This is a genomic window from Variovorax sp. Root473 (genome assembly GCF_001426505.1).
Taxonomy (GTDB): Bacteria; Pseudomonadota; Gammaproteobacteria; order Burkholderiales; family Burkholderiaceae_C; genus Variovorax.
Genome location: NZ_LMEV01000019.1, coordinates 175,182 through 221,353, shown reverse-complemented (window position 1 = coordinate 221,353; position 46,172 = coordinate 175,182). Strand labels below are relative to the sequence as shown.

The 46,172-nt window shown below is 68.3% G+C and carries 46 protein-coding genes; 21 read left to right on the top strand and 25 right to left on the bottom strand.

Annotated features, from left to right (window positions below; genetic code table 11):
* Positions 1–80 precede the first annotated feature (80 nt).
* Positions 81–830, bottom strand: coding sequence for a sulfite exporter TauE/SafE family protein (locus ASD34_RS24190; protein ID WP_056583211.1), 750 nt, complete (start codon positions 828–830; stop codon positions 81–83).
* Between the two features lie 40 nt (positions 831–870).
* On the bottom strand, positions 871–2,124 hold the full coding sequence (locus ASD34_RS24185; protein ID WP_056583210.1) for an MFS transporter: 1,254 nt from the start codon (positions 2,122–2,124) through the stop codon (positions 871–873).
* Positions 2,125–2,213: 89 nt separating this feature from the next.
* Between ASD34_RS24185 and ASD34_RS24180 the strand changes: the two genes are divergently transcribed.
* From ASD34_RS24180 to ASD34_RS24150, 7 genes are all read left to right on the top strand, one after another.
* Complete coding sequence (locus ASD34_RS24180; protein WP_235510231.1) at positions 2,214–3,098, top strand: AraC family transcriptional regulator; 885 nt, start codon at positions 2,214–2,216, stop codon at positions 3,096–3,098.
* Between the two features lie 65 nt (positions 3,099–3,163).
* Positions 3,164–3,850: a phosphatase PAP2 family protein gene (locus ASD34_RS24175; RefSeq protein ID WP_157609756.1), complete on the top strand. Its 687-nt coding sequence runs from the start codon at positions 3,164–3,166 to the stop codon at positions 3,848–3,850.
* 157 nt (positions 3,851–4,007) lie between these two features.
* Positions 4,008–4,250, top strand: coding sequence for an acyl carrier protein (locus ASD34_RS24170; RefSeq protein ID WP_056583207.1), 243 nt, complete (start codon positions 4,008–4,010; stop codon positions 4,248–4,250).
* On the top strand, positions 4,247–5,464 hold the full coding sequence (locus ASD34_RS24165) for a beta-ketoacyl-[acyl-carrier-protein] synthase family protein (protein WP_082549054.1): 1,218 nt from the start codon (positions 4,247–4,249) through the stop codon (positions 5,462–5,464). The genes ASD34_RS24170 and ASD34_RS24165 overlap by 4 nt, the downstream gene beginning before the upstream one ends.
* Positions 5,465–5,586: 122 nt before the next feature.
* Positions 5,587–6,036, top strand: coding sequence for a DUF2501 domain-containing protein (locus tag ASD34_RS24160; RefSeq protein WP_056583203.1), 450 nt, complete (start codon positions 5,587–5,589; stop codon positions 6,034–6,036).
* Between the two features lie 63 nt (positions 6,037–6,099).
* Positions 6,100–7,821, top strand: coding sequence for a SulP family inorganic anion transporter (locus tag ASD34_RS24155; protein WP_056583483.1), 1,722 nt, complete (start codon positions 6,100–6,102; stop codon positions 7,819–7,821).
* A gap of 37 nt (positions 7,822–7,858) precedes the next feature.
* Positions 7,859–8,743, top strand: coding sequence for a LysR family transcriptional regulator (locus ASD34_RS24150; protein ID WP_056583201.1), 885 nt, complete (start codon positions 7,859–7,861; stop codon positions 8,741–8,743).
* 10 nt (positions 8,744–8,753) lie between these two features.
* On the opposite strand, the gene ASD34_RS24145 is transcribed toward ASD34_RS24150, so the two are convergent.
* From ASD34_RS24145 to ASD34_RS24105, 9 genes are all read right to left on the bottom strand, one after another.
* A complete protein-coding gene (locus ASD34_RS24145; protein WP_056583199.1) occupies positions 8,754–9,167 on the bottom strand; it encodes a GFA family protein in 414 nt (137 codons plus the stop codon).
* A 120-nt stretch (positions 9,168–9,287) separates the two neighbouring features.
* Positions 9,288–9,878 carry a DUF3299 domain-containing protein gene (locus tag ASD34_RS24140; RefSeq protein WP_056583197.1) on the bottom strand — a complete coding sequence of 197 codons (591 nt, stop codon included), beginning with the start codon at positions 9,876–9,878 and terminating at the stop codon, positions 9,288–9,290.
* A 112-nt stretch (positions 9,879–9,990) separates the two neighbouring features.
* Positions 9,991–10,737 (bottom strand): enoyl-CoA hydratase/isomerase family protein, encoded by a 747-nt coding sequence (locus ASD34_RS24135; protein ID WP_056583194.1) that lies wholly within the window; start codon positions 10,735–10,737, stop codon positions 9,991–9,993.
* Between the two features lie 2 nt (positions 10,738–10,739).
* Positions 10,740–11,558: an enoyl-CoA hydratase gene (locus ASD34_RS24130; RefSeq protein WP_056583192.1), complete on the bottom strand. Its 819-nt coding sequence runs from the start codon at positions 11,556–11,558 to the stop codon at positions 10,740–10,742.
* Positions 11,555–12,760 carry a CaiB/BaiF CoA transferase family protein gene (locus tag ASD34_RS24125; RefSeq protein ID WP_056583190.1) on the bottom strand — a complete coding sequence of 402 codons (1,206 nt, stop codon included), beginning with the start codon at positions 12,758–12,760 and terminating at the stop codon, positions 11,555–11,557. Before ASD34_RS24125 ends, ASD34_RS24130 begins: the two co-directional genes overlap by 4 nt.
* A gap of 35 nt (positions 12,761–12,795) precedes the next feature.
* On the bottom strand, positions 12,796–14,445 hold the full coding sequence (locus ASD34_RS24120; protein ID WP_056583188.1) for a carboxylesterase/lipase family protein: 1,650 nt from the start codon (positions 14,443–14,445) through the stop codon (positions 12,796–12,798).
* 43 nt (positions 14,446–14,488) lie between these two features.
* A complete protein-coding gene (locus tag ASD34_RS24115; protein WP_056583186.1) occupies positions 14,489–15,562 on the bottom strand; it encodes an ABC transporter ATP-binding protein in 1,074 nt (357 codons plus the stop codon).
* A 21-nt stretch (positions 15,563–15,583) separates the two neighbouring features.
* Positions 15,584–17,320 (bottom strand): ABC transporter permease, encoded by a 1,737-nt coding sequence (locus ASD34_RS24110; RefSeq protein WP_056583183.1) that lies wholly within the window; start codon positions 17,318–17,320, stop codon positions 15,584–15,586.
* A complete protein-coding gene (locus ASD34_RS24105) occupies positions 17,304–18,359 on the bottom strand; it encodes an ABC transporter substrate-binding protein (protein WP_056583480.1) in 1,056 nt (351 codons plus the stop codon). The genes ASD34_RS24110 and ASD34_RS24105 overlap by 17 nt, the downstream gene beginning before the upstream one ends.
* A 156-nt stretch (positions 18,360–18,515) precedes the next feature.
* Here ASD34_RS24105 and ASD34_RS24100 point away from each other — a divergent pair, with 156 nt between their 5' ends.
* Genes ASD34_RS24100 through ASD34_RS24090 form a run of 3 tightly spaced genes read left to right on the top strand, consistent with a single transcriptional unit; the run spans position 18,516 to position 21,071 of the window.
* Entirely contained in the window at positions 18,516–19,289 is a 774-nt protein-coding gene (locus ASD34_RS24100; RefSeq protein ID WP_056583181.1) for a GntR family transcriptional regulator, read from the top strand.
* Positions 19,290–19,294: 5 nt separating this feature from the next.
* Positions 19,295–20,278 carry a quinone oxidoreductase family protein gene (locus tag ASD34_RS24095; protein ID WP_056583477.1) on the top strand — a complete coding sequence of 328 codons (984 nt, stop codon included), beginning with the start codon at positions 19,295–19,297 and terminating at the stop codon, positions 20,276–20,278.
* 13 nt (positions 20,279–20,291) lie between these two features.
* The gene (locus ASD34_RS24090; RefSeq protein WP_056583178.1) at positions 20,292–21,071 is read left to right on the top strand and encodes a glutathione S-transferase family protein; all 780 of its coding nucleotides are present in this window, start codon (positions 20,292–20,294) and stop codon (positions 21,069–21,071) included.
* Here ASD34_RS24090 and arfB read toward each other — a convergent pair.
* From arfB to ASD34_RS24070, 4 genes are all read right to left on the bottom strand, one after another.
* A complete protein-coding gene (arfB, locus tag ASD34_RS24085) occupies positions 21,040–21,453 on the bottom strand; it encodes an alternative ribosome rescue aminoacyl-tRNA hydrolase ArfB (protein ID WP_056583176.1) in 414 nt (137 codons plus the stop codon). The genes ASD34_RS24090 and arfB overlap by 32 nt on opposite strands.
* A 109-nt stretch (positions 21,454–21,562) precedes the next feature.
* Positions 21,563–22,747, bottom strand: a complete 1,185-nt coding sequence (locus ASD34_RS24080) for an acetyl-CoA C-acyltransferase family protein (protein WP_056583174.1) — start codon at positions 22,745–22,747, stop codon at positions 21,563–21,565.
* Positions 22,748–22,789: 42 nt separating this feature from the next.
* The gene (locus ASD34_RS24075; protein ID WP_056583172.1) at positions 22,790–23,581 is read right to left on the bottom strand and encodes an enoyl-CoA hydratase/isomerase family protein; all 792 of its coding nucleotides are present in this window, start codon (positions 23,579–23,581) and stop codon (positions 22,790–22,792) included.
* Positions 23,578–24,240 carry a TetR/AcrR family transcriptional regulator gene (locus ASD34_RS24070; RefSeq protein WP_056583170.1) on the bottom strand — a complete coding sequence of 221 codons (663 nt, stop codon included), beginning with the start codon at positions 24,238–24,240 and terminating at the stop codon, positions 23,578–23,580. Before ASD34_RS24070 ends, ASD34_RS24075 begins: the two co-directional genes overlap by 4 nt.
* A gap of 168 nt (positions 24,241–24,408) precedes the next feature.
* Here ASD34_RS24070 and ASD34_RS24065 point away from each other — a divergent pair, with 168 nt between their 5' ends.
* The 6 genes from ASD34_RS24065 to ASD34_RS24040 are packed head-to-tail and all read left to right on the top strand — an operon-like array spanning position 24,409 to position 31,028.
* Complete coding sequence (locus tag ASD34_RS24065; RefSeq protein WP_056583168.1) at positions 24,409–25,248, top strand: ABC transporter ATP-binding protein; 840 nt, start codon at positions 24,409–24,411, stop codon at positions 25,246–25,248.
* Positions 25,248–26,126, top strand: coding sequence for a branched-chain amino acid ABC transporter permease (locus ASD34_RS24060; protein ID WP_056583166.1), 879 nt, complete (start codon positions 25,248–25,250; stop codon positions 26,124–26,126). The genes ASD34_RS24065 and ASD34_RS24060 overlap by 1 nt, the downstream gene beginning before the upstream one ends.
* A 2-nt stretch (positions 26,127–26,128) precedes the next feature.
* On the top strand, positions 26,129–27,166 hold the full coding sequence (locus ASD34_RS24055) for a branched-chain amino acid ABC transporter permease (RefSeq protein WP_056583163.1): 1,038 nt from the start codon (positions 26,129–26,131) through the stop codon (positions 27,164–27,166).
* 15 nt (positions 27,167–27,181) lie between these two features.
* Complete coding sequence (locus ASD34_RS24050; RefSeq protein ID WP_056583160.1) at positions 27,182–28,369, top strand: ABC transporter substrate-binding protein; 1,188 nt, start codon at positions 27,182–27,184, stop codon at positions 28,367–28,369.
* Between the two features lie 8 nt (positions 28,370–28,377).
* Entirely contained in the window at positions 28,378–29,208 is an 831-nt protein-coding gene (locus ASD34_RS24045) for an ABC transporter ATP-binding protein (RefSeq protein WP_056583158.1), read from the top strand.
* Positions 29,205–31,028 carry an AMP-dependent synthetase/ligase gene (locus ASD34_RS24040; protein ID WP_056583156.1) on the top strand — a complete coding sequence of 608 codons (1,824 nt, stop codon included), beginning with the start codon at positions 29,205–29,207 and terminating at the stop codon, positions 31,026–31,028. The genes ASD34_RS24045 and ASD34_RS24040 overlap by 4 nt, the downstream gene beginning before the upstream one ends.
* Before the next feature lie 15 nt (positions 31,029–31,043).
* On the opposite strand, the gene ASD34_RS24035 is transcribed toward ASD34_RS24040, so the two are convergent.
* Positions 31,044–31,385 carry a hypothetical protein gene (locus ASD34_RS24035; protein ID WP_235510229.1) on the bottom strand — a complete coding sequence of 114 codons (342 nt, stop codon included), beginning with the start codon at positions 31,383–31,385 and terminating at the stop codon, positions 31,044–31,046.
* Between the two features lie 9 nt (positions 31,386–31,394).
* Positions 31,395–34,016 carry an ATP-dependent chaperone ClpB gene (clpB, locus tag ASD34_RS24030; RefSeq protein ID WP_056583152.1) on the bottom strand — a complete coding sequence of 874 codons (2,622 nt, stop codon included), beginning with the start codon at positions 34,014–34,016 and terminating at the stop codon, positions 31,395–31,397.
* 145 nt (positions 34,017–34,161) lie between these two features.
* Between clpB and ASD34_RS24025 the strand changes: the two genes are divergently transcribed.
* Positions 34,162–35,154 carry a Bug family tripartite tricarboxylate transporter substrate binding protein gene (locus ASD34_RS24025; protein ID WP_056583473.1) on the top strand — a complete coding sequence of 331 codons (993 nt, stop codon included), beginning with the start codon at positions 34,162–34,164 and terminating at the stop codon, positions 35,152–35,154.
* A gap of 123 nt (positions 35,155–35,277) precedes the next feature.
* A complete protein-coding gene (locus ASD34_RS24020) occupies positions 35,278–36,114 on the top strand; it encodes an acid phosphatase (RefSeq protein ID WP_056583150.1) in 837 nt (278 codons plus the stop codon).
* Positions 36,115–36,139: 25 nt separating this feature from the next.
* Here the strand turns inward: ASD34_RS24020 and ASD34_RS24015 are convergent, their stop codons facing one another.
* Positions 36,140–36,622, bottom strand: coding sequence for a molybdenum cofactor biosynthesis protein MoaE (locus ASD34_RS24015; RefSeq protein ID WP_056583147.1), 483 nt, complete (start codon positions 36,620–36,622; stop codon positions 36,140–36,142).
* Between the two features lie 251 nt (positions 36,623–36,873).
* Between ASD34_RS24015 and dapA the strand changes: the two genes are divergently transcribed.
* Positions 36,874–37,773, top strand: coding sequence for a 4-hydroxy-tetrahydrodipicolinate synthase (gene dapA, locus ASD34_RS24010; RefSeq protein WP_056583145.1), 900 nt, complete (start codon positions 36,874–36,876; stop codon positions 37,771–37,773).
* Here dapA and ASD34_RS24005 read toward each other — a convergent pair.
* Genes ASD34_RS24005 through ASD34_RS23975 form a run of 7 tightly spaced genes read right to left on the bottom strand, consistent with a single transcriptional unit; the run spans position 37,760 to position 44,879 of the window.
* Positions 37,760–38,011, bottom strand: a complete 252-nt coding sequence (locus ASD34_RS24005) for a MoaD/ThiS family protein (protein ID WP_056583142.1) — start codon at positions 38,009–38,011, stop codon at positions 37,760–37,762. The two genes, dapA and ASD34_RS24005, sit on opposite strands and share 14 nt — an antisense overlap.
* An 8-nt stretch (positions 38,012–38,019) precedes the next feature.
* Positions 38,020–39,309, bottom strand: a complete 1,290-nt coding sequence (glp, locus tag ASD34_RS24000) for a gephyrin-like molybdotransferase Glp (RefSeq protein WP_056583140.1) — start codon at positions 39,307–39,309, stop codon at positions 38,020–38,022.
* Positions 39,302–39,907: a molybdopterin-guanine dinucleotide biosynthesis protein B gene (mobB, locus tag ASD34_RS23995; RefSeq protein WP_268810586.1), complete on the bottom strand. Its 606-nt coding sequence runs from the start codon at positions 39,905–39,907 to the stop codon at positions 39,302–39,304. The genes glp and mobB overlap by 8 nt, the downstream gene beginning before the upstream one ends.
* On the bottom strand, positions 39,864–41,279 hold the full coding sequence (gene thrC, locus ASD34_RS23990; RefSeq protein ID WP_056583138.1) for a threonine synthase: 1,416 nt from the start codon (positions 41,277–41,279) through the stop codon (positions 39,864–39,866). Before thrC ends, mobB begins: the two co-directional genes overlap by 44 nt.
* Positions 41,276–42,598 (bottom strand): homoserine dehydrogenase, encoded by a 1,323-nt coding sequence (locus tag ASD34_RS23985; protein WP_056583135.1) that lies wholly within the window; start codon positions 42,596–42,598, stop codon positions 41,276–41,278. Before ASD34_RS23985 ends, thrC begins: the two co-directional genes overlap by 4 nt.
* Positions 42,599–42,612: 14 nt before the next feature.
* Complete coding sequence (locus ASD34_RS23980; protein ID WP_056583133.1) at positions 42,613–43,650, bottom strand: DUF1176 domain-containing protein; 1,038 nt, start codon at positions 43,648–43,650, stop codon at positions 42,613–42,615.
* On the bottom strand, positions 43,647–44,879 hold the full coding sequence (locus ASD34_RS23975; protein ID WP_056583131.1) for a pyridoxal phosphate-dependent aminotransferase: 1,233 nt from the start codon (positions 44,877–44,879) through the stop codon (positions 43,647–43,649). The genes ASD34_RS23980 and ASD34_RS23975 overlap by 4 nt, the downstream gene beginning before the upstream one ends.
* Positions 44,880–44,978: 99 nt before the next feature.
* Between ASD34_RS23975 and ASD34_RS23970 the strand changes: the two genes are divergently transcribed.
* Both ASD34_RS23970 and ASD34_RS23965 read left to right on the top strand, forming a co-directional pair.
* Positions 44,979–45,362, top strand: coding sequence for an Mth938-like domain-containing protein (locus tag ASD34_RS23970; RefSeq protein WP_056583129.1), 384 nt, complete (start codon positions 44,979–44,981; stop codon positions 45,360–45,362).
* Positions 45,363–45,504: 142 nt separating this feature from the next.
* Positions 45,505–45,981: a peroxiredoxin gene (locus tag ASD34_RS23965; RefSeq protein WP_056583127.1), complete on the top strand. Its 477-nt coding sequence runs from the start codon at positions 45,505–45,507 to the stop codon at positions 45,979–45,981.
* Positions 45,982–46,172: the final 191 nt, after the last annotated feature.

Here is a 46,172-nt window from a genome sequence, read left to right as displayed (position 1 = left end):
TTTCTTTTGGCGAAGCAAAAGAAAGTAAGTCCGCCGCCGGGCGGAACTCCCGGCCTCGGAAAGCAAACCACCGCAAGGGCTCAACGCGCCAGCAGTGCAGGCACCGCCGATGCCAGCATCGCGATGCCCGACAAGGTCAGCAGGCTCAACACGATCTTGCGAAATGCGACTTCACTGATCCCGATGTACAGCCGTGCACCCAGCAACACCGGCACGGCAACAGCCGCAGCCACCAACACCAGCAACGGCACAACCGAACGCCCAATGCTCCCGCTGACCAAGTGCACAGCAAACGCCACACTCAACATCGACAAGTTGAAGTTCTGAATCACCGCCCGCTGCGTATCCCGCTGAAACCCCCGCAACGTGCACCAGAGCGTGGGAATGGTCCCCGAGAACCCCCCGATCCCAGCCATCGCCCCCCCAATCGCCCCCGCAACACCATCAGCAAAGCGACCGCCAAACGCGACCTTCGGCAGGTGCTGCGACATCAGCATCGCCGGACACCAAAGCACCAGCAACACCCCCAGGCACAACTTGAACAGAACAAGATCAAGGTGCGGCAGCAGCCACACGCCAAACGGCACGCCGACCAGCCCGCCAGCAACGAAAGGCCAGAGAATCCGCTTGTCGAAAGACCGCCGCACCGTGACCGCAGCAATCACTTGCCCCGTCAGCGCCCCGAACAACGCGAGCAGCGCCGCCAGCTGCGGCTCCAAAGTCCAGGCCCACACGGACATCGCGACCATGCCAAAGGCAAAGCCCGACAGGCCCTGCACGAACCCCGCCAGCACAGCGCCGACGATCACAGAGACATACAAGGCTTGCATGCGGCCGATGATAGGGGCCGCCGCTTCGCGCTCCGGTGGTTCAGGCTGATGCCGGCACCAGCGCCGTGCGACGCACGCGCCGCACGTTGAAGGCGCTGGCAATCAGCACACCCTGCACCAGCGCCAGCCCGACGATCACGCTCGTGTACTGGCCGGCGTCCATCAGGCGACCGAACACCAGCGGCGCCACGGCCTGGCCGATGTCCAGCCCCGCGTACACCACGCCGTAGACGCGCCCGGTGGCATTGGGCGGCGTCGATTTCTTCACCAGCAGGTCGCGCGACGGCCCGGCGATGCCCGAGACGAACCCCATCGCGCCGAACAGCACCGGCACCATCACGGGCGGAAATTGCGCGAAGGCCAGCACCAGCGCCAGCGCCGCCGCCACGCCGAAGCCTGCGCCCACGATGCGCTCGCAGCGCGAGGGGTCGGAGGCGAGGAAGCCGCCGACCACCATGCCGGCCGCGCTCGCGACCATGTAGACCGTGAGGCACACCGCCACCAGCGCCACCGGCACGGCATGGAGGTGGCCGGCGGCCACAGGCGCAAAGGTCTGCACCACGCTGATCACGGCGGCGTAGAAAAAGAAGAAGCCGAAGCACATCCACACGGCCGGGATGCGCAGGAAGTCGAACTCGCCGCCCACCGGTGCGGGCTCGCCCTGCCCCGTGGCCTTGTGCACGGCCGCCGCGTCGAGCGCCAGCGCGCCGCGGTAGATCCACAGGATCAGCAACACCACGATGGCCACCACGCCGGCCGAGGCCAGCGCCACGCGCCACGAGAACGCGATGGCAATCGGCACCACGAAGGCCGGCGCCAGCGCCCAGCCCAGGCTGCCGGTGATGCCGTGCACGCTGTAGGCATGGCCCAGCCGCGTGGGCGCGACCTTGCGGTTGAACAGCGTGTAGTCGACGGGGTGGAACACGCCGTTGCCGATGCCGCCGACCACCGCGCACGCCAGCAGCATCCAGTAGCTCTGCGCCATGGCGTAGCCAAAGGCCGCGAGCCCGAGCGCGCCCAGCCCGACGAACAGCACCGGACGCGGACCCAGCTTGTCGACGATGAAGCCCGAGGCCGCCTGCACGATGCACGAGACCACGAAGAACACCGTGAGCACGGCGCCGAGTTCGGTGTAGCTCACTTGGAACGCGTCCTTCAGCCACGGGAACAACGGCGCCAGGATCAGCTGGCTGAAATGGCTCACCGCATGCGCCAGGCCGACCAGCCCGATCAATTGGGCGTCGCTGCGCAAAGAGGGGGCCGAGGCTGCGGTCGGCGTGGAAGTGGGTGACATGGATTGCTACAAAAAACCAGGGGGAGCACCGATGCTATGCGGCGTCGACGCGGCAGAATGGCGATACAGCGACAACATTTGTCGAAACCATGCCAAGCGCCGCTCCTCCCACCGCCCCACCCGCTCCCGAGCCCGCCAAGGCACACAGAACATCCACCGCGCCGGCCAACAGCGTGGGCCCGCTCACGCCGCACCTGTACGCCCCCGACGCGGTGCGCCCGCTGCGCGCCAAGGAACACTTCCTGAGCGCCGACACGCTGGTCGAGCTGCACCAGCACCCCTGGCCGCAGCTCACGTTCTCCACGCGCGGCGTGATCCGCCTGAGCACGCAAGATGGCAGCTACATCGTGCCGCCCTCGCGCGCGCTGTGGGTGCCGGCCAACATGCCGCACAGCATCACGCTGATCGAAGACGCCGAGCTGCGCACCGTCTACCTGCACGCCTGGATCGCGCCCACCTGGGAGAAGTGCGAGGTGCTCGAGATCAGCCCGCTGCTGCGCGCCCTGATGCTCGCGCTCGACACCACGCCCGACGGCCTGCCCCCGGCCGACCCGCACGCACCGCAGCGCGAACGCATGATCGCGCCGTTGCTGGTCGACGAGGTCGAGCGCGCCACGCAGATCCGCATCGACGTGCCGCTGCCCTCCGACAAGCGCCTGCGCCAGCTGTGCGAGACGCTGCTGCGCAACCCGGCCGACCGCGCCACGCTGGCCGAGCGCGCCGCCGCCATCGGCGCCAGCGAGCGCACGGTGGCGCGGCTGTTTCGCGACCAGCTCGGCATGAGCTGGCAGCAATGGCGCCAGCAGGCCGTGATGGCGCATGCGCTGCCGCTGCTGGCGCGCGGCATGGCGGTGAGCCAGGTGGCGTCCGCCAGCGGCTACGCCACCGACAGCGCCTTCTGCGCCATGTTCAAGGCGGCCACCGGGCGCTCGCCCACCTCGTTCCAGCACCGCAAGCGACCCGCCACCCCTTGATGCCGCAGGGCATGGACGGGGCGCGTCATGGTGCTCTGGCAAGATCGGCGACCGACACCCACACCATGCACTCACCGATCCCCCTGCACATCGCCCCCACGGCCAGGCCTGCAACGTGGACCGCCGACATCTGGCTGCGCATCCGCCGCCATTTCCTGCTGAAGGCGGTCGGCACCACGGCCTTCACCTGGCTGTTCTTCATCGGCTACTTCCACTTGCTGCGCAACCCGGCCTTTCCGGTCACGGTGATGCCGCTGACGGCGCTGGACCACCTGATCCCGTTCCAGCCCTACACGCTTGGCGCCTACCTGTCGCTGTGGGTGTACGTGGGTTTTGCGCCGGGGCTGCAGCTCACGTTTCGCGAGCTGGTGGTGTACGGACTGTGGATCGGTGCGCTGTGCCTGAGCGGCCTGGGCCTTTTCTACTTCTGGCCGACGCAGATCCCGCCGCTGGACATCGACGTCTCGGGCTACCCCGGCTTCGCGATGCTGCAGGGCGTGGACGCCGCGGGCAACGCCTGCCCGTCGATGCACGTCGCCGTCGCCATCTTCACCGCCGTGCGGCTGGCCGACGTGCTGCGCGCGGCGCGCACGCCGTGGCTGTTGCAGGCGATCAACTGGGCCTGGTTTGCCGCCATTGCCTACTCCACGCTGGCGGTCAAGCAGCACGTGGTGCTCGACGCGGTGGCCGGCGCGCTGCTCGGGCTGGCCTTTGCGCTGCCTTCATTGCGCTGGCGGCCCGGAACGCGCTGATCAGAGGATTCCCCTAGGATCGAAGCGGATATCATCAATCACCATTGATCACATTCACCACTGGCCGAGCGAGGAAGGGATCGAACCTGTGGCCCGCCACCCGCAAGGGACAGGCAGCCCATCGATCAACGGCGGCACAAGACGACAGGCATCGCAGATGAGTTCGCTGAAGGAATTGCAGGACCTGATTCACGAGAAGTACGGCATCGAACCGTCCAAGCTCGACCCCCACGCCTCGATGCGTGAAACCGGCGGACTCGATTCGCTGGCACTGGCCGAATTCCTGTTCGCCATCGAAGACCATTTCGGCATCACCATGCCCGACGAAGACGCAAGCATCGACACCCTGGCCGAGCTCGCGCAGTTGGTCGACAAGGTCCGCGCCGCCAAGCCCGCGTGAGCACGCACGAAGTCGCCGTCACCGGATTGGGCGTCATGGCGCCGCATGGCGACGCGCCCGATGCGCTGTTCGATGCGCTGCTGCAGGGCCGCTCGGCCCTCGCGCCGGTTTTTCCCGAACTCCCCAAACCCGCCGCCGCCGCGACGGTCGCCTTCGACGAGACGCGCTGGTTCACCAAGCTGCAGCTCGCCGGGGTCGACCGCGTGAGCCAGCTCGCCGTGGCTGCCGCCGACCTCGCCCTGCGCGACGCCGGCCTGGCGATGTGCGATGCCGACGTCGATGCCGAGCGCGTGGGCGTCTACGCCGGGTGCGGCATGGGCGGCGCCGCCGCGCTCGAAGCCGCGTACCGCGGCAACGGGCGCGTCTCGCCGCTCACGATTCCCGCCTTCATGCCCAATGCGCCCGCCGCTCACGTGGCGATGCGCAACGGCGTGCTGGGCCCGGTGCTCACGTATTCGGTCGCCTGCGCCTCGTCGTCGGTGGCCATTGCCGAGGCCGCCAAGGCGGTGCAGCGCGGCGAGGTCGACATCGCCATCGCGGGCGGCAGCGAAGCGCTGATCGTCCCGGGCGTGGTGCTGGCCTGGCAGGCCATGCAGACGCTGGCCGGTTTCCAGCCCGACGAAGCGGCCGGCGCGGTGCGCCCCTTTGCCACCGACCGCAGCGGCTTCGCACTGGGCGAAGGCTCGGCCTTCCTCATCCTCGAATCGGCCGAGCGCGCACGCGCACGCGGCGCCCGCCGCTACGCCACGCTGGCCGGCTGGGGCCTGAGCAGCGACGCCACCCACCTCACCAAGCCCGACGCGCCCGGCCAGGCCCGCGCGCTGCGCTCGGCGCTGCGCCAGGCCGGCCTGCAACCGCGCGACGTGGGCTACTGCAACGCCCACGGCACGGCCACGCGCATCGGCGACGTGGTCGAGCGCAACGCGCTGGCCGAGGTCTGGGGCGCCGACTTCGACGCCCTGCGCGTCAGCTCGACCAAGGCGCTGCACGGCCACATGCTGGGCGCGGCCGGCGCCATCGAAGCGCTCATCACGGTGCTGGCGCTGCACCGGCGCGAGCTGCCACCCAACGCGCACTGCAGCGTCGTCGATCCCGACTGCCAGATGAACCTCGTCGCCCCCGGCGACAGCGCCGCGCCCACGCTCGATGCCGCCATCAGCAACTCCTTCGCCTTCGGCGGCACGAACTCGGTGCTGCTGTTCCGCCGAGGCTGAGCCGCGTGCTCTTGCGGGCCGTGCGCACCCCGTGCCGCTGTGCCCCGCGCGATAGAGACATTCCGGGCGCTCCGGTATGCTGGTGGGCGCTTCTCCCCCCATGTCCGTCCAAGGAGGCCACCATGCACGTTCGCTCCACATTCCTTGCCCTCGCCCTGCTCGCCGCAGGCGCCTCGGCGCAGGCCAACAATCTGCTCGACCAGCTGAAAGAACAGGCCGGCGCGGCGGTCAACTCGCAAGGCAACAGCAGCGGAGGCGGCTCGGCGCTCAGCGGCCTCAGCCTCGGCGGCTTCAAGATGCCCGCCATCGGCTCCAGCACCGTCGGCAGTGCGGCCGGCGTGCTCGAGTACTGCGTCAAGAACAACTACCTCGGCGGCGATGCAGCGTCCGTCAAGGACAAGCTGCTGGCCAAGATCACCGGCCAGAAGAAACAGGAAAACGACTTTGCGAGCGGTGCCAAGGGCCTGCTCAAGGGCGGTGACGGCAAGTCGCTCAACCTCAAGGGCCTGTCGTCGAAGGTCAAGGAAAAGGCCTGCGACTACGTCCTGAAAAACGCGACTTCGCTGATCTAGGCCCTTTCTTTCTCTCTCCCGCTCTCCGCGCACGGCGTGCCCGCCGTGCGCGCGCCCCGCTTCATGAATCCGGCTTCTCCCTCCTCCTCCCCCGCACCGTCCCTTCGCCAGCGCCTCGCACGCTGGGTTCCCTGCCTCGGCTGGCCCCGACCTTCCGCCGCGCTGCTGCGCAACGAGGCCATGGCCGGCATCACCGTCGCGCTGATGGTGTTGCCGCAGGGCGTGGCCTATGCGGCGCTGGCCGGCATGCCGCTGGTCACGGGCGTCTACGCGGCGCTGTTCCCGGCGCTCATCGCCGTGATGTTCAGCTCGTCGCAGCGGCTGTCGGTGGGACCCACGGCGCTCACCAGCCTGCTGGTCGGCGCGTCACTCGCGCCGCTGGCGGTGGCAGGCAGCGACGAGTGGGTGGCGATGGCGGTGTGGCTCACGCTGATGTCGGGCGCGATCCAGATCGTGCTCGGCGCGGGCCGCTTCGGCTGGCTGCTGCGGCTGGTCAATTCGCCAGTGCTGATCGGCTTCACGCAGGGCGCGGCGGTGCTGATCGCCATTTCGCAGCTGCCCGCGCTGCTCGGCTTCACGGGCCGCACCATTGCGCAGGTGCTGCAGGGCGGGCCGCTGCCCGACCTGACGGCCATCGCCTTCGGCCTGGGCAGCATCGCCGTGCTGTGGCTGGGCAAGCGCTGGGTGCCGCGCTTCCCGACCACGATGGCGCTGGTGGCCGGCGCCGCGGCCATCAGCTGGAGCATCAACTACGCACTGCGCGGCGGCGCCGTGGTGGGCGCCCTGCCCTCGGGCCTGCCTTCGTTCTACTGGCCCGGCCTGCTGCCGGCGCACACCTTCAGCGCGCTGGTGCTGCCCGCGCTGATGATCACGCTGGTGAGCTTTCTCGAGACCGCATCGAGCGCCAAGGTCGACAACGGCCGCGCCGGCACGCTGTGGAACGAAAACCAGGACCTCATCGGCCAGGGCCTGGCCAAGCTGGCCTCGGGCTTCACGGGGTCGTTCCCCACCAGCTCGTCCTTCTCGCGCTCGGCGATCACGCTCTACGCGGGCGCACAGACCGGCTGGGCCACGCTGTTCAGCGTGGCCGTGGTGGCTGGCGCGCTGCTGTGGCTCATGCCGCTGCTCTATCACGTGCCGCAGGCGGTGCTGGCGGCGGTGGTGGTCACGGCCATCCTCGGGCTGGTCAAGCCCGCGAGTTTCACCGCGCTGTGGCGCATCTCGAAGCTGGAGGCGGGCATCGCCTTCGGCACCTTCGTGCTCACCATCGCCACCGCGCCGAGCATCTACTGGGGCGTGCTGGGCGGCCTGCTCGCCAGCCTAGCGCACTACATGTACCGCCACCTGCACCCGCGCATCATCGAAGTGGGCCTGCACCCCGACGGCAGCCTGCGCGACCGCCACCTCTGGAAGCTGCCGCCGCTCGCGCCGCAGCTGTATGCGGTGCGCATGGACGCCGAACTCGACTTCGCCTCCGCCTCCACGCTGGAGCGCGCGCTCACGGTCGCACTGGCCGAGCGCCCCGACCTGACCGACGTGTGCCTGTTCGCGCAGCCGATCAACCGCATCGACATCACCGGCGCCGAGGTGTTCGGATCGATCCGCCGGATGATCGAATCCAAGGGCGTGCGCCTGCACCTGAGCGGCATGAAGCTGCCGGCCATGCAGGTGCTGGAACGCGCCGGCCTGCTCGCGCCGGGGCCGATGCTCTTCAGCTACCGCACCGACGCCGAGGCGCTGGCCGCGCTGATGCCGCGCATCGACGTGCCCGAAGCGGCGGCCTGACCGCATTCGCTGTTCGCTCTTCGCAGAAGCCGGCGCCATGAAAACCACCATCGAAGAACTGGTCGCCTTCCGCGCCGTGGTGGACACCGGCTCGATCACCGCCGCGGCCGACCAGCTCGGCCAGACCGTGTCGGGCATCAGCCGCGCGCTGAGCCGGCTCGAACAGAAGCTCGGCACCACGCTCATGCGCCGCACCACGCGCCGGCTCGAACTCACCGAGGAAGGCGCCGCCTTTTTGCAGCGCACGCGCGCCATCCTCGACGCGATCGACGACGCCGAAGAACACATGGCCGCACGCCGCCAGCAGCCGGCCGGCCGGCTGCGCGTGAACGCGGCCTCGCCCTTCATGCTGCACGCCATCGTGCCGCTGGTGCCGGAGTTCCGCCGGCTCTACCCGCAGATCAGCCTCGAACTCGACACCGACGACCTGCCCATCGACCTGCTGGAGCGGCGCACCGACGTGGCGATCCGCATCGGCCCGCTGCGCGATTCCACGCTGCATGCGCGCCCGCTCGGCACGCACCGGCTGCGCGTACTCGCGAGCCCCGCCTATCTGGAAGCCCGCGGCAAGCCGCGCAAGGTCGACGAGCTGGCCGGCCACGCACTGCTGGGCTTCACACAGCCGGAGTCGCTCAACCGCTGGCCGCTGCGCGGCGTGCACGGCGACGAATGGACCATCGCGCCCACCGTCGTCGCGTCGAGCGGCGAGACGCTGCGCCAGCTCGCACTGGCCGGCGTGGGGATCGTCTGCCTGTCGGACTTCATGACCGCCAACGACCGCGCCAGCGGTGCGCTGGTGCAGGTGCTGCCGAAAGACACGCTCGATGTGCGCCAGCCCGTCAACGCCGTGTACTACCGCAACACGCAGCTGTCGGCGCGGATCACCTCGTTCCTCGATTTCCTGTCGCAGCGCATGGCCTGACCGGCCGAATTCAGCCCGGCGGCATCCGCTCGAACTTCTGCAGTGCCGGATCGAGAAAGTCCCAGGCGTGCCCGCGCACCGCATACGTGACCGCCTGCGGGCGGTAGCGCCCCGGGTCGTCGAGGCTGCCGGCATGCACCGTGAAGACACCGGGCATCGCCGCGAAGGTCATGTACACGGGCGAGCCGCAGGTCGGGCAGAACGCGCGCGTCTTGACGTTGCCGCTGTCGCCCTTGAGGCGCCACAGCGTGGCCTCGCCCGTCTGCTTCACCTCGGCCCCCGCGAAGCTGAGGTACGAGCCGTGGCCCGTGCCGCTCTTGTGCTGGCAGTCCAGGCACTGACAGTCGTTCTGGAACACGGGTTCCCCTGAAATCTCGTAGCGAATGGCGCCGCACGCGCAACCGCCGGTGTAGGCCGGGTTCATGGTTCTTGCCCTTTCGAAGTGATGAGGGGCAATCTAGTCGAGCGGGGGCCTGAGGCGGGAGTAACAAGATCGTCGTGAAACGAATGCGCGCCGTGCCGCACGCCGACGGCACGTCGGCCGTCAAGGCCCCTGCGTGACCACCAGCCGTTCCACCGTCGCCGAGGCGATCTCGTAGCCGCTCACGCCCATGTCCGCCGAGGCGTAGCGCGCCGCTTTCAGCGTGCCGCTGACGCGCACCGTGTCCATCGCGTGCAGCCCCTTCACGGGCGCGGGCGCGATCACGTGGACGATCTGGTTGGCAGGAGGTGGCGGGGTGTGGATGCAGGCGCCGAAGTAAGGCACCAGCAGGAAATCTCGGATGCCACCCTCCGTGGCGTCGAGCGGCACGACGAAGCCCGACAGCCGGGCGGCAGTGCCGTCGAGCGCCACGTTGACGGGCGCGTTGTCCCAGACGGCACGCATCTCGTCGAGCATCTGGATCGCGCGCGGGTCGTTGTCGCGCAGCGCTTCGAGGCTGATGTTGCGGTAGCGCTGGGTCGGGTCCCAGTCCTTGGGCACCAGCGCGTCCCAGGCCAGCTCCTGGGCGGCGGGCGCGCTGGCGGTGCCCTGCCCCGGTGCGGCGTCGGGACTGCAGGCGGACAGCAGGCTGCCCGCGACAGCCATCAGCAGCACCATTCCGACACGTCCCACGCGGCAAACAAGAAGGCTCATGACCCCGATTGTGCGTGCCGGACGAACCCGGCGCTCGGAGCGTGCCGGAAGACCCGCACAGAATCCAATGGCACATTCCACATGGTCGCTGCGCCCACGCGCACGTGAGCGCCTAGCTTCCGGTGAAGCGCGGTGGCCGTTTCTCGGCCCACGCGCGCTGCCCTTCCTTCAGGTCGCCCGAGTCGGCGGCGCGCACCATGTCGCGCCGCAGGTCCTCGGCATCGAGCGTGCCGCGCGCGATGCGGTTGAGGTGCTTCTTCATGCCCACAAGCGGTATCGGCGCCATGCCCGACAGCGTGCCGATGAGGCGCTGTCCCGCCGCCGCGAGTTCGGCCGCGGGCACGAGTTGCGTGAGAAAGCCGATGGCTTTCATCTCGTCGGCATCGATGCGCTCGGCCGTGAGAAACAGCCGCTTCGCTGCGTCCAGTCCCAGCCGCGTGACGTAGCGCTCCAGCCCGCGCCGATAGAAGTGCAGGCCGAGCCGCGCAGCCGGCATGAACATGTCGATGCCCTGCGCGCCCAGGCGGAAATCGCAGGCCAGCGCGAAGTCGGTCGCGCCGCCGTAGACGCTGCCCTGCAGCAGGGCCAGGGTCACGGGGCGCGCGTCTTCGAGGGCGTTCACCACTTCGTCGAACGCCACGTCGCGCGACGCGCCGATGCGGCCGATGTCGTAGCCGCTGCAGAAGTACTTGCCCTCGGCCTGCAGCACAAGCACCAGCACCTCGGGTTTCGCGTTCACCGCGTCGATGTGTGCGGCAATGGCTGCGAGGTCGTCGGGCTCCAGCCGGTTGGCCTGTTCGGGCCGGCGCAGCGTGATGCGCGCCACGGCGCCGTCGATCGTCAGTTCGGGAATGCCCATGCTCAGCGTCCTTTGAATTGCGGTGTGCGCTTGTCCATGAAGGCGCGGCGGCCTTCGCGGTAGTCCTCGCTGTCGAAGCAGCGGTTGACCAGCACGTCGATGGCGTCGGCCTCGGGCGTGGCGGAGTAGTGCTCGAACGCGCGCACCGCCGCCTTCGCCGCGTGTACCGTGAGCGGTGCGTTGGCCGCAATGCCGAGCGCATACGCGCGCACCTGCGCCGCAAGCTGGCCGTCGTCGACGATCGTGTTCACGAGGCCGATGCGCAGTGCCTCGTCGGCGGCGAGAAAGCGCGCGCTGAAAAGAATGTCCTTCGCGGCCGACGGACCCACCAGCCGCGCCAGCGCCGCGATGCCGGCGTACTCATAGCCCAGCCCCAGCTTTGCCGCCGGAATGCCGAAGCGCGAGCCCGCCGTGGCAATGCGCACGTCTGCCGTGAGCGCCAGCGCCAGGCCGCCGCCGATGCAGAAGCCTTCGATCATCGCGACGAGCGGCTTGCTCAGCTGCGCAAGCCCCAGCTGGCCGCGTGCGGCGATCTGGCCGTAGGCTTCCTTCTGCTCGGCGTTGGCGCGGAACTGTTCGAACTCCGAGATGTCGGCGCCAGCCGCGAACGACTGGCCGCCGGCCCCGCGCATCACGACCACGCGCACCTCGGGGTCGGCTTCGAAGGCTTCGGCCGCGTCGCCCAGACCTCTCCACATTTCGAGCGACACGGCATTGCGGCGCTCGGGGTTGTTGAAGGTGAGCCAGCCGACGCCGTCTTCGACCTCGGCCACGATCTTCTGCGTGGCCAGCGCCAGGCGCCGTGCGGTGCGGGCGCTCATGCCACGGCTCCTTCGGCGCGCATCGCCTCGATGGCGCGCGCGTCGTAGCCCAGTTCCTGCAGCAGCGCCTCGCTGTGTTCACCGGGATCAGGGCCGGCCAGGTGAAAGCGCGGCGGATGCGCAAAGGCCGAGAGGTTGATCGGCGAACGCAGCAGTGCGATGTCGCCCAGCACCGGATGCGCGGCGGGCCGCGTCATCCCGAGGTGCCGCACCTGGGCGTCCTCGAAGGCCTGCCCGATGTCGTAGAGGGGCCCGCACGGCACGCCCGCGGGGTTCAGCCGCGCCACGAGGTCGGCGGTGTCGAAGCGCGAGGTGAGCCCGTTGATGTCGGCGTCGAGCTGCGCCCGGTGCGCGATCCGCGAGGCGGCCTCGCGGTAGTCCGGGTGCGCCAGCAGCGCGCGCGCGTCGAGCGCCTCGCACAGGCCGGCCCACATGCGATCGGTCGTGGCCGCGATGTTGACCAGGCCGTCGCGCGCGCGGTAGGTGCCCATGGGCGCCAGCGTCGGGTGTGCGTTGCCCTGCTGCCGCGCCACCTCGCCGTCGACGGTGTAGCGCGCGCCCTGGAAGTCGAGCTTGTTGAGCATGGCCTCGATCAGCGAGGTGTGCACCCATTGGCCTTCGCCGGTGTGCTCGCGGTGCAGCAGCGCCAGCAGGATGCCCTGCCCGAGGAACATGCCCGCCGTGGTGTCCGAGATGGCGATGCCCACGCGCATCGGGTCGGTGCCGGGCTCACCGGTGACCGAGCTCAGGCCGCACATCCCTTGCACGATCTGGTCGACGCCGGGACGGTCGCGGTACGGGCCGTCCTGCCCGAAGCCGGAGATGCTGGCCAGGATGATGCGCGGGTTCAGGCGCCGCAGCTGCTCGTAGCCCAGGCCCAGCCGCTCCTTCACGTCGGCACGGAAGTTCTCGACCACCACGTCGCTGCGCGCGATGAGCCGGCGAAGCACCTCGGCGCCGCGCGGCGTCTTGAGGTCCAGGCACACGCTGCGCTTGTTGCGGTGCAGGTTCTGCTCGTCGGAGCCGCGCCGGCGGCCGGTGACCGATTCGCGGCTCGACGGCGGATCGACGCGCGTCACGTCGGCGCCCCAGTCGGCCAGCAGGCGCACGGCGACGGGGCCTGCGCGCGCAATGCTGAGGTCGAGCACCTTGTAGCGGGAGAGCGGCAAGCCGGCGGCGGAAGAAGCATCGGTGTCGGGCATCGCGTGGGGTTTTCCTTGAGTGGTGGCGGCCGGCATCAGTGCGCCGCCCAGTAGCTGCGAAAGGCCTGGCGCGGATCGTCCTGCGCGCGCGTGCGGCTGCTGTCGCCCTCGAAAACGAGCGTGCTGCGGCGGGCGAGCGTGTAGGCGGGCCAGTTCGGCGTGCGGGCGTTGTCCGGGTCGCCGGTCGCGGCAAAGGCGACCCAGGCGCCGGCCAGCTGGCCGGCCAGCCGCACGCTCTCGGCGCTCGGGCCGTTCAGCCCGTGGCGGATGTCGTGCAGGCTCGGGCCGATGTCGGTGCCGTGCGGCGCGCCGTAGCGCCCGCCATAGGCCGGGCTCGGGATCTTCCAGAGGTAGGTGTGGACCGGCGCCGCACCCGCCACGGCCTTGCGCGCGGCCTGCAGGTTCGCGGCGCGGCGGAAGGTCATGTCGGTGTCGATGCGCGCCTGCAGGATGTAGGGCGAGGCAGACGGGTCTTCGTCGCGATACATCGCGACCAGCTTGCGGGCTTCGTCGCCGGCGCCCACGCGGGCTTCGGCGAACTTCAGCAGGCTCGCCTCGTCGGCGTTGAAGTCGACCCGGCGGTAGGCGCGTTCGTCGAGCGTGGTGCCCACGATCATTGGCACCTCGGCCGACACGGCGGGCGCGTCGGGATCGAAGGGATGGCGCGGAATGGCCGTGCCGTCCAGCACCGGCGAGAACGCACGCGGCGCCTCGCCCCTGGCGCGGTCGGCGTTCTCCATTGCAACCTGCGCGGCGAGCAGCGTGTGCATCGGCATCGCCTGCAATTGGCGCAGCGGGTCCTTGCCCAGGCCCAGTGAGGCGACGAATTCGGCGGCCGCCTTGCGTGCCGTGTCCGGCGTGGCGACGCGCAGCACCGATCCGCTCATCACGCCCGCGCGGTGGAACAGCCCGCGCGCCGACGGCATCGCCATCAGCACGCCGGTCTTCAGGCCGCCGCCCGATTGGCCGAACACCAGCACGCGCGATGGGTCGCCGCCGAAGGCCGCGATGTTCTCCTGGATCCAGCCGAGTGCGGCCACGATGTCGAGCATGCCCGCAGCGCCCGATTGCGCGTAGCGCGCGCCGCCCAGCTCCGACAGGTCGAGGAAGCCGAACGACCCCAGCCGGTGGTTGAGCGTGACGACCACCGCGTCGCCGAAGCGCGCGAGCATCTCGCCATCGAACTGCGGCGAATTGCCCGAGCCCGCATAGAAGCCGCCGCCGTGCAGGTGCACCATCACCGGCCGCCTGCCGGCGCCGGAGGGCGACCCCGACGGCGTCCAGATGTTCATCACCAGGCAGTCCTCGCCCATGGCGCCGGGCTGCAGGTCGTACATGATCAGGTCGGCATAGGCGCGCCGGCGATCGGCCGGCATCTGCGGCGCGTGGTTGCCGTAGCCGGTGGCGTCGCGCACGCCGGCCCAGCGCGCCACCGGCTGCGGGGGCAGGAAGCGGTTCGCGCCCGTGGTGTCGGCGCCGTAGCGCACGCCCTTGAACACGGCGATGCCACCGGACATGAGGCCGCGCAGGCGGCCATGCGCGGTTTCGACGACGGGAAAGATCTCGGTGTCGGTCATGGCGTTCGCGCGAGACGCACAGGCGCACCAGAGCGCGCCGGTGGCGGCCGCCGCGCCGAGCAGGCTGCGTCGGCGAAGAAGAAGCGGGTCGCCGGGAGGGGATTGCATCGTTGCCGTCTCCAGTTTTTTCGTTGTGGGGGTTCGGTGCCGGTCAGCTCACGACGGCCACGCCGCGCGGGTCCACCGAGAGCTGCGACTGGTGGCCGATCTCGAGCACGCTCGACGGCGGCGCATGCACCTTGAGCGTCTCGCCGCCGCCCACGGGCTGCACGACGTAGTCCCAGTACTCGCCCAGGTAGGTGCGCGACACCACCGACACGGGCCCCATCGGCAGCGTGCCCGCGCCCGCCGGCGCGCCGTCGTTCAGGTACAGCGATTGCGGGCGGATCGACACGCGCGCGCCGGTGCGGTCGCCCACGGCATCGTCCTGCTGCAGCGGCACGGTGCCCTGCCACCCGTCGAGCACGACCTGGCCCGCGTGCAGGCGCGCGCCGACGAGGTTGGTGCGGCCGATGAAGCCCGCGACGAACGGCGTGAGCGGCCGGTTGTAGAGGTTCCACGGCGTGTCGATCTGCTCGAGCCGGCCGAGGTTGAGCACGGCGATGCGGTCCGAGATGGTCATCGCCTCCGACTGGTCGTGCGTGACGTACACGGTGGTGAAGCGGAACTCGTCGTTCAGGCGGCGGATCTCGTTGGCCATTTCCTCGCGCAGGTTGGCGTCCAGGTTGGACAGCGGCTCGTCGAGCAGCAGCACCTCGGGCCGCACCACCATCGCACGCGCGAGCGCCACGCGCTGCTGCTGGCCGCCCGAGAGCTCGGCCGGATAGCGGTGCGCCAGGTGCGACAGGTGCACCACCTCCAGCATCTCGCCGACGCGCCGCTTCGTCTCGTCGGCCGGCGTGCGCCGCACGTTCAGCCCGAAGCCGACGTTCTCGGCCACGGTCATGTTCGGCCAGATCGCGTAGCTCTGGAAAATCATCGACATGCCGCGGTGCTCGGGCGGCACCGTGCGGCCCGCGCCCGAGATCGCCTGGCCGTTCATTTCGATCGAGCCCGCCGTGAGTTCGATGAAGCCCGCGATCATGCGCAGCGTGGTCGTCTTGCCGCAGCCCGAGGGGCCGAGCAGCGTGACCAGCTCGCCCTGGCGCAGTTCGAGACTCAGGTCGTTCACCACCGCGGTGGCGCCGTAGTTCTTCTGGATGTTCTTGAGATGAAGCTTGGACATGGTTCGGTTCGCCTTATTCCGTCAGGGCCTGCGCAGCATGAAGTCGCGGCCGGCGATGCGCATGCCGGCCGCCACCACCAGCGTGGTGATCACCACCAGCACCACGCCCATCGCGGCCAGGGTTTCGTAGTTGCCCTGCTCGCTGAGGTCGAGCGTGAGCACCGACACCACACGCGAGGCCGGGCCGGTGAGGAACACCGCCGTCGAGAGTTCCTTGGTGCAGATCACGAACACCAGGATGAAGACGCCCACCAGCGTGGTCTTCAGCAGCGGAAACACCACGCGCGCCAGCACCGTGATGCGCCCGCCGCCGAGCACGCGCACCGCCTCTTCCAGCTCGGGGTTGAGCGAGCGCACGGCCGCCGCGCAGGCAGTGACCGCAATCGGCAGGAAACGCGTGGTGAAGGCCACGACGATCAGCGCGCCCGTGCCGTACAGCGAGAACGGCGGCCCGGCGTAGGCGGCATACAGGCCGATGGCCAGGATCAGCCCCGGCACCGCCACCGGCGCAAGCGCCAGGAACTGCACCACGCCGGGCCACGGCGTGATGCGCCGTTGCACCGCGTAGGCCACGCACAAGCCCATGAGCACGCACACCAGCGCCGTGGCGCCCGAATAGATCACCGTGTTGGCGATGGCGTCGCGCACCGTCACCTGCTGGAAGAAGATGTCGTGGTAGTTCGCCAGCGTGAGGTTGCCGCTGGCCACGCCGCGGCCCCAGGCCTTCGACAGCGACGCCAGCACCAGGATGGCCAGCGGCATCACCACCGTGAGCAGCGACACGAAGGCCGCGTAGGCCAGCAGCGGCCACTTCCAGAAGCCGATGTCGAACGGCCGGCGCTCGCCGCCCTTGCCCGACACCGACACGAAGCCCTTGCGCGAGAGCAGCTTGCGCTGCACCCACAGCATGACCACGGTGAGCACCAGGATCGGCATCGAGAACGCCGCCGCCTGCTCCACGCGCAGCGGGTACTCGAAGAACGACACGATCTGCGTCGTCGCGAGGTTGATGCCCGCCGGAATGGCGATGAGCGCGGGCGTGCCGTACAGCGCCACCGACTCCAGGAAGATCAGGATGGCCGCGCCCACGATGGACGGCATCACCAGCGGCAGCGTGACGCGCGTGAGCGTGCGGAACTTGCCCGCGCCGTGGATCGAGGCGGCGTCTTCCAGCTCGGTCGAGATGAGGTCGAGCGCCGACTTGGTGAACACGTAGATCAGCGGAAACGTGTACAGCGCAATGACGAACGCCAGCCCCCAGAAGCTGAAGATGTTGAGCGGCCCGGCCTCGCCGCCGAAGACCGCCAGCCACAGCCGGTTGAGCCAGCCCGCGTTGGGCCCCGCCAGCAGGATCCACGCGATGGCGCCGAGGAAGTTGGGCATGACGAACGCCGCCAGCACGCCCATGTGCGTGAGGTTGCGGCACGGCATGTTGGTGCGCGACACCGCCAGCGCCAGCGGCACGCCCAGCGCCAGCGCCAGCACCGTGACCGCCCCGCCCAGGTAGAGCGAGTTGAGCAGCGCCTGCAGGTGGCGTGTGCGCCCCAGCGCGCTCGTGTAGTTGCGCAGCGTGGCGCCGCCGTCCGCGCTGCTGAAGCTGTCCCACACCAGCCGCAGGATCGGATTGGCGACCAGCAGCACCAGCGCCACGACGAGCACGCCGAAGAGCCACAGCGCCGGGTCGGCCAGGCGCGACGGCACGGTCAGCGGCGCCGGCCGTGCGGGTTGCGGTGCGGCCGCCTCAGACACCGAAAGCATCGCGCCACAGGTCGATCACTTCGGGCACGCCGTCCACCGACTCCTGCGGGTCGGGGCGCAACGCGGTCTTGCTGTCGTCCAGGCCCAGCACGCCGGGGCGCGGCTTGGCGCCCGCACGCTTGGGCACGCCGAATCGGTCGACCGAGAGCTTGTCGACGTCCTCGCTGCCGAGCAGCCATTCCATGAAGAGCTTCGAGGCGTTCGGGTGCGGCGCGTTGGCCATGATGGCCGAGGGCGACAGCATGAGCACCGGCCCTTCCTTGGGCGCGACGATGGCGATCGGGTTGCCCTTGTCGGCCACCATGGCCGCCAGGTTGATCGGCCCCGCGCCGATGGAGCGCTCGCCCGAGGTGACGGTGGTCACGGTGTCGATGATCGAGCGGCCCACCTGCGGCTTGTTGGCCGCCAGCTTCTTGAACCAGCCGTCGCCGTAGAGCTTGCGCATCTCGATGGCCCACACGCCCACGAAGCCGCTGAAGCCCGGGTGGCCCACCGAGGCCAGGCCGCGCCACTTCGGATCGGTGAGGTCGTTCCAGCTTTTCGGTGCATCCGCGGCCTTGACCTTGGCCGTGTTGTAGACCAGCCCGACCATCGCGACGCTGGCCACGTGGTAGTAGCCCTCGGGGTCGAGGTTCTGCAGCCGCTTGTCCATGCCGGCAGAGGCCGCGGGCACGTACTTCATGAGCAGCTTGCGTTTCTTCAGGTCGAGGTAGTGCGCGATGTCGGTCGAGGAGAAGACGTCGCAGTTGGCGGTCTTGGCCTTCAGGTCCTGGTTCAGCCGCTGGAACGCCACCTGCGCCGTGGTGCGCACCACGTTCACCTTCACGCCGGGGTAGCGCGCGGTGAAGGTGCGCGACATCAGCTCGGCGTCTTCGGAGGGCAGGTACACGATGTACCAGGTGAGTTCGCCCTCTTTCTTCGCGGCTTCGTGCAGCGCGTCGAGCGAGGTCTGGGCGCTCGCGCTGTGCCACGGCGCAAGTGCGGCCGCCGAGGCGGCGGCGCCGGCCAGGGCATGGAAATGGCGTCGGTTCAGTTGCATGAATGTCTCCATGGCCGGATCTGTGGATGAATGCGCCGGCTCCTTTTCAGTGTACGAATGAAGCCTATAAAAATATATATCTCGTTTCTACGTATTTTTATAAACCACATCCGTGCACGATGATGTTTAGAATCCAGCGCATCGGAGACGCCTTTCATGCCCCCATCGACACGCATCAATCTCAGTGACAAGATCCGCGCCGCCCTCGAGGCGGAAATCACTTCGGGCCAGCTGACGGCCGGCTCGCGCATCGACGAGCAGGCGCTCATGGACCGCTTCGAGGTGTCGCGCACACCGGCGCGCGAGGCGCTGCTGCAGCTCATGTCGGCCGGCCTCGTGACCACGGTGCCGCGCCAGGGCGCGGTGGTGTCCAGCCTGTCGGTGCCCGAGTACGTGGCCATGCTCGAAATCCTCATGGAACTCGAAGGCCTGGCCGCCCGCCTCGCCGCGCGCCGCATGCCGGTGGTGCAGCGCAAGCAGCTCGCACAGGCCGACCAGGACTGCCGCGACGCCGCCGCCAGGGACGACGCCGAGCTCTACGGCAAGGCCAACCGCAACTTCCACGAGATCATTTACGACGGCAGCCTCAACGAAGTGCTGGCCCGCCAGCTGCGTGCCATGCGCCTGCGCATGCGCCATCCGCAGCGCACGCTGTTCGACCGGCCGGGGCGCATCCGCAACTCGCTGGTCGAGCACAAGCTGGTGCTCGACGCCATCCTCAACGGCGACGAAGACGCCGCCTACCGCGCGATGACGGGCCACATCTCCAGCGGCGGCAACGTGTATGCCGACGCCATTGCCAGCATGCCGCACGGCGTGCCGGTGGCATCGCCCGTTGCCACGCCCGAGGTCGCAGCCGATGCGCTGGCCGTGACCCAGCGCGCCGCCACCAAGCGCAAGCCGGTCAGCAAGCCGGTCAGCGAGGCATGACCGCCATGCGCAGCGCAGCCATCCACATCCGCGCCCACGGCGGCCCCGAGGTGCTCGAGCCCGTCGAGGTCGAGGTCGGCGAGCCCGGGCCCGGCGAGATCCGCATCCGCCAGAGCGCCATCGGCCTGAACTTCGCGGACATCTACCAGCGCCGCGGCGCGCACGGCCCGTACACGCCCACGCCGTTCCCGGTGACGCTCGGCGCGCAGGGTGCGGGCGTGATCGATGCCGTGGGGCCAGAGGTCGACGGCGCATTGCGCGTGGGCCAATCGGTGGCGTACTTCCACCCCGGCGCCTACCAGGCCGTGCGCAACATCCCCGCGCACCGGGCCATGCCATTGCCGGCGGGCGTGTCCGAGGAAGTCGCGGGTGCCACGTTGCTGCGCGGGCTCACGGCCGAGTACCTGCTGCGGCGCCTGTACCCCGTGAAGCCCGGCGACGCGGTGCTGGTGCATGCGGCCGCCGGCGGCATGGGCGTGATCCTCTCGCAGTGGGCGCGTGCGCTCGGCGCGACCGTGATCGGCACCGTCGGCTCCGAGGCCAAGATGGCCATCGCGCGCGCGCACGGCTGCCACCACGTCATCGACTACCGCCGCGAGGACTTCGTGGCGCGCACGCTCGAATGCACTGGCGGCGTGGGCGTGTCGGTGGTCTACGACGCGGTCGGCAAGGACGTCTTCCTGCCCTCGCTCGATTGCTTGAAGCCGCTGGGCATGGCGGTCAACTACGGCACCGCATCGGGCGATGTCGAGGCCTTCGACCTGCAGCGGCTGCATGCGAAATCGCTCAGCGTGTCGCGGCCCACGCTGCGCACCTTCATCGCGGACCCGGCCGACCTGCGGCGCGGCGCGGCGGCGCTGTTCGACGTGGTGCTCGGCGGCCAGGTGAAGCTCGAGGTGGGCCACCGCTACGCGCTCGCCGACGTGCGCCGCGCGCACGAGGAACTCGAAGGCCGCACCACCACCGGGGCGGCGGTGCTGATTCCCTGAAAGGCGCTCCCCCATGAAGCTGTACCACGGCTGGCTTTCCAGCGCGTCGCGCCGCGTGCGCCTGTGCCTGGCCGAAAAAGGCGTGCCCTGCGAAAGCATTCCGATCGACATGGGCAAGCAGGAGCACCACTCGCCCGCCTACCTGGCGATGAACCCGAACGGCGTCGTGCCGGCGCTGCGGCTGGACAACGGCGAATCGCTCTACGAGAGCTCGACCATCTGCGAGTACCTCGACGACCTGCATCCGCAGCCGCCGCTGCGCCCCGCCGACCCGTACGAGCGCGCCGTGATGCGCAACTTCGTGCGCTGGACCGACGAGAAATCGCTGCCCAATCTGCTGATCCTGAACTGGAGCATCGCGCTGCAACCGGGTGCGAGCCAGTGGAGCGACGCGCAGCTGCAGGAGCGCCTGGCGCGCGTGCCCACGCCCGAGCGGCGCGAGGCCTGGAACCGCATTGCGCGGCAGCCCTACACCGACGAAGAAAAAGCCGCCGCGCTCGAGAATCTGCTGGCCCTGCTCGGCAAGATGGAAGCGATGCTCGCGCCAAGCGGCGACTGGCTGGTCGGAGGTGCCTATTCGCTGGCCGACATCGCGGCGGCGCCCTTCGTGGCACGCATCGCGGAGCTGGCGCCGGATGCGCTGTCGAACGCGCGCTGCCCGCGCACGGCCGATTGGTGGGCGCGCATTCAGCAGCGCCCTGCCTTCGCGCTCGCGCGCTTCGATCGATTCGATGTCGCGCTGCGCCAGCGCCAGGCCGAAGTCAGTCCCGCACCGGCCCGCGCAGATTCTTGATCTGCGAACGCTGGCTCTTGCCTTCGAGCCGGCGCTGCTTCGAACCGTAGGTGGGCTTGGTGGCGCGCCGCACGCGCGGCGGCGTGGCCACGCCGTCGATCACCGCCTGCAACCGCGCGAGCGCGTCAGCGCGGTTCATCTCCTGCGTGCGGTGCTGCTGCGCCTTGAGCACGAACACGCCTTCCTGTGTGATGCGGCTGTCGCGCAGGGCGAGCAGCCGTTCCTTCACGTCGGCGGGCAGCGAGCTGGCATGGATGTCGTAGCGCAGGTGCACCGCGCTCGACACCTTGTTGACGTTCTGCCCGCCCGCCCCCTGCGCGCGGATGGCGCTGATCTCGACCTCGTCGGGGTCGATGGCAACAGGCGGTGAACGAAGACTCATCCGGCCATTCTCCAGGAACACCGCGGAACCGGCTCTGCCGGGCCGCTGGTGTTGCCCCCGGGAGGGGGTTGGCGAAGCGACACGCAGTGCGCGAAGCCTGGGCGCGAGCTCAGACCCTTTCGAAGACGGCGGCAATGCCTTGGCCGCCACCGATGCACATCGTGACGAGTGCATAGCGGCCGCCCGTGCGGTGCAGCTCGGCGATCGCCTTCGTCGTGATGATCGCGCCGGTCGCACCCACCGGATGGCCCAGCGAAATGCCCGAGCCGTTCGGGTTCACCTTGGCCGGGTCGAAGCCCAGTTCCTTGATGACCGCGCAGGCCTGCGCCGCGAACGCTTCGTTCGACTCGATCACATCGAAGTCGCTGACCTTCAGCCCCGTGCGCTCCAGCACCTTGCGCGTGGCCGGCACCGGGCCGATGCCCATGTATGCGGGTTCGACGCCAGCGTGCGCGTAGCCGACGAGACGCGCGAGCGGCTTCAGGCCCAGTGCCTTCACGCGGCCACCTTCGGCCAGCACCACGGCGGCTGCGCCGTCGTTGATGCCCGAGGCATTGCCGGCGGTGACGAGGCCGTCCTTCTTGAATGCGGGCTTCATCTTCGAGAGCGTGTCGACGGTGGTGTCGGCGCGCACGTGCTCGTCGGTGTCGAACAGCACGACGCCCTTGCGCGTCTTCACCTCGACCGGGACGATCTGTTCCTTGAAGCGGCCCGCGGCAATGGCGGCGGCGGCGCGCTGCTGACTCGTCACGGCCAGTTCGTCCATCTGCTCGCGCGTGATGCCGTAGCGCGCAGCCACGTTCTCGGCCGTGATGCCCATGTGGATCTTCTCCCACGGGTCGTGCAGGATGCCCAGCATGTAGTCGACCAGCACCGCGTCGCCCATGCGTGCGCCGTAGCGGGCCGAGGTGTCGAAGTACGGGCCGCGGCTCATCGATTCGGAACCGCCGCCGATCGCGATGTCGCAGTCGCCCAGCGCGATGGCCTGCGCCGCCGACACGATGGCCTGCAGGCCCGAGCCGCACAGGCGGTTCACGTTGAAGGCCGGCGTCTCGATCGGGCAGCCCGCGTCGATGGCGGCAACGCGGCTCAGGTACGCGTCCTTCACGTCGGTGGGGATCACGTTGCCCATGACCACATGGCCGATGGCGTCGGCGGCCACGCCGCTGCGCTCGATGGCGGCCTTGACGGCGGTGGTGGCCAGTTGCGTGTTGGGCACGTCCTTGAGCGCGCCGCCGAAGGTGCCGATGGCGGTGCGGGCGGTGCCGACCACGAAGATGTCGCGTGAAGTCATGGGATGGATCTCCTGGATTGAAAAAGCGAAAAGATGAATGCTTCAGCGGCCGGTGAAGGCCGCAGGCTTCTTGCCGAAGAAGGCATCGAGGCCGATACGGAAGTCGTCGGTGGCCGCGCAGGTCTGGAACGCGGCCGACTCGGCATCGAGCTGGCTGCGCAGGTCGCGGTCGACCGAGCCGCGCATCAGGCGGCGCAGGTTGCCCAGCGCCACGGTCGGCCCCTTGGCCAGCCGCTGCGCGAGCGCCATGGCCTCGGATTCGAGCTCGGCCGCGGGCACCACGCGGTTGATGAGGCCCATGCGTTCGGCCGCGGCGGTGTCGTAGGTGTCACCGAGCATCGCGATCTCCAGCGCGCGGCGCATGCCGACCAGGCGCGGCAGCGCCCACGACGCCCCCACGTCGCAGCTCGTGCCGATGTTCACGTAGGCGAGGTTGAAGCGCGTGCCTTCGGCCGCGAGCACGAAGTCGGCCTGCAGCATCAGGCTCAGGCCGGCGCCGGCCGCCACGCCGTGCACCTGCGCGACCAGCGGCGCGTCCATGCCGTCGAGCACGGTCAGCGCCTCATGCAGCGGGCCGATGAGGTCGGCCGCGCCCTGCTTCGGATCGGCGCTCAGCACGCCGAGGTCGCCGCCGGCCATGAAGCCCTTGCCCGCGCCGCTCAGCAGCACGGCGCGCACGGTCTTGTCGGCCGCCAGCGCGCGCGCGGCTTCGAGGAAGGCGTTGGCCATCGGCACGTCGATGGCATTGAGCGCCGCCGGGCGGTTGAAGCGCAGCGTGGCCACCGCGCCTTCGCGGCCCACCAGCAGTGGGGAAGAGGAAGTGTCTTGGGTCATGTCGTGACTTTCGTGGGGGCGCGCTGCTGCACGCCATTGAGCAGCAATTCAATGGCCTGGTCGGCGATCTGGTCGGGCGTGAGGTCGCCGTCGGGGCGGTACCAGCGGCCGATCCAGCTCAACGCACCGGCCAGCATGAAGGCCGCCATCTTGGCGTCGCAGGGCGCGAGCGCGCCTTCGGCCACGCCCTCCTCGATCAGGCGGCGGAAATGCCCGTCGATGCCGGCCTTGAGGCGGCGCAGTTCCTTCTTGAGCGGGTCGGGCAGCGGGTCTTCGCCGATGCGGATCACGCACATGCCGAAATCCTGCGTGACCACGCCCGAATAGATGCGCATGCAGGCCTTGAGCTGGTCGATGGCGCTGCCGCCCGCGGCGCGCACCTCGCCGATGCCGGTCTGCATGAGGTCCAGCGCCATCTTCACGCACTCGAGCAGGATCTGGTCCTTGTTCTCGATGTAGTAGTACAGCGTGGGCTTGCTCACGTTGAGCCGCTCGGCAATGTCGTCGAGCGAGGTCGCATGGAAGCCGCGCTCGTTGAAGAGCTGCGCGGCCGTGCGCAATACGGCCATGCGCTTGACCTCGCGCTGCTGCGCGCGGCGGTCGGCGGGCGCCCATGGAGAGGCTGGCGCTGGAGCAGGAACGGCGGAGGAACGGGGCATGGGGTTTGTGCGGGCGGGGAAAGTCCCGATGCCGCGACCTGCGGCGAACACGGACATTACCGGCCAGTAGAAATTTTACGGGCCAGTAGCATTTTGCTGCTGAACACAAACCCTGACCTTGCAGCGCGCACCTTGGCCATGCCTGACGAGACCCGACGGGAACCCTCCATGCCCGCACCTTCCGCCACGGCCACGGTGCTGCAGGCCGAGGCGTTGACGCTGGCTTTCGGCGGGGTGAAGGCGCTGACGAACGTGGGCTTCAGCGTGGCCACGGGTTCCATCACCGCGGTGATCGGTCCCAACGGCGCGGGCAAAACCTCGCTGTTCAACACCATCTCGGGCTTCTACAAGCCCTCGCAGGGCCGCGTGCTGTTCGAGGGCGCGGACATCACGCGCCTGCCCGCCCCCAAACGCGCCGCGCTCGGCCTGGCGCGCAGCTTCCAGAACATCGCGCTGTTCCGCGGCATGACGGTGCTGGACAACATCAAGCTCGGGCGCCACGCGCACCTGAAGAGCAACGTGTTCGACGCCCTCTTCTACCTGGGCCGCGCGCGCCGCGAAGAGGCCGAACTGCGCCGCGACGTCGAGGAACGCATCATCGATTTCCTCGAGATCGACCACATCCGCCACGCCTCGGTGGCCGCCCTGCCCTACGGCCTGCAGAAGCGCGTCGAAATGGCGCGCGCGCTGGCCATGCAGCCCAAGGTGCTGATGCTCGACGAGCCCGTGGCCGGCATGAACCGCGAAGAGACCGAAGACATGGCGCGCTTCATCCTCGACGTGCGGCGCGAATGGGGCATCACGGTGCTGATGGTCGAGCACGACATGGGCATGGTGATGGACCTGTCGGACCATGTGGTGGTGCTCAATTTCGGCCAGGTCATCGCGCAGGGCACGCCGGCGCAGGTGCAGGCCGACCCGGAAGTGATTCGCGCGTACCTGGGCGCGGGCGACGTGGGCGAGCTGCGTCGGCGGCTGCGCGGTGAAGCTGCCGTGGGAGCCGCCTGATGGATTGGGCCTACCTCTTCGAGATCGCGCTCACCGGCATCGCCGGCGGCGGCCTGTATGCGTTGGCGGCGCTGGCCTTCGTGCTGGTCTACAAGGCGACGCGCGTGGTCAACATCGCCATCGGCGAGATGCTGATGGTCGGCGCCTACCTGTTCTTCACCTTCGCCGCGAGCTTCTCGCTGCCGATCTGGATGGCGGTGCTGGGCTCGGTGATCGGCACCGGCCTGCTGGGCGCGGTGATCGAGCGCACCATGATCCGCCCGCTGCTGGGCGAGCCGCCGATCTCGGTGTTCATGGTGACGGTGGGGCTGGCGTCGATCCTCGTCGGGCTGGTCGAGATCATCTGGACCGCCGACCAGCGCCGCTTGCCCGAGTTCCTGCCCAACACGCCCGTGATGGTCGGCGAGGCCTTCCTGGCGCCGAAGATCGCCTATGGCGCATTGATCGCCGTGGTGCTGATCGGGCTCGTGCTGCTGCTGTTCCGCTTCTGGCGCGGCGGCGTGGCGCTGCGGGCCACTGCGTCGGACCAGGCGGCGGCGTACTCGATGGGCATCCATGTGCCGCGCGTGTTCTCGCTGGCCTGGGTGGCCTCGTCCATGATCGCGGCGGTGGCCGGCATCATCGTCGGCGCCATCGGCGGCATCTCGTCGTCGATGGGCGTGTTCGGGCTGTCGGTGCTGGTGGTGGTGATCGTCGGCGGGCTCGACAGCGTGCTCGGTGCTCTGGTGGGCGGCGTGCTCATCGGCCTGATCGAAGCACTGGCCGGCTCCTATCTCGGTGGCGAATACAAGCTGCTCGCCACCTTCATCGTGCTGGTGTTCGTGCTGATGGTGCGGCCGTACGGGCTCTTCGGCACGCACGAGATCGAGAGACTCTAGCCATGCGCATCGGCACCCTCAAGCAAAGCTACATCGCCGACGCGGCGCTGTTCGATTCGCGCACGCAGAAGGTGTGGCTCGCGATCGGCGCAGCGCTGCTCGTGCTGTTCCCGTTCATGGCCAGCGACTACTGGCTGTACCTCGCGTGCCTCGTCGCCATCAACGTCGCGAGCGCCACGGGACTGAACATCCTCACGGGCTACACCGGCCTCGTGAGCCTGGGCCAGGCCGCGTTCATGGGCCTGGGTGCGTACACCGTCGCGATCATGCAGACGCGGCTGGGCACGCCCTTCCTGCTCAACATCCTCGCGGGCGGCGTGGTCGCGATGCTCGGCGGATTGATCGTCGGCATACCCTCGCTGCGCGTGAAGGGCCTGTACCTCGCCATCGCGACCATCGCGGCCTCGTTCATCGCGCACTTCCTGTTCGCCAACCTCAAGCTCACCGGCGGCACCACCGGCATCTCGCTGCCACCCGCGCAGTTCTTCGGCCTGCCGCTGGACACGTCCTTCCGCCTCTACTGGGTGATCGTGCCGGTGATGGTGCTCATGGTGCTCGGCGCGGCCAACCTGTTCCGCACGCGCGTGGGACGCGCCTTCATCGCCATTCGCGACCGCGACATCTCGGCCGAGGTGCTGGGCATTCCGCTCCTGCGCTACAAGCTGCTGTCGTTCGGGCTCTCGTCGTTCTACGCGGGCGTGGCGGGTGGGCTGTGGGCCTACTTCTTCCGCGTGGTCACGCCCGAGAGCTTTCCGCTCCTGATGTCGATCTTCTTCCTGGCCGCCATCATCGTCGGCGGCATGGGGACCATCCTGGGCGGCATTTTCGGCGCCGTGTTCATGACCATGGTGCCCGAGCTGCTCAAGCTGGTGGTCGACCTGCTGCCGGGCGGCGTCGAGATGACCGTGTTCCTCTCGCCGGTGCGCACCGTCGTCTTCGGCCTGCTGATCGTCGGATTTCTGGTGTTCGAGCCGCACGGGCTCGCAGAAGTGTGGCGGCGCATACGCCGCTTTTTCCATCTATGGCCGTTTCGTAACTAGAACCAGGAGACACACATGCCCAAGACAACGAAGAAGCTTTCCCCCCAGCGCCGCGCCCTGCTGATCGCCGCGGGCCTGGCCGCCGCCGTGCCGTTCGCGGCGAACGCGCAAGCCAACGAGGACATCGTCATCGGCGGCTCGATCCCGATGACCGGCGTGTTCGCCTTCGCGGGCGTGGGCATCAACGCCGGCATTGCCGACTACGTGAAGATCGTCAACGACGCAGGCGGCATCAAGGGCCGCAAGCTGCGCTACGTGCCGGAAGACACGGGCTACAAGGTCGACGTGTCGGTGGCGGCCTTCAAGAAGATCACGAGCCAGAACAAGGTCAACCTCTACTACGGCGACTCCACCGGTTTCTCCAAGACCATCAATCCCGAGCTCGACCGCAGCGGCCAGATCCTGATGGCCGGCGCCTCGTTTGCGACCGAGCTCAACGACCCGGCCAAGTACCCGAACCAGTTCCTGGTCGGCCCCGACTACACCGAGCAGATCGGCATTCTTCTGCGCCACATCGCCAAGGAGAAGCCGGGCGCGAAGGTGGCCTTCGTGTACTCCGACTCCGAGTTCGGCCGCGACCCCATCGAGGCCAGCGAAGCCGCTGCCAAGAAGCTGGGCCTGAGCGTGCCCGTGAAGCTCATGACACCCGCGGGCAGCGTGGACGTGTCGACCGAGGTCATCAAGCTGCGCCGCGCGGCGCCCGACTACACGATCTTCCACGGCTACATCCTCGCGCCCATTCCCGAGTTCGTGCAGCAGGGCAAGCAGATGGGCATGACCAGCAAGTGGATGGGCACCTTCTGGACCATGGACAGCTCCACCGTCATGAAGATGGGCGAAGGCGGCGACGGCTTCATGGGCGTCATGCCCTACCGCTACTACTACGACACCTCGGCCAAGGCACCGATGCTCGACAAGATCCGCGCGCTGCGCCCCGAGTACCAGAGCACGGCGTACACGCAGGGTTTCCTCACGGCGATGCTGTTCACCGAGGCCGCCAAACGCACGCTCGACGCCGGCAAGCCGCTGGACGGCAAGAACCTGAAGGCCGCGCTCAACACCATCAAGGACTTCGACACGGGCGGCCTCATCGGCACGCCGATCACCATCAAGGGCAACTCCATTCCCGTGGGCCGCGTCTACAAGGCCGACATGAAGGCGCAGAAGATGGTGCCGGCGTCGGACTGGATCGCACTGAACTGATCGACACGATGGACGCGCGCGCGGCACCGCCTGACCTCGTCCTGGAGGTCAACAACATCGAGGTGGTCTACAACAAGGTCGTGCAGGTCTTGCGCGGCCTGTCGCTGACCGTGCCGCGCGGGCAGATCGTGGCACTGCTGGGCAGCAACGGCGCGGGCAAGTCGACCACGCTGAAGGCGGTGTCGGGCCTGCTCGCGCTGGAAGACGGCGAGGTCGAGGCCGGGCGCATCGTGTTCGACGGCGCGCCCACCGAACGGCTCGCGCCGCAGCAACTCGTGCGGCGCGGCCTGAGCCATGTGATGGAGGGCCGCCGCGTGTTCGAAGACCTCACGGTCGAAGAGAACCTCGTCGCCGCCACGTACGCGCTCACGGGCCGCGACGGCGCCACGCCGTCGCGCAACTTCGACGATGTCTACGCCTACTTTCCGCGCCTGCACGAGCGCCGCAAGGGCCTGGCGGGCTATCTCTCGGGCGGCGAACAGCAGATGCTCGCCATCGGACGCGCGCTGGTGGCGCAGCCGCAGCTCATCCTGCTCGACGAGCCTTCGCTGGGCCTGTCGCCGAAGCTGGTGGAAGACATCTTCACGATCATCGCGCGCATCAACGCGGAGCGCGGCACCTCGATGCTGCTGGTCGAACAGAACGCCAGCGTGGCCCTGGCCATCGCCCACACGGGCTACATCATGGAAAGCGGCAAGGTAGTGATCGACGGCAGCGCCGAACGGCTCGCGGCCGACCCCGACGTGCGTGAGTTCTACCTCGGCGTGGGCGGCAGCGGCGAATCGCGCAGCTTCCGCGAGCTGAAGCACTACAAGCGCCGCAAGCGCTGGCTGTCATGACGACGAACCTGCTCCCTTCGCTCACGCTGCCGCAGATGCTGCGCGAGCAGGCGCGCCTGCAACCGCAGCGCATCGCGATCCGCCAGAAGGACTTCGGCATCTGGCATCCGCTGGACTGGGCCGGCTACCTGCAGCGCGCCAGCCGCTTCGGCCTGGGCCTGCACGCGATGGGCCTCGCGCCCGGCGGGCACCTGGGCGTGATCTCCGAGAACCGCGTCGAGTGGCTGCTCGCGCAGATGGGCGCGGGGCTCATCGGCGCCGTGACCGTGGGTGTGTACCCCACCAGCCCGAGCAACGAGGTCGCCTACGTGGTCGGCCATGCCGACATCGAAGTGATCGTCTGCGAGGACCAGGAGCAGACCGACAAGGTGCTCGACGCGCTCGACCAGCTGCCGCGCCTGCGCAAGATCGTCGTGATCGAGACCAAGGGCCTCGCGAGCTACCCGCCTGAGGTGCGCGAGCGCATCGCGACCTTCGCGGAGGTCGAGCAGGCCGGTGCCCAAGCAATGGCAAGCGACGGCACCGTGCTCATCGACGCCGCGCTGCAGCGCCAGTCGCTGGCCGACATCGGCTTGATGATCTACACCTCGGGCTCCACGGGCAAGCCCAAGGGCGCGATGATTTCGTACCGCAACATTCGCGGCGTCGTGCCCGGCATCGTCGAACGGCTCGGGCTCGACGGCGACACCACGCACCTGTCGTACCTGCCGCTGTGCCACGTGGCCGAGCAGATGCTCACGGCCTTCGTGCCGCTGTACCTGGGCTCGCAAGTCAACTTCGGCGAATCGATCCGCACCGTGCAGGAAGACCTGCGCGAAGTCGCGCCCACCATGTTCCTTGGCGTGCCGCGCATCTGGGAGAAGCTGCACGCGGGCATCAGCATCAAGATGCAGGAAACCGGGCGGCTGCAGCGCGCGCTGTTCCGCAAGGCCATCGAGGCCTGCGCGCCGCTGGCCGAGAAGCCGCGCAGCGCCTGGACGCTGGCCGAGCGCGGCCGCTTCGCCCTCGCCTACTGGACCGTGCTGCGCGCGCTGCAGAACTTCATCGGCCTGCGTCGCGCGCGCATCGCGCTCACGGGCGCGGCGCCGATCCCGGCAGACGTGGTGCGCTTCTTTCGCACGCTGGGCGTGCCGCTGGTCGAGGTGTATGGCCTCACCGAATCGACCGGCATGGTCTCTGGCCACCGCGCCGACGCCGTGACCATCGGCACCGTCGGCCCGCCCACGCTGGGCACCGAGCACCGCGTGGGCGAAGCCGGCGAGCTGCTGGTGCGCGGCGACATGGTGTTCGAGGGTTACTACAAGAACCCCGAGGCCACCGCCTCATCGATCCGCGATGGCTGGCTGCACACGGGCGACGTGGTGCGCGAGGAAGCCGGTGGCCAGCTGCGCATCGTCGACCGGCTGAAAGACATCATGATCACCGCCGGCGGCAAGAACCTCACCCCCTCGGAGATCGAGAACACCATGAAGGGCAGCCCCTTCATCAAGGAATGCATCGTGGTGGCGGACGGCCGCAAGTTCGTCGGCGCGCTGCTGCAGATCGACTACGAAACGGTCGGCAAATGGGCCGAGGCGCAGCGCCTGCCCTTCACGCATTTCCGCTCGCTGGTGGAAGAACCCAAGGTGCGCGCGCTGATCGAGGCCGAAGTGGCGCGCGGCAACGGGAAGCTGGCGCAGGTGTCGCAGATCAGACGTTTTCATCTGCTCACCAAAGAGTTGGACCATGACGACGGTGAAGTCACCGCCACCATGAAGGTGCGGCGCTCCAGCATCTACAAGGCCTACGCCAACGAGATCGAGGCGCTGTACAGCGCCTGATCGGGAAGAAAAGGCTCAGTCGCCGCGCACGGGCCGGGCCCGCACGTCGGTCACATCGTCGGCGGGACCCAGCACGACCGGGCTGCGCACCGATTCGCCGCGCGCACGGGCGCTGACCACGTCAGCCGCCGTGGGCTCGGCCGGCTGCTGTGCCGCATGGCGAAATCGGTCGAAGCCCGAGCGGGGGTTGAAACGCCCACCCATCGAAGCGGTCCAGGGCGTCACGGGCTTGCCCGTGACACGCCCCCAGGCGTAGCGCACACCCCACACCGCGGCCAGCAGCAGGGCCGCCACGGCCAGACTGGCCGCAAAGACCAGCCCCAGAAGCAGAAGAATGACGCGAAGAATAAAGTTCATCATCCGACTTTAGGCCGAAGCCGCCGCCGTTGGTTCCCCGCCCTTGCGGAACGAGAACTGGCCCGGCGACTGGATCGGGTCGGTTTCGACCTCGATCGTGTCCTTCGGCCCGAAGCTGCCGTCCAGCAGCAGCTTCGAGAGCGGGTTCTCGATGCGCTGCTGAATGGCACGCTTCAGCGGTCGCGCCCCGAACACAGGGTCGAAGCCGACCTTGGCGATTTCGGCCAGCGCCGCAGGCGACACCTCCAGGCCCAGGTCCATCTTCGCCAGGCGCGCCTTCAGCACCTTGAGCTGGATCGCGGCGATCGATTCGATGTTCTTCGCGTCGAGCGCGTGGAACACGACCGTCTCGTCGATGCGGTTCAGGAACTCGGGGCGGAAGTAGTTCTTCAGCTCGTCCCACACCGCTTCCTTGATGTCCTCGCTGGGCTGACCCACCATCGACTGGATGATCGGCGAGCCGATGTTGCTGGTCATCACGATCACGGTGTTCTTGAAGTCCACGGTGCGGCCCTGGCCGTCCGTGAGGCGGCCATCGTCGAGCACCTGCAGCAGCACGTTGAACACGTCGGGGTGGGCCTTCTCGACCTCGTCGAGCAGCACCACGCTGTAGGGCTTGCGGCGCACGGCTTCCGTGAGATAGCCGCCCTCTTCATAGCCCACGTAGCCCGGCGGCGCGCCGATGAGACGCGCGACCGAATGCTTCTCCATGAACTCGCTCATGTCGATGCGGATCAGGTGGTCTTCGCTGTCGAACAGGAAGCCCGCGAGCGCCTTGCACAGCTCGGTCTTGCCCACGCCCGTGGGGCCGAGGAACAGGAACGAACCCGTGGGGCGGTTCGGGTCGGAGAGACCCGAGCGCGAGCGGCGGATCGCGTTGGCGACCGCACCGATGGCCTCGTCCTGGCCAACCACGCGCTCGTGCAGCTTGTCTTCCATGACGAGCAGCTTGTCGCGCTCACCCTGCATGAGCTTGGCGACCGGGATGCCGGTGGCGCGCGCCACGACCTCGGCGATTTCTTCCGAACCGACCTGCGTGCGCAGCAGCGTGGGCGCGCTGGACTTGCCCTTGCTCGCCTCGCTCTCTTCGGCTTCCTTCAGGCGCTTCTCGAGCGCCGGCAGCTGGCCGTATTGGAGCTCCGCGACCTTGTTGAAATCGCCCTTGCGCTTCCACTCTTCGATCTGGAACTTGATCTTGTCGATGTCTTCGCGCACGTGCGCGCTGCCCTGGGCCTGGGCCTTCTCGGCCTGCCAGATCTCGTCGTAGTCGGCGATTTCCTTCTGCAGCTTGGTGATCTCGTCCTCGATGAGGCCGAAGCGCTTCTGCGAGGCTTCGTCCTTTTCGCGGCGCACGGCTTCGCGCTCGATCTGCAGCTGGATCAGGCGGCGGTCCAGGCGGTCCATGACCTCGGGCTTGGAGTCCATCTCGATCTTGATCTTGGCCGCGGCCTCGTCGATCAGGTCGATGGCCTTGTCGGGCAGGAAGCGGTCGGTGATGTAGCGGTCGCTCAGCTCGGCCGCGGCGACGATGGCCGGGTCGGTGATCTGCACGCCGTGGTGCACCTCGTACTTCTCCTGCAAGCCGCGCAGGATGGCGATGGTGGCTTCGACGCTGGGCTCGCCCACGATGATCTTCTGGAAGCGGCGCTCCAGCGCGGCGTCCTTCTCGATGTACTTGCGGTACTCGTCCAGCGTGGTGGCGCCCACGCAGTGCAGCTCGCCGCGCGCGAGCGCGGGCTTGAGCATGTTGCCGGCGTCCATCGCGCCTTCGGCCTTGCCGGCGCCGACCATGGTGTGCAGCTCGTCGATGAAGACGATGGTCTGGCCTTCGTCCTTCGCGAGTTCGTTCAGAACAGTCTTCAGCCGCTCCTCGAACTCGCCGCGGAACTTGGCACCAGCCAGCAGCGCGGCCATGTCGAGCGACAGCACGCGCTTGCCCTTGAGCGACTCGGGCACTTCGCCCGCGACGATGCGCTGCGCCAGGCCTTCGACGATGGCGGTCTTGCCCACGCCGGGTTCGCCGATGAGCACGGGGTTGTTCTTGGTGCGGCGTTGCAGCACCTGGATGGCGCGGCGGATTTCCTCGTCGCGGCCGATGACCGGGTCGAGCTTGCCCAAGCGGGCGCGCTCGGTGAGGTCCATGGTGTATTTCTTGAGCGCTTCGCGCTGGCCTTCGGCATCGGCGCTGTTCACGCCCTGCCCGCCGCGCACGGCGTCGATGGCCGATTCGAGCGACTTGCGGCTCAGGCCGTTCTCCTTGGCGAGCTTGCCGATGTCGGCCTTGCTGTCGGCCACGGCGAGCAGGAAGAGTTCGCCCGCAATGAACTGGTCGTTGCGCTTGATGGCTTCCTTCTCGGTCGCCTGCAGCAGCTTGCCCAGCTCGGGACCGACCTGCACGATGTCGTGGCCCTGCACCTGGGGCAGTTTCTTGATGGCGCCTTCGGCCGCCTGCAGCAGCCCGGGCACGTTGACGCCGGCACGCTCCAGCAGGGCGCGCGGGCCGTCGTCCTGGCGCAGCATCGCGACCAGCAGGTGGGCCGGTTCGATGTAGGCGTTGTCGTTGCCGAGCGCCAACGTCTGCGCGTCGCTCAGCGCTTCCTGGAATTTGGTGGTGAGTTTGTCTTGTCGCATGGTGGTATTCCTGCATCCAAAATAGGGCTGTTCGGGCACGATTCAAGGTTGCGAACCGGATTTGCACCCTGGGCACGGGTATTGCACCGGGCCCCGCACCTTCCTGCCGTAGGCATTTCTCTCTTTCTCTCGATTGGAGTCGATCATGGTTTTTTCAATGCAGCGCGTCCAGCCGATGCGCCGCGCGTTCAGCGTGGGTCTTCTGGCGGTGGCCATGGGCATGGCCGGACTGGCACACGCCCAGGGCGGCACGCCGGTGCGCATCCTGGTGGGCTTTCCCGCCGGCGCGGGCACCGACGCGATTGCGCGCACCCTGGGCGAAAAGCTCAAGGACGTGCTGGGCGTGCCCGTGGTGGTCGAGAACCGCGCGGGCGCGGGCGGCCAGATCGCGGCGCAGGCCCTGAAGGCCGCGCCGGCCGACGGCCACACGCTGTTCCTGTCGCATGACCACTCCATCTCGATCCTGCCGCAGGTGGTGAAGAACCCGGGTTTCAACCCCGCCACCGACTTCGTGCCCGTGGCCGGTTTTGCCACCTTTGCCAACGTGCTGGCGGTGTCGGGCGGCACGCCGGCCAAGAGCATCGACGAGTACGTGAAGTGGATCCGCACGCAAAAGGGCGGCAAGGAAACCATCGGCGTGCCGGCGCCCGCGTCGATCCCCGAGTTCCTCGTGAAGATGATCTCGGACAAGTACAGGATCGACGTGCAGCCCGCCCCCTACCGCGGCAGCGCGCCCATGACGGCCGACATGCTGGGCAACCAGATCACCGCAGGCATCGCGTCGGTGCCGGACTTCATCGAAAACCACCGCGCGGGCAAGGTGCGCATCGTGGCCTCCATCGGCGCCAAGCGCCAGGCGCTGCTGCCGAACGTGCCGACCTTCACCGAGCTGGGATTTGCGAACCTGGAAGACCTGCCCTACTACGGCATCTTCGCGCCGGTCGGCACGCCGCAGGCCGTCATCGACAGGTACGGCGACGCGCTGCAGAAGGTGCTGGCCATGCCCGACGTGAAGCAGAAGCTCACCACCATGGGCCTGACGGTCGGCTACGAGCCCCAGGGCCAGTTCGCGGGCCGCGTGCGCACCTATACGCAGACCTGGGAAAAGATCATCCAGGCGAGCGGCTTCAAGCCCTGACGCGCGCCGCATGACGGATTGCCCGATGCGGCGCACTCCGTCACATGGGGGATATTCCGGCCGGGTGGGTCCCACTACGATGGGACTTCACCTTCCAAGAACAAAGCCGGAGACACATCCCTCATGCATTTCACGACCCTCGCCGCCTTGCTGGCGGCCGCGCTGCTGCTGGGCGCCTGCGGCAGCACCGCACCCGTTTCCCCCGCCGAAGTCGGCGAACTGCGCGCCGGCTCGGGTTATCTCAAGGGCTACCTGCCCACTGCCGAGCTGCCCAACAGCCTCGCCCTGCTGCCGGCGCCCCCGGCCGAAGGCTCGGCCGCACTGGCGGCCGACGGCGCCACCTTCCGCGCGCTCACGGCTCTGCAAGGCACACCGCGCGGCGCGCTGGCAGTGCAGGACGCCAACCTCAAGTTTCCGAAGGCCGCCGAGGTGTTCTCGTGCGCGCTGGGCATGCCCATTTCCGAGCAGGCCACGCCGCACCTGAACATGCTGCTGCGCCGCACGCTGGCCGATGCCGGCTCGGCCACCTACAAGGCCAAGAACACCTACAACCGCACGCGCCCTTTCGTCGTCTTCAAGACCGGCAGCTGCACGCCTGAAGAAGAAGCTTTTCTGGCCAAGGACGGTTCCTATCCCTCGGGCCACGCTGCCCTGGGCTGGGCCTGGGCGCTGGTGCTGACGGAACTCGCACCCGAACGCGCCGATGCGTTGCTGCAGCGCGGCCGCGCCTTCTCGCAAAGCCGCGCGATCTGCGGCGTGCACTGGCAGAGCGACATCGATAACGGCCGGCTGATCGGTGCGGCGACGGTGGCGAAGCTGCACACGAACCCGGTGTTCCAGGTGCAGATGGCGGGCGCCCGGTCGGAGATTGCGAAAGCACGCGCGGCGGGTGCGGTGCCCGCTCAGGATTGCAGTGCGCAAGCGAAGGCGCTGGCGACCTCGGCGCTGATCGCACCGTAAGCCTCCGACGTGGCGAACGTGCCGCTCAGGTGGCGCTGTTCGACGCCGCGATGCCCCAGCGCGCCAGCGCCTCGTCGTCGGTCACGCGGGCATCGACCCAGCGCGCGCCTTCGGGTGTCTGCTCCTTCTTCCAGAACGGCGCCTGCGTCTTCAGGTAGTCCATCAGGAACTCGCAGGCCTGGAAGCTCTGGCCACGATGGGCGGACACCACCGCCACCATCATGATCTGGTCCAGCGGCTGCAGCAGCCCCACGCGGTGGATCACGCGTGCGCCGAGGATGTCGAAGCGCTTGTGAGCCTCGTCGATCATGGCCTCGATGGCCTTCTCGGTCATGCCGGGGTAGTGCTCCAGCTCCATCGAGGCGATGGTGCTGCCGTCGTTGCGGTCCCTGACCGTGCCCACGAAGCTGCAGACGGCGCCGACGCGTTTGTCGCCCGTGCGCAACATGGCGACCTCTTCAGAGAGATCGAAATCGGCCGTCTGGATCGAAACACGCGCAACGCTCATGTCCGAATTGTGGCATCACGCTAGACTGCCGCAATGCCTTGCCTCGCCGCATTCTCCCCGCTGCTGCCGCAGCCCGAGAGCCGTTGCGCGCGCCAGGGCAGCAAAGCCAAAAAACCAAAGCTCGTCTGACCGGAGCCGAGGTTCCGTCGTCGGATGAGCGACGGAACCTGCCAAGGCTTTGGCCCCTCTCGGGTTACGCGCGCATCGGACGATGGTTCTTTCCATCGGTCGATTCCTGAAAGGAAGCCTGCGTGCCACATCAACAACTCACCGTCGACACCGCCACCGATTTCTCGGGCCTGTGGGTCGCCCTCGTCACGCCGTTCCGCGACGGCGCGGTCGACCACACCGCCCTGGCCGCGCTCGTCCGGCGCCTTGCCAACGACGGCGTGACCGGCTTCGTGCCCTGCGGCTCCACCGGCGAAGCTGCCGCGCTCGACGAGGCCGAACAGCTTGCCGTGCTCGACACCGTGCTCACCGCCGCGGGCGGCCTGCCGGTGGTCATGGGCGTGTCGGGCTACCACCTGGGCAAGGCCACGGCGTGGGCGCGCAAGCTCTCGGAACGCCCACTGGCGGGCCTGCTGGTGTCCGCGCCGCATTACATCCGCCCGTCGCAGGCGGGCGTGCTCGAATGGTTCGAAGCCATCGCCGATGCCAGCACGGTGCCGGTGCTGGTCTACGACATTCCCTACCGCACCGGCGTGACGATCGCGCGCGACACGCTGCTGGCGCTGGCCGGGCACCCGCGCATCCGCGGCATCAAGGACTGCGGCGGCGACATGGCCAAGACGCGCGCGGTCATCGCCGACGGCCGGCTGCAGGTGCTCACGGGCGAAGACCACCAGATCTTCGCGACCATGGCCGAGGGCGGTGTGGGCGCGATCGCGGCCAGCGGCCATGTGCAGACGAAGCGCCTCGTGCGTCTGGTCCGCCTGCTGGCCGAGAACCGGCTGGCCGAGGCGCGCGCCGAATGGCAGCCGCTGCAACCCCTGCTGGAGATGCTGTTTGCCGAACCCAACCCGGGCCCGCTGAAGGCGCTGCTGGCGCATGCGGGCGAACTGCGTGACGAGTTGCGCTCGCCGATGACGCGCGCGTCGGACGGCCTGCGCGAGCGCCTCGTGGCGCTGGACGCGCGGCTCAGCCGCCCGTGACGGGCGGGAAGAAAGCGACTTCGCAGTCGTCGCTCAGCGCGGCGGCTTCGTCGCTCATGGCCTGGTCGAGCGCCATGCGCACGGCCTTGCCGCGTGCGAGCGCGCTGGCGTAGGCGCCACCGCGGGCGATGAGTTCGTCGCGCAGGGCGGCCAGCGTGCCGGCGGCCGTGTCGACGGCTTCACCGCTGCTGGACAGCGCCTCGCGCACCGAGGCGAAATAACGGATGCGGACTTTCATGGGAAGACTCAGCCGAGCAGCGATGCGAGGGGAATGAAGTTCACGGTGTCGCCGGCCTTGATGGTCCGGCCCGCCGGGTTGTCGACCAGGCCGTCGCCCCAGACCATCGAGGTGAGCACGCCCGAGCTCTGGTTGGCGAACAGGTCGAGCCCGCCCGCCGCGTTGCGCCGCACTCGCAGGAACTCGCGGCGCTTGTCGGCGCGCGGCCAGTCGAAATCGGCGCGCAACGGCACGGCCGCGGGCGCCACGCGCGTGGCACCCTGCAGCGCGAGCAGGAAGGGCCGCACCAGCATCAGGAAAGTCAGGAAGCTCGACACCGGATTGCCGGGCAGCCCCGTGACATGGCAGGCGCCCTGCTCGTTCCTGCGTGCGATCGAGCCGTAGGCGAAGGGCTTGCCGGGCTTCATCGACAGCGACCACAGCTGCAGCTCGCCCAGCGACTGCAGGGCGGCGCGGATGTGGTCTTCTTCGCCGACCGAGACACCGCCGGTGGTGATGATGACGTCGCTGCTTTCCGCCGCCTCGCGCAGCGCGGCGATGGTGGCTTCGCGGTTGTCGGGCACGATGCCCAGGTCGTTCACCTCGCAGCCCAGGCGATGCAGCAGCGCGCGCATGAAGAAGCGGTTCGAGTTGTAGATCGCGCCGGGCTTCATCGCGTCGGGCGCGACCTCGCCGGGCATCACCAGCTCGTCGCCGGTGGACAGCATGGCCACGCGCGGCTTGCGCGCGACCTGCAGTTTGTCAAAGCCAACGCTGGCGGCCAGGCCGAGCGCGGCGGGCGTGAGGCGTTCGCCGCGTTGGAGCACCACGTCGCCCGAGGCCACGTCTTCGCCCGCGCGGCGCACCCACTGGCCAGCCACGGGTGCGATGGCGATGCGCACCGACCCCAGGCCGCCCTCTTGCGGCGTGGCGGCCGTGTCCTCCTGCATGACAACCGCGTCGGCGCCTTCGGGAATCTGCGCCCCCGTGAAGATGCGCGCCGCCGTGCCGGCCGCGAGCGGCGTGCCGACGGTGCCGGCGGGAATGCGCTGCGTCACGGTCAGCTCGGTGCCGGGCGTGGCGCAATCGGCCGCGCGCACGGCGTAGCCGTCCATCGCGCTGTTGTCGCGCGGCGGCACGGTGAGGCCCGCGACGAGGTCTTGCGCGAGCACGCGTCCGTCGGCGTCGAAGGTGCCGATGCTTTCGGCCGGCAGCAGCGGCTGCGCCTTGGCAAGCAGCACCGCGATCGCCTCATCGAGCGGCATCAACGGCGGGCGCGAAGACGAGGCGGCGAAGGGAACGGGAGGAGAGTCAGCCATGGTGTTCGGGGTTGTAGTCGAAGCGCTCGCCGCTGTCGATCAACCACGTGGCAATGGCCTCGGCGTCGTTGAGGTCGAGCACCGGGCGCGCCGTGGCCTCGGGCAGGCCGGTCGGCGCATCGGTGGCGATGGCGGTGACAAAGGGGTCGTCGATGTACAGCGCGGGGCGCGGCGCCTCGCCTTCGCCGCTCGGGCGCCAGACCTCGATCTTGAGCACGTCGCTGTGCCGGAAGCCCTCGACCAGCGCCCAGTCGACCGCCGGATGGAGCTCGGCGAGCAGCTGGTGTACCGTGAGCTCGGCCGGCACCTCGAACTCGCGCATCAGCGCCAGCCGCTGGTCGGACGCAACGACCACCTCGAAGGCGCCGGCCTGCCGGTGGCGCCAGGTGTCCTTGCCGACGTGGTCGATGTCGAAGCGGTGGTGCGCATGCTTGACCACCGACACGCGCAGCCCGCGCTGCTTGAGCGCGGGGATCAGGCACTCCACCAGCGTAGTCTTGCCTGCGCCGGAATACCCGGCGAAGCCGACGACCTTCATGCTGCGGCCGCCCGCGTCAGTCGCAGTGCTCGGCGATGTAGGCCTTGACGGCCTCGGCATCGGCCGGCAGCTGGACCACGCGCTTGGGCAAGGCTTCGATGCCTTCGAACTTCTTCGGGCGCGCGGGCTCTTCGCCCAGCGCCTCGACCACCGTGGCCGCGAACTTGATCGGCAGCGCGGTCTCGAGCACCACCATCGGCACGCCGGGCGTGAGCTGCTCGCGCGCGGCCTTGAGGCCGTCGGCGGTGTGCGGATCGATCAGCGTGGCAAAGCGCTTCTCGGTGTCGCGGATCATCGCGAGTCGGTCGGCATGTGTGCTGCGGCCGCTGCGAAAGCCGAAGCGCTCGGCGGCCTGCTTGAACGCCGGATCGGCGCTCAGGTCGAAGCTGCCCGTCAGGCCCAGGTCGTCCACGAACAGCTGGCGCAGCTTCGCGGAATCGCGGCCGACCAGGTCGAACACGAAGCGCTCGAAGTTGCTGGCCTTGCTGATGTCCATCGACGGGCTGGAGGTTTCGTGCGTGTCGACTGCGGCGCGCACGCGGTACACGCCGGTGCGGAAGAACTCGTCGAGCACGTCGTTCTCGTTGGTGGCGACCACCAGCGTCTGGATCGGCAGGCCCATCATGCGCGCCACATGGCCCGCGCAGACATTGCCGAAGTTGCCGGAGGGCACGGTGAAGCTCACCGGCTTGTCGTTGCTCGCCGTGGCCTGGAAATAGCCCGCGAAGTAGTAGACGACCTGCGCCAGCAGGCGCGCCCAGTTGATCGAGTTGACCGTGCCGATGCGGTACTTGCGCTTGAAGGCCAGGTCATTCGACACGGCCTTGACGATGTCCTGGCAGTCGTCGAACACGCCGGTGATGGCGATGTTGTGGATGTTGGCGTCCTGCAGGCTGAACATCTGCGCCTGCTGGAAGGGGCTCATGCGGCCGTCGGGCGAGGTCATGAAGACGCGCACGCCCTTCTTGCCGCGCATGGCGTATTCGGCCGCGCTGCCGGTGTCGCCGCTGGTGGCGCCCAGGATGTTGAGCTCGGCGCCACGGCGGGCCAGTTCGTACTCGAACAGGTTGCCCAAGAGCTGCATCGCCATGTCCTTGAAGGCCAGCGTGGGGCCATTGGACAGGGCTTCGAGGTACACGCCATCCTCGAGCTCGCGCAGCGGCACGATCTCGTCGGTGCCGAACACCTCGGCCGTATAGGTCTTCGCGCAGATCGCCTTCAGGTCGGCCGCAGGAATGTCGTCGATGTACAGCGAGAGGATCTCGAAGGCCAGCTCGGCGTACGGCAGCGTGCGCCATTTGGCGAGCGTGGCGGTGTCGACCTGCGGGTACGTCTCGGGCAGGTACAGGCCGCCATCGGGCGCGAGACCTTCGAGGAGGATTTCGCAGAAGCGCTTGCGGTCGGCGTGGCCGCGGGTGCTCAGGTAGTTCACTTCAACTCTTCCTTGCGGATGCGCACGATGGGTTCGAGCACGGTCGGCAGCGCCTGCAGCTCGGCCAGCACGCCGTCGACTGTGCCTTCGCGCGCGTCGTGCGTGAGGATGATGAGGTCGGTCTGCGTGGAGCCTTCTCCGCCCACTTCGTCGGCTTCGCGCTGCAGCACGGCGTCGATGCTGATGCCGGCGGTGGCCAGCAGGCCCGTCACCTTGGCGAGCACGCCGGCCTGGTCGGCCACGCGCAGGCGCAGGTAGTAGCTGGTGACGACTTCCGACATCGGCAGCACCTTCAGGTCGCTCATGGCGTCGGGGTGGAAGGCCAGGTGCGGCACGCGGTGCGCGGCGTCGGCGGTGTGCAGGCGGGTGATGTCGACGAGGTCGGCGATCACGGCGCTGGCGGTCGGCTCGCTGCCGGCGCCCTTGCCGTAGTACAGCGTGGTCCCCACGGCGTCGCCATGCACGACCACGGCGTTCATCGCGCCTTCGACGTTGGCCAGCAGGCGCTTGGACGGCACCAGCGACGGGTGCACGCGCAGCTCGATGCCCTGGGTGGTGCGCTTGGTCACGCCCAGCAGCTTGATGCGGTAGCCGAGCTGCTCGGCGTACTTGATGTCCTGCGCGGCGAGCTTGGTGATGCCTTCGACGTGGGCCTTGTCGAACTGCACCGGGATGCCGAAGGCGATGGCGCTCATCAGCGTGACCTTGTGCGCGGCGTCGACGCCTTCGATGTCGAAGGTGGGGTCGGCTTCGGCGTAGCCCAGTCGCTGGGCTTCCTTCAGCACGGTGGCGAAGTCCAGGCCCTTGTCGCGCATCTCGGACAGGATGAAGTTGGTCGTGCCGTTGATGATGCCGGCCAGCCACTGGATGCTGTTGGCCGTGAGGCCTTCGCGCAGCGCCTTGATGATCGGAATGCCGCCAGCCACCGCGGCCTCGAAGGCCACCATCACGCCCTTGGCATGCGCGGCCGCGAAGATCTCGGTGCCGTGCACGGCGAGCAGCGCCTTGTTGGCCGTGACCACGTGCTTGCCGGCCGCGATGGCTTCGAGCACGAGCTGCCTGGCGATGCCGTAGCCGCCGATGAGTTCGATGACGATGTCGATGTCGGGGTTGGCGATGACTTCGCGCGCATCGGCGACCACTTTCACGCCTTCGCCGGCCACTTCGCGGGCGCGGGCGGTGTCGAGGTCGGCCACCATGGTGATCTCGATGCCGCGGCCTGCGCGGCGCTTGATTTCTTCCTGGTTGCGCTGGAGCACCTTGAAGGTGCCGCTGCCGACCGTGCCTGCGCCGAGCAGGCCTACTTGGATGGATTTCATGGGAGGAGTCGCGTTCATGGTTTGGATGAGGTGAGAGACGGTGCTGCGGCGTCCACGAGGCGGCTGACGTAGCGCGGCAGGCCCCAGGCGCCGCCCGCGAAGCCGCGGCACATGCCGTCGCCGTTCGCACCGGTGCGCACGAAGGTCGTGCCGTTGAAGTGCCAGGTTTCGCTCGACCAGCAATCGCCGATGCCGCGGCCCTTCATGGAAGAGGTGACGCTGGCGTCCTTGTCGTCGAACTCGCCGCTCGCCTCGAGCGACACGGGCGCATAGGGCGACTTGTCGTTGGCGGTCCAGAGCAGCGTGGTGTAGTTGTACGCGCCCACGCCGCAGCCCAGCGCCAGCAGCACCTTGCGGTCGCTCAGGCGGTGAACCTCCACCGACCTGGCGTTGACCTGGTCCTGGTTGTTGCACCGCTCGCGCGCTTCTTTGAGGTCGAGCGACGGAAAGATGCGTGCGGCCAGCGCGTCGTCGCCAGGCCGCGCCTTCGGCGGCTTGACCACATGGACGACGGGCATGGGCACCGGCGGCAGCACGGAAGATTCGGGCTTGGTGCCCTTGCGCACCAGCGCACCCGGGGTGCCGACGCGGCCTTGCGTTTCGTCCATTTTCAGCAGCACGGCGTTGAGGCCGGCGAGCGACAGCGTCCACTTCTTGCCGCCGTTGGCCGTGACGGTGGCGTCGTCGCTCTTGAGCAGCTCGGGCAGCACGGCACGGATCTGGCCCTGCTCGAAGCTGGCGGTTCCCGCGTCGAGGCCAGACAACGCGGCCTTGCCGACCTTGAAGCGCAGCGGCCCCTTGGCACTGCCGTCATCGCCGATCTGCAACTGGATATCGAGGGCCGTGTTCGGCCCGGCCGCGCGGGTGATCAGCATCGACACCTGCTGGTGCTCCCCGCTGTCCGCCTGGTAGCCGGCGGCGCGGCAGGTCAGCGTGTTGTCACAGGCCAGTTCCCAGTCGTTGTGCGAGAACGAGACCGGCTCTTTCTTCCCGTCCGCGCCGACAGACAGTGCGCCCAGCAACAGCGCGGCAGCGACGCAGGCGGATTTCATGGCCCCGTCTTGCGGCGCAACCGGTACTGCTCCAGGAACCTGGCGATGCGGTTGATGGCCTCGCGCAAGTCGTCTTCGTGGGGCAGGAACACGATGCGGAAATGGTCCGGCGTGGCCCAGTTGAAGCCGGTGCCCTGCACCAGCATCACACGGGTTTCCTTCAGCAGCTCGAGGAAGAACTGGCGGTCGTCCGCGATCGGATAGACCTCGGGATCGAGCCTGGGGAACATGTAGAGCGCAGCGCTGGGCTTGACACAGCTCACACCCGGAATGGCGGTGATCAGTTCGTAGGCCAGGTCGCGTTGGCGGCGCAGGCGGCCGCCTTCGCCCACGAGATCGTTGATGCTCTGGTAGCCGCCAAGCGCCGTCTGGATCGCCCACTGGCCCGGCACGTTGGCGCACAGGCGCATGTTCGAGAGCATGTTCAGGCCCTCGATGTAGTCGCGCGCGCTGCGCTTGTCGCCCGACACCACGAGCCAGCCGGCGCGGTAGCCGCACGAGCGGTAGCTCTTGGACAGCGAATTGAAGGTCAGCGTGAGCACGTCGGTCGACAGGCTGGCAATGGCCGTGTGCTTGACGCCGTCGTACAGCACCTTGTCGTAGACCTCGTCGGCGAAGATCACGAGTCCGTGCTCGCGGGCGATCTCGACGATGCTCTTGAGCAGGTCGTCCGAGTAGAGCGCGCCGGTCGGGTTGTTCGGGTTGATGACCACGATGCCCTTGGTGCGCGGCGTGATCTTGGCACGGATGTCGGCCAGGTTCGGCATCCAGCCGTTGTCCTCGTCGCACAGGTAGTGCACCGGCGTGCCGCCAGACAGGCTCGTGGAAGCGGTCCACAGCGGGTAGTCGGGGGCCGGCAGCAGCAACTCGTCGCCATCATTGAGCAGCGCGTTGGTGGACATGGCAATCAGCTCGCTGGCGCCGTTGCCCAGATAGATGTCGTCGAGCGTGACGCCCGCGATGCCCTGCTTCTGGGTTTCGTGCATCACGGCCTTGCGCGCCGCGAAAACACCCTTGCTGTCCGAGTAGCCCGCCGAGGTCGGCAGGTTGCGGATCATGTCCTGCTGGATCTCCTCGGGCGCATCAAACCCGAACACGGCGAGGTTGCCGATGTTGAGCTTGATGATCTTCTGGCCTTCTTCCTCCATCTGCTTGGCGGCATCCATGATGGGACCGCGGATGTCATAGAGGACGTTGGCCAGCTTGGCCGATTTCTTGAGCTGCTTCAAAGGGCCCTCCCGGGCGGGTTTACTCGAAGGTCAAAGGCCCTTGCGAGCCTCGTGTCACTAGGGAAAACCTATAATTTGACCACAGTTCCCAGTGTCCCGATGAAGCTCCAGCCCGACAAATCCGACGCCCAGACCCTCACCGCACACGGCCCCGGCTGGGTCGCGATCAACAACGAAAAGGTGGAGGGCAGCGTGGTCGTGGGCTCGCGTGGCGAACGCTTTGCCTGGGATTGCACGCGCTTTGACGAGCTAGGCCCCGAACATTTCGCGCAATTGGCCTCTTTAGGCGCCGAATTGGTCATTTTCGGCAGCGGAACCCGCATCCGTTTTCCCCAGCCCGCATGGCTGCAGCCCTTGATGGCGCAACGCACCGGCGTGGAAACCATGGACACCCCGGCAGCCTGCCGCACCTACAACATCCTGGCCGGCGAAGGCCGGCACGTGATCGCTGCCCTGCTCGTCGAGAGCCCGGCCGGTGGCTGAGAGAGGTTTTCGAGGTAAAATACCGGGTTGCGAACCGGCCAGCTACCCAAAGTTAGCAACGACCAATCCTCCATTCATCGAGCAAGCCTGAAAACGGCTGAGAGGGCTCGGAGAACGGAATCTAACGGAGAAAACAAGTTTCATGGCGATCGTTGTCAACAAACCCATTCCTGAATTCGACGCCAACGCCACGGGCGGCCTGAAGGTCTCGAATACCTCGCACCTCGGCCACGTGCTGGTCATGTATTTTTACCCGAAAGATAACACTCCGGGTTGCACGACCGAAGCGATGCAGTTTCGCGACCACTACAAAGACTTCGAAAAAGCAGGTGCCACCGTCTTCGGCGTGTCGCGCGACAACATGAAGTCGCACGACGAATTCAAGGCCAAGCTCGAACTCCCGTTCGAACTGATTGCCGACACAGAAGAAAAAATGTGCCACATGTTCGGCGTGGTCAAGAACAAGATCATGTATGGCAAGAAGGTCAAGGGCATCGAGCGCAGCACCTTCCTGATCGGCGCCGACGGCATCCTGAAGGCCGAATGGCGCGGACTCAAGGTTCCGGGCCATGTCGAAGACGTGCTCAAGGCCGTCAAGGCACTCAAGAAGGCCGCCTGATCGCGCCGCAAGGCACCGGGCGTACGCTTTTGCGTCAAGTCATGGGAATTGCCCCACGTGGCGCGCAAAGAGCCTCCGGTGCGACTTTTGCGGTGTGCATAATGGCCGCATGCCGTTGAGCTCCACGACCGCATCCTCCGAACGAAGCCGCCTGGGTCTACAGGCGGCTTTTTCGTTTTCCGGCCCTCTTC

Excerpts from the sequence above, each read along its gene's own strand:
- ASD34_RS24190 (WP_056583211.1), bottom strand. The coding sequence starts at position 830 with ATGCAAGCCTTGTATGTCTCTGTGATCGTCGGCGCTGTGCTGGCGGGG.
- ASD34_RS24185 (WP_056583210.1), bottom strand. The coding sequence starts at position 2,124 with ATGTCACCCACTTCCACGCCGACCGCAGCCTCGGCCCCCTCTTTGCGC.
- ASD34_RS24180 (WP_235510231.1), top strand. The coding sequence starts at position 2,214 with ATGCCAAGCGCCGCTCCTCCCACCGCCCCACCCGCTCCCGAGCCCGCC.
- ASD34_RS24175 (WP_157609756.1), top strand. The coding sequence starts at position 3,164 with ATGCACTCACCGATCCCCCTGCACATCGCCCCCACGGCCAGGCCTGCA.
- ASD34_RS24170 (WP_056583207.1), top strand. The coding sequence starts at position 4,008 with ATGAGTTCGCTGAAGGAATTGCAGGACCTGATTCACGAGAAGTACGGC.
- ASD34_RS24160 (WP_056583203.1), top strand. The coding sequence starts at position 5,587 with ATGCACGTTCGCTCCACATTCCTTGCCCTCGCCCTGCTCGCCGCAGGC.
- ASD34_RS24155 (WP_056583483.1), top strand. The coding sequence starts at position 6,100 with ATGAATCCGGCTTCTCCCTCCTCCTCCCCCGCACCGTCCCTTCGCCAG.
- ASD34_RS24150 (WP_056583201.1), top strand. The coding sequence starts at position 7,859 with ATGAAAACCACCATCGAAGAACTGGTCGCCTTCCGCGCCGTGGTGGAC.
- ASD34_RS24145 (WP_056583199.1), bottom strand. The coding sequence starts at position 9,167 with ATGAACCCGGCCTACACCGGCGGTTGCGCGTGCGGCGCCATTCGCTAC.
- ASD34_RS24140 (WP_056583197.1), bottom strand. The coding sequence starts at position 9,878 with ATGAGCCTTCTTGTTTGCCGCGTGGGACGTGTCGGAATGGTGCTGCTG.
- ASD34_RS24135 (WP_056583194.1), bottom strand. The coding sequence starts at position 10,737 with ATGGGCATTCCCGAACTGACGATCGACGGCGCCGTGGCGCGCATCACG.
- ASD34_RS24130 (WP_056583192.1), bottom strand. The coding sequence starts at position 11,558 with ATGAGCGCCCGCACCGCACGGCGCCTGGCGCTGGCCACGCAGAAGATC.
- ASD34_RS24125 (WP_056583190.1), bottom strand. The coding sequence starts at position 12,760 with ATGCCCGACACCGATGCTTCTTCCGCCGCCGGCTTGCCGCTCTCCCGC.
- ASD34_RS24120 (WP_056583188.1), bottom strand. The coding sequence starts at position 14,445 with ATGCAATCCCCTCCCGGCGACCCGCTTCTTCTTCGCCGACGCAGCCTG.
- ASD34_RS24115 (WP_056583186.1), bottom strand. The coding sequence starts at position 15,562 with ATGTCCAAGCTTCATCTCAAGAACATCCAGAAGAACTACGGCGCCACC.
- ASD34_RS24110 (WP_056583183.1), bottom strand. The coding sequence starts at position 17,320 with ATGCTTTCGGTGTCTGAGGCGGCCGCACCGCAACCCGCACGGCCGGCG.
- ASD34_RS24105 (WP_056583480.1), bottom strand. The coding sequence starts at position 18,359 with ATGCAACTGAACCGACGCCATTTCCATGCCCTGGCCGGCGCCGCCGCC.
- ASD34_RS24100 (WP_056583181.1), top strand. The coding sequence starts at position 18,516 with ATGCCCCCATCGACACGCATCAATCTCAGTGACAAGATCCGCGCCGCC.
- ASD34_RS24095 (WP_056583477.1), top strand. The coding sequence starts at position 19,295 with ATGCGCAGCGCAGCCATCCACATCCGCGCCCACGGCGGCCCCGAGGTG.
- ASD34_RS24090 (WP_056583178.1), top strand. The coding sequence starts at position 20,292 with ATGAAGCTGTACCACGGCTGGCTTTCCAGCGCGTCGCGCCGCGTGCGC.
- arfB (WP_056583176.1), bottom strand. The coding sequence starts at position 21,453 with ATGAGTCTTCGTTCACCGCCTGTTGCCATCGACCCCGACGAGGTCGAG.
- ASD34_RS24080 (WP_056583174.1), bottom strand. The coding sequence starts at position 22,747 with ATGACTTCACGCGACATCTTCGTGGTCGGCACCGCCCGCACCGCCATC.
- ASD34_RS24075 (WP_056583172.1), bottom strand. The coding sequence starts at position 23,581 with ATGACCCAAGACACTTCCTCTTCCCCACTGCTGGTGGGCCGCGAAGGC.
- ASD34_RS24070 (WP_056583170.1), bottom strand. The coding sequence starts at position 24,240 with ATGCCCCGTTCCTCCGCCGTTCCTGCTCCAGCGCCAGCCTCTCCATGG.
- ASD34_RS24065 (WP_056583168.1), top strand. The coding sequence starts at position 24,409 with ATGCCCGCACCTTCCGCCACGGCCACGGTGCTGCAGGCCGAGGCGTTG.
- ASD34_RS24060 (WP_056583166.1), top strand. The coding sequence starts at position 25,248 with ATGGATTGGGCCTACCTCTTCGAGATCGCGCTCACCGGCATCGCCGGC.
- ASD34_RS24055 (WP_056583163.1), top strand. The coding sequence starts at position 26,129 with ATGCGCATCGGCACCCTCAAGCAAAGCTACATCGCCGACGCGGCGCTG.
- ASD34_RS24050 (WP_056583160.1), top strand. The coding sequence starts at position 27,182 with ATGCCCAAGACAACGAAGAAGCTTTCCCCCCAGCGCCGCGCCCTGCTG.
- ASD34_RS24045 (WP_056583158.1), top strand. The coding sequence starts at position 28,378 with ATGGACGCGCGCGCGGCACCGCCTGACCTCGTCCTGGAGGTCAACAAC.
- ASD34_RS24040 (WP_056583156.1), top strand. The coding sequence starts at position 29,205 with ATGACGACGAACCTGCTCCCTTCGCTCACGCTGCCGCAGATGCTGCGC.
- ASD34_RS24035 (WP_235510229.1), bottom strand. The coding sequence starts at position 31,385 with ATGAACTTTATTCTTCGCGTCATTCTTCTGCTTCTGGGGCTGGTCTTT.
- clpB (WP_056583152.1), bottom strand. The coding sequence starts at position 34,016 with ATGCGACAAGACAAACTCACCACCAAATTCCAGGAAGCGCTGAGCGAC.
- ASD34_RS24025 (WP_056583473.1), top strand. The coding sequence starts at position 34,162 with ATGGTTTTTTCAATGCAGCGCGTCCAGCCGATGCGCCGCGCGTTCAGC.
- ASD34_RS24020 (WP_056583150.1), top strand. The coding sequence starts at position 35,278 with ATGCATTTCACGACCCTCGCCGCCTTGCTGGCGGCCGCGCTGCTGCTG.
- ASD34_RS24015 (WP_056583147.1), bottom strand. The coding sequence starts at position 36,622 with ATGAGCGTTGCGCGTGTTTCGATCCAGACGGCCGATTTCGATCTCTCT.
- ASD34_RS24005 (WP_056583142.1), bottom strand. The coding sequence starts at position 38,011 with ATGAAAGTCCGCATCCGTTATTTCGCCTCGGTGCGCGAGGCGCTGTCC.
- glp (WP_056583140.1), bottom strand. The coding sequence starts at position 39,309 with ATGGCTGACTCTCCTCCCGTTCCCTTCGCCGCCTCGTCTTCGCGCCCG.
- mobB (WP_268810586.1), bottom strand. The coding sequence starts at position 39,907 with ATGCCGAGGCCGTCAAGGCCTACATCGCCGAGCACTGCGACTGACGCG.
- ASD34_RS23985 (WP_056583135.1), bottom strand. The coding sequence starts at position 42,598 with ATGAAATCCATCCAAGTAGGCCTGCTCGGCGCAGGCACGGTCGGCAGC.
- ASD34_RS23980 (WP_056583133.1), bottom strand. The coding sequence starts at position 43,650 with ATGAAATCCGCCTGCGTCGCTGCCGCGCTGTTGCTGGGCGCACTGTCT.
- ASD34_RS23970 (WP_056583129.1), top strand. The coding sequence starts at position 44,979 with ATGAAGCTCCAGCCCGACAAATCCGACGCCCAGACCCTCACCGCACAC.
- ASD34_RS23965 (WP_056583127.1), top strand. The coding sequence starts at position 45,505 with ATGGCGATCGTTGTCAACAAACCCATTCCTGAATTCGACGCCAACGCC.